This window comes from Thermus sp. (genome assembly GCF_039793865.1).
GTDB lineage: Bacteria > Deinococcota > Deinococci > Deinococcales > Thermaceae > Thermus.
In genome coordinates this window covers 30925-73524 of sequence record NZ_JBAMMI010000093.1, presented here as the reverse complement: position 1 = coordinate 73524, position 42600 = coordinate 30925, and the positions used below count along the sequence as shown (strand labels likewise).

The window sequence follows — 42600 nt, the reverse complement described above, 5'->3', positions numbered from 1 at the left end:
GAAAGCATAGCGGCCACTATTTTTTCAGGCCCAGGGATAGGTAGCAACTTGGGTGATTATACCGGCTTGGGCTTGAGCGAAGGGTCCCAGCCCTCACCTAAGGCGCCGCCAAAGCTCGGGGCTTAGCAGGAGGGCCACGGGCAGGATCTCTATCCGCCCCGCCCACATCAGGAGGATGAGCACCCCCTTGGCCAGGGGGTGGAGGCCGGCGTAAGAGCCCATGGGCCCCACGGGGCCCAGGCCCGGGCCGATGTTGCCGATGGCCTGGGCGCTGGCGGTGAAGGCCACCACGAAGTCCTTTTCCAGAAGGGCCAGAATCAGGGTCCCCGCGGCGAAAAGCAGGGTGTAGAGGAAGACGAACACGGAAACCTGGCGCAGGGCTTCCTCGGAAACCACCCTCGGCCCCAGGCGCAGGGGAAGCACCGCCTGGGGGTGAAGGGTGCGGGTGATCTCCCGCCTGAGGAAGCCGAAGAGCAAGAGCCAGCGCACCACCTTGATCCCGCCCGCGCCCGAGCCCGCGCTTCCCCCCACGAACATGAGGAGGACCAAAACCGCCTGGGCGGGGACCACCCACCCCGCGAAGTCCACGCTGGCGAAGCCCGTGGTGGTGAGAATGGAGACCACCTGGAAGAAGGCGTGGCGGAGGCTTTCCTCGAGGCCGTAGAGGTGATGGGTGTAAAGGTAGAAGGCGAGAAGGACCCCCGCAAGAAGCACCAGGGCCGCATAGGCCCGGAACTCGGCATCCCGGAAGAGGGGCCTCACCTCGCGGCGGAAGAAGAGGCGGTACTGCAGGAGGAAGTTCACCCCCGCCAAAAACATGAAGAGGGTCCCCGCCCACTGGGCCCACGGGGAGTAGGAGGCGAAACTCTGCGGATTGGGGCTAAACCCGCCGGCGGGGGTGGTGGCCAGGGCGTTGGCCAAGGCCTCAAAGGCGGGGACCCCCGCCCCGAAGTAGGCCAAAAAGGCCAAGGCGGTGAGGAGGAGGTAGACCCTAAGCACCGCCTGGGCGGTGTGGCGAAGCTTTGGGGTGAGCTTCTCCTTCTCCACCCCGGTGGCCTCGGCGAAGAAAGCCTGGCGGCCCGCCACCTGGAGCTGGGGGAAGACCACCAGGAAGAGGAGGACGATGCCAATGCCGCCCATCCACTGGGTGAAGCCGCGCCAGAGGAAGAGGCTTTGGCCGAAGCGGCCGAAATCGCTGAGCACCGTGGCCCCGGTGGTGGTGAACCCGGAGACCGCCTCAAAGAGGGCGTCCAGGTAGCCAAGCCCTCCGGAAACCCAGTAGGGCACCGCCCCCAAAAGGGGCACCGCCAGCCAAAGGAGGGCCACGCTGGCGAAGACCTCGGCCCGCCTGGGCTGGGCCTCGGGGTGCCCCAGGGCCTGGAGGAGGCGCCCAAGCCCAAACCCCAAAAGGGCCGCCAGGGCGAAACCCCGGGCGTCCTCGCGCCAGAGAAGGGCCAGGAGGGCGAACCCCAGGAGGAGCCCCCCAAGGCCCTGGTAGGCGAGGCCCAGGAGGTAGAGGGTGGAGCGGAACCCCTCCTTAGCCGAGGATCCGAGCCACCGCCGCATCCGCCACCTCCCGGGCCGCCACCAGGAAAAGCCGATCCCCGGGGAGGGCCTCGAGGCCCTCCCGGTAGAGCATCACCCGGTGGTCCCGCTCCAAGGCGATGGGGGCCACCTGGGGCCCCGCGAGGCCCGCCAACGGCTTGGGAGCGAAGCTTTCGGGAAGCTCCACCTCCAAAAGCTCGATGTTCTCGTCCATGGTGGAGACGTGTTCCACGTTCTCCGGACCCAGGAAGTCCAACACCGCCCGCACCGCCGCCTGGCGCGGGGTTAGGGGCAGATCCACCCCCACCCGCTCAAACAGCCGGCGGGTCCCGGAGCGGGACACGCGGGTGATGACCTTGCCCACCCCGAGTTGCTTGGCGAGGAGGGAGGCCAGGAGGTTCTTCTCGTCGTTGTCGGTCACGGCCACCACGGCGTCGGCCTCCGCCATCCCCTCGGCCTCGAGGAGCTCCAGGTCCGTCCCGTCCCCGCGAATGACCAGGGCCTCGGGGAGCTCCTGGGCGAGCCACTGGCACCGCTCCAGGCTGGGCTCCACCACCACCACCTCCACCCGGCGGCGCAGGAGCTCCTGGGCCACCAAAAAGCCCACGTTTCCTCCGCCCAGCACCATCACCCGCCGCACCCCCCGCCCTTCGGCGAAGTGGGCCTCCAGCTCGGGAAAGGCCTTGGCCGTGGTGGCGAAGAGGAGCTTGTCCCCCGGGTGCAGAACGAGCCCGGGGAAGTCGGGGTGGGCGAAGCTCAGGAAGCCCCCATCCCGCACCACCCCTACCACCAAGACCCCCTCGGGCCACGAGAGCTCGGAGAGGGGGCGGTGGGCGTAGGGGCTCCCCTCCTTCACCCGGTACTCCGCGTAGCGAAGCCGCCCCTCCGCCAGCTGCTCCACGTCCACCGCCTCGGGCACCAGGATCACCTCCACGATCTCCCGGGCCATGGCCCGCTGGGGCCAGAGGACCCGGTCAATGCGGGTGCCCAGGATCTCGGCGGTGCGGGGGTCGGTGAGGACCTCCACGTATCCCCCCTTGCCCACGAAGCAGAGGACCTGGGCGGCCCCAAGCCCCTTGGCGAGGAGGCTTGCCAGGAGGTTCACCTCGTCGGAGTCGGTGCTGGCGATGAAGAGGTCCGCCCGGTCCACCCCGGCTTCCCTCAGGGTGTCGGGGTCCGTGGCCCCCCCCACCACCACCTTGACGTCCAGCGGGGCGAAGCGCTCCTTGGCCTGGGGGTTGCGGTCAATGACCACCACCTCGTGGGTCTTCTCCAGGGTGCGGGCGAGCTCCCCGCCCACCTCCCCGCCCCCGGCGATGACGATGTACATACCGCCCCTATCCTACGCCTGGACCCCAAAGAGGTCGTAGGCTTCCGCCCGGGTGATGCGCACGGGGATCCTCTCCCCCACCCGCACGGTGCCATCGGTCTCCACGTAGACCACGCCGTCGATCCCGGGAGAGTCGCGGTAGGTGCGGCCCACGGCGAGGCCGGGCTCGGGGAGCTCGTCCACCAGGACCTCGAGGGTCTTCCCTACGAGGCGCTGGTTCTTCCTGAGGCTCACCCGGGCCTGGAGCTCCAAAAGCCTCGCCTTCCGCTCCTCCTTCACCTCCTCGGGCACGGGGTCCGGGAGGCGGTTGGCCTCCGCCCCCTCCACCGGGGAGTAGGCGAAGACCCCCACCCGGTCCAGCTCGGCCTCCTCCAGGAAGTCCAGAAGCATCTGGAAGTCCTCCTCCCTTTCCCCGGGGAAGCCCACGATGAAGGTGGAGCGCAGGGCGAGCTCCGGCACCGCCTCCCGCCAGGCCTTGAGGGTCTTGAGGTGGCTGTGGTACCCCCCGGGGCGGCGCATGAGGCGGAGGATCCGCTCCGAGGCGTGCTGCAGGGGAACGTCCAGGTAGGGGAGCACCTTGCCCTCGGCCATGAGGGGGAGGAGGTCCTTCACGTGGGGGTAGGGGTAGACGTAGTGGAGGCGGATCCAGGCCCCGAGCTCGGCCATGTGGGCGAGGAGGTCCTTAAGCTCCGCCCGCACCAGGCGCTCCCCCCAGAGGCTCGCCCGGTGCCCGAGGTCCACCCCGTAGGCCGAGAGGTCCTGGGCGATGAGGAGGAGCTCCTTGGTGCCCGTGGCCACGAGCCTCGCCGCCTCGGCCAAGACCTCCCCGGCGTCCCGGGAGCGGAGCCTTCCCCGGAGCTTGGGAATGATGCAGAAGCTGCAGCGGTGGTCGCACCCCTCGGAGAGCTTCAGGTAGGCGTAGTGGCGGGGGGTGAGCTTCACCTGGGGGGGGACGAGGTCCAAAAAGGGGTCCCGCGGGGCGGGGAGGACCTCCTGCACCGCTTCCAGAACCCGCTCCACCTCTCCCGGGCCCGTGACGGCGAGCACCTGGGGGTGGCGCTCCCGGATCTTCTCGGGGCGCGCCCCCAGGCACCCCGTGACCACCACCTTGCCGTTTTCCCGGAGGGCTTCCCCGATGGCCTCGAGGCTCTCCTCCACCGCGGGGGTGATGAAGCCACAGGTGTTCACGATGACGAGCTCCGCTTCCCCGTAGGTGGGGCTCGTCTCGTAGCCTAAGGCCTTGAGCCGGGAAAGGATCTGCTCCGAGTCCACCAAGGCCTTGGGGCACCCCAGGCTCACAAAGCCGATCTTCGCCATACGTCTCCCGGGGCCTAAGGGCCCAACAAAGGAAGAGTATAGCCAAGAAGGGAGGCCTTTTCCAGCGGGCCCCTCAGGGAAAGCTCCGGGTGAGGGGCTTGCCAGGCTCCCCCAAAGGCCCGAGGTCCTTCCCCTCCAGGATGACCCGCACCGCTCCCGGGTTGCCGGAGCGCACCTCCACGGGCAGGTCAAAGGCAAGCTCCGCCCCCACCTCGGGGATGCCCTCGTAAAGCCGCTCCCCTCCCCGGGTGACCCGAAGCCAGCTCCGGCCCTCCACCTTAAGGACGAGCTTCCCCGAGGAGGCCGGGGCCTCCTGGGGAGGCGGCCCAGGGTTCTCGGGCAGGGCCTGAAGGCGGTAGCGGAGGGCGAGGGGCCGGTCCAGGGAGATCTCCTCCTCCACGGGCCGGTATCCGGGAAGCTCCAGGCGGAGGACCCGCCTTCCCCCCTCCAGGGGCGGGGCCTCCAGGGGGGTCTGGCCCAGGTAAAAGCCGTCCAGGTAAACCCGGGCCCCAGGGGGCTCGGAAGCCACCCTCAAGGGGTAGCGCTCCGGCGCCTTGGGCGCGGGCTCGGGAGGAAGCTCCACCACCCGGGCGGGGCTTGGCCGAAGAAGGAGGTAGGCCCCGTAACCCAGGCCCAAGAGGAGGAGGGCCAGGAAAAGGCCCCAGGGAAGGCGCCGTCCCTTGGGGCGGGGAGGAGGGAGAGGAGAAACGGGGGCGGCGGGGTACAGGGAAAGGAGGGGCTCGGGGTCCAGGCCCAAAAGGAGAGCGTAGCGCCGGAGGTACCCCCGGGCCAGGGCGGGCTCGGGAAGCCGCTCAAAGCGGCACGCCTCCAGGGCCTCGAGGACCGCCACCTTCAAGGCCAAGCGGGAGGCCGCCTCCTTTAGGCTTAGGCCCCGCTCCTCCCGCGCCCGTCTAAGCCTCTCCCCCAGCTCGCACACAAGACTATTCTAACCCCGAAAGGGCCAGGGCCACGCGGGCCGCCAGGCGGGCATTTTCCAGGAGGAGCCTCCGGTTCACCCGGTCGGTCTCCCCCTGGGAAAGCTCGCCGAGGCGGCGGAGGAGGTAGGGGGTGAGGGCCTTGCCAAAGATGCCCTCGCGCGCGGCCTGGCGGTTGGCCTCCGCCACCATCCGGGCCACCTCCTCGTAGGGGAGGCCCTGGGAGACCGGGTTCACCAGGAGCACACCCCCAAGGCCGAGCTCCTTCGCCTTGCGGAAAAGGAGGGCGGCCTCCAGGGGCGTCTCCACCCGGGCAGGCAGGGGGTACGGGGAAGAGGGGGCATAGAAGGCGGGGAGGCGGTCGGTGCGGTAGCCCACCACGCTCACCCCCAGGGTCTCCAGCCGCTCCAGGGTGGCCGCGAGGTCCAGGATGGCCTTTGGCCCCGCCGAGACCACCAGGATGGGGGTGCGGGAGAGGGCCACGAGGTCGGCGCTCTCGTCGTAGGGCTCGGGGTGCACCCCGCCGATCCCCCCGGTGGCGAAGACCTCTATGCCGTGGAGGTGGGCCAGGTGGGCCGTGGCGGCCACGGTGGTGCCGGCGCTCTTCCCTTGAGCCAGGAGGGCGGCCAGGTTCCAGAGGCTGGCCTTGTCGGCTCCTCCTTGGGCCAGGCGGGCCTTTTCCTCGGGGGTTAGGCCTAGGCGCACCTCTCCCCCCACCAGGGCGATGGTCTTGGGGGTGGCCCCCTCCTCGCGCACCGCCTCTTCCAGGGCCTCGAGGGTTTCCAGGTTCAAGGGGTAGGGCAGGCCGTGGGTGAGGACCGCGGACTCCAAGGCCACCAGGGCTTCGGGCATGGCTTTCAGTATAGGCCTACACCTCGGGCCAGACCCAAACCTCCTCCCCTACCCTGAAGCCGTGAAAGAGGAGCAGCTCGGGGGCAAGCCGTAGCTCCACCCCAAGCCCCTCTGCCCCCTCCACCGCCAAGGAGGCCTCCCGGGCTCCCCGCACCCGCACCCGGGCAAACTCCCCGTAGTGGACCCGCCAGGCGGCGAGGAGAAGCCCGTCCACCTGGGCCCCCCGCTTCCCCAGGGCCACCCGGAGCCTGGCGGCGTGGGGCACCCTGGGGGCCACCTCCACCAGGCGGAGCCGGGCCAGCCGCCCCAGGCGCTTGAGCACCTCCCCCAGGGGAAAGCCCGTGGCGGGAAGGAGGTCCAGGGGGCTTTTACCCCCTTCCAGGGCCAGGAGGAGGGCGAGCTCGGCGGGCTCCAGGGTGGCCTCGGCCTCTTTGGCCTTCGGACTTGGCCGCACCAGGTCAAAAGGGCCCACCTCCACCCCCTCGTCCAACAGGCGAAGGGCCTCCAAGAGGTACCCCTCCAAGGGCCCGCTTAAGGAAGTGCGGGGCGCCCGCTCCCCGGGAAGAAAGCGAAAATCCCCCTCCTTAAGGGCGAGAAGGGCGAGAAGGGCCTCCTTCCCCTCCTTCCCTCGGTAGGCGGCGTGCACGGGCCTACCGCCCTCCAGGTAAACCTCCCCCCCCTCCACCCGGAAGACCCCGGTCTTTCCCCCCTGGGCCAAGAGTTGGAGGAGGTCGATGGGCCCTAAGAGGCGGAAATCGCCTTCCATAAAGCCCCCAGGTAGCCTTCCCCGAAGAAGTGGACGTGGGCCAAGAGGTAGTAGACCTGGTAGCGGGGAAGGGCCCTTTCCACCTCCTCGGGAACGGGGTAGGCCTCCCGGTACGCCCGCCAGAAGGTCTCGGAAAAACCGCCGAAGAGCCGCATCATGGCCAGGTCCACCCCCCGCTCCCCCACGAAGAAGGAAGGGTCCAGCAGGACCGGACCCCTTTGGGAAAAGTGCACGTTCCCGTGCCAGAGGTCACCGTGCAGGGGAGAAGGCCCCTCCGTGGGCAAAGGCCTGTGGAAAAGGGCCTCCACCTTGGGGCCCAGCCCGCCCAGCCGTTTCCAGGTGGCCCTTAGGAAGGGCTCCACGCACCGCAGGAAGAAAAACTCCGTCCAATCCCCCCCTTGCCTCCCGGGCAAGGGAAAGGTGCCCAAGAACCCGGCCCCCGCCCAGTAGGCCTCCCCCCGCCCCCGGTGCAGGGCCGCAAGCCCCCGCCCCAACCCCTCCCAGTCCTCAGGGCCTGGGGGGAGGTACTCCAGCACCAGGCCCTCCTCCCCCCACCAGTAGACCCTAGGGACCGGCGCGCCCCAGGCCCTCAAGGCGGAAAGCCCCTCGGCCTCCGCAGGAAACAGGCCTCGAGGAGGGTCTTCCGCCGTCTTCACCACGTAGGCCCCCACCCGGTAGACCCGGGCCATATCCCCCCCGTGGAGGGGGACAGGAGGGCCTTCCGCCTCAAGCCCCGCCTTCCTCAACAGGGACAGGGGGTCCATGCCTTTCCAAAAAGGCCCTGGCCGCGGCCTCCACCGTCCAGTAAACCTCCCGGCAGTCCTGGAGGTCCCCGTAGTAGGGGTCCGGCACCTCCCCCCCACCCAACTCCTCCAGGAGGAGGCGGGCCTTGCCCCGGGCCTCGGGAAAGCGCCTTTCCACCTCCCGCAGGTTCTCCCGGTCCATGACCAGGATGTGGTCGTAGTAGCGGGCGTCCTCCGGGGTCATGGCCCGGGCCACGTGGGGGAAGTAAGCCCCCTCCTCCTCCAAGACCCGCCGGGCCCTGGGGTCCATGGGCTCCCCGGCGTGCCAGGACCCGGTGCCCGCCGAGTCCACCTCAAAGTGGGCCTCGAGGCCCCGCTCCTTCAGGAGCTTGCGGAAGGCTCCCTCGGCCAGGGGGCTACGGCAGATGTTTCCCAGGCACACGAAGAGCACGCGGACGGGCCGGTCCATGCCCCCATCATAAAGGGCCCCAGCCCGGTTCCCCCACGCCGGCACGGGGTGGCCTCAGTAGGGCACCTCCGCCACCACCTCCGTCCCCTTTCCGGGCTCGGAGCGCACCAGGAAACGCCCTCCCCTCGCCTCCACCCTCTCGCGCATCTGGGTAAGGCCAAACCCCCCTAGGCCCGCCGCCTCGGGGCTTTGGAAGCCCTTGCCGTTGTCCCTCACGGTAAGCCTTGCCCCCCGCTCTCCCAAGGGCTCCAGGACCACCTCCACCCGGGTGGGCTTGCCGTGCTTGGCGGCGTTGGTGAGGGCCTCCTGGAGCACCCGGAAGAGGACCAGCTCGCTGGCCTGGGAAAGCCCCACCCGCTCGGGCAAGGAGAGGAGCACCCGGAAGCCCGCCTGCTCGGCGAAGGCCTGGGCGTAGCGCCGCACGGACTCCAGAAAGCCGTAACGCTCCAGGTCAATGGGCCTTAGGGCGAAGATGCTCCGCCGGACCTCGCGGATCTGGGCCCTCAGGGCGTCCTTGACCTCCCGGAGGGCTTTAAGGGCCGCTTCCTGGTCCTTGGCCAAGAGCCTTTCCGCCAGGTCCAGCTTCAGGGCCATGAAGGCCAGGCTCTGGGCCAGCCCATCGTGGATCTCCCGGGCGATACGGGTCCTCTCCTCGTTGATGGCGAGCTCTTCCGCCCTGAGGTAGGCCTGGGCGTTCCGCACCGCCAGGGCCACCTGGGAGGCCAAAAAGGAGAGGAAGGGGATGCGGCGGGAAAGCCCCTGGCCTCTCAAGACCAGCACCCCCACGGTCTCCCGGGCCCTGAGGGGCAGGGCCAAGGTGTCCCGGGCCACGAAGATGGGGCCTTCCAAGGCTCCTCGCCAGGGGCCTTCCGGGAGAAAGGGGTGGCCCGGGAGATCCAGGTCCCGCACCACCCGGGGCACCAGGAAGCCCTCCTCGTCCAGGAGGAGCACCCCTCCCCCCTGGGCCTCGGCCCAGGCGCGGATGCGCTCCAGAAGACCTTCTAAGAGCCGGTCCAGGTTGGCCTCGGCCTTCAGGGCCTGGTCCACCTCGTAGAGGGTAAGGAAGTCCCGGCTCCGGGCCACCACGGACTGCAAGGCCCCCGCCACCTCGTGGGCCAGCACCTCCAAAAAGACCCGGTCAGGGGCCTCAGAGCAGGCTTCCAGAAAGCCCCTTAGGCCGGGGAGCTCCACCCTGAGCCCCCCGCACTCCTCCCCCGCCCGCACCCCCTCCACCTCCAGGGCCACCCCGTAGCCCAGGGTTTCCTGAAGGGCTTGGGCCAGGCGGCCTGTGGCCTCCTCCAGGTTCTGGCTCTTTAGGGCCTCCCGGAAGATCCTCCCCGCCGCCTGCAAACGGCGGTTGGCCTCCTCCAGGGCCCGCTCGGCCCGGACCTTTTCCAGGACCTCCTGGGCGATCCACTCCAAAACGGCGTAGGTCACCAAAGGCCCCACCAGGCCGTAAAAGCCCAGGCGGAGCCATAGGGTCATGTCCTGATGCCGGTAGGGCAGAAGGGCCAGCTCAAAGGCCACCACCACGGCGGCGATCAAGGGCGGGAGGAGCCTTTGGGCCAGGCGGACCAGGCGCAGGAGGTTCTCGCTAACCATCTCGGTTCTTCATCCGGTAGCGGCTTTGGTGGAGAAGCCCCCTCAAGAGCTGGACCTCCCCGGGGGAAAGCCTCGCCTTGTGGAGGATGCGCCTCAGGCGGCGCATGGCGTAGGGGAAGCGGTTGGCATCGGTGAAGCCGATCTCCAAAATGTAGCGCCCCAGGTCCTGGAAGAGGGCCTCGAGGGCCGAGACCTCCGCCAGCTCCTCCTTAGGCCCCCCTTCCCCCTGGGAGGCCGCCTTGAAAAGCTCGTAGGCGAAGACCACCACCGCCTGGGCCAGGTTCAGGGAGGGCTGCTCGGGCGCCGTGGGGATGGTGCCGATGAGGTGGGCCAGGTCCAGCTCCTCGTTGGTGAGGCCGAAGGTCTCCCGGCCGAAGACCAAGGCCACCTCCCCCTCCGCGGAAAGCACGTGCCGGGGCACCTCCCAGGCGGGCACCACGGGAGCGGGGTAGAGCTCCCTCGGCCTCCCCGTGGTGGCCACCACCCGCTGCACCCCCCGAAGGGCCTCGAGGAGCCCAGGGGCCACCACCGCCTGGTCCAGGATCTCCTCCGCGTGCACCGCCAGCCAGTAGGCCTCCTGCGCCCAAGGCGGGCCCACCCGGGGCCCGGGGTTCACCACGTAAAGCCGAGAAAGGCCGAAGTTGCGCATGGCCCGGGCCACGGCCCCCACGTTCATGGGCTCCTGGGGCTCCACCAGGACCACGCGGACCTGGGCGAGGAGGCTCATGGGGTCCCCTCCGGGGGGGGTTCCTGGGGCGGGGGGGCCTCCGGTGGAGGGGGCGGCGGAGGCTCCTTGCCCCGGGGGAAGACCATCTGCACCCCGCCTTGGGAGGCGTACCCCGAAAGGAGGTCCACCCGCGCCCGCACTAGGCCCGAGGGCATGGGGAAGTCCCCGCTTGGGCGGCCCCTCAGCGCCTCGGCCACGAAGTCCCGGAAGATGGGGGGGTTCACCACCGAGCTGGAGGGCTCCCGCCCGCCCATGCGCAAGGGCTGGTTGTCGTCCCGCCCCACCCAGACCACCACGGAAAGCCCTTGGGTGAGGCCGGCGAACCAGAGGTCCCGGGCCTCGTTGGTGGTCCCGGTCTTCCCCCCCACCACCCGCCCCGGAACCCGCGCTCCCTTGGCCAGGCCCTTTTCCCCCAGGTCGTACACGTACCCCTTGAGGAGGTCCCAGCCCTGGTAGGCCGCCAGGGGGTCAAAGAGGCGGCGCCTTTCGGGGGCGGCCTGGTAGAGCACCCTCCCCTCGCCGTCCTCCACCCTTTGCACGTAGAGGGGGGCCACCCGGTAACCCCCGTTGGCGAAGGCGGCGTAGGCGGCGGCCAGGTCCACCGGGGTAATGGAAGCCCCCCCGATGGCGATGGCCAAGGTGGGGTACTTCACGGCGAACCCGGCCCGGGAGAGCTTCTCCGCTACCCGCTCCACGCCGATGGCCTGGGCGGTGTAGATGGCGGGCAGGTTCAAGGAGAGGTCCAGGGCGTAGCGCACGGTGATCTCCCGGTTGAGAAAGGTGCCGGAAAAGTTCTTGGGCCGCCAAAGCCCCCCAGGCTGGCTGGGGTCGGGGAACTCCAAGGGCCTGTCCGGCACCAAGGTGGCCTGGGTCCAGCCCGCCTCAAAGGCGGTGGCGTAAACGAAGGGCTTGACCGCGCTCCCCGGGTTCCTTAAGGCCCGGGTGGCCCGGTTGTACTCGTCCCCTTCCCGCCGCACCCCCCCCACCAGGGCCAAGACCTCTCCCGTCGCGGGGTCCAAGGCCACCAGGGCGAGCTCCGCCCCCTCAGGCAGGCGGGCCCTACGGGCCACCTCCTCCGCCGCCCGCTGCATGGCGGGGTCCAGGGTGGTGTAGACCTTAAGCCCCCCCTCCCCGTAGACCTTCTCCTTGCCAAAGCGGGCCTCGAGGAAGCGCCGCACCTCCAGGACGAAGTGGGGGGCCATGCGGTAGTCCAGCTGCCTGAGAAGGCGGGCTTCGGGGTCCACCAGGCGGGCCTCCAGGAGGTTGCCCTGGGCATCGTAGCGCGCCTCCCAGCCCTTTGGGACGAGGGGCTCCTTCCAGGCGGCCTCCGCCACCTCCTCGCTCACCCACCCCTCCTCCACCATCTTTTGGAGGAGAAGGCGCATCCTTTCCCGCACCCCCTTCAGGTCCTGGTAGCGGGCGTTGGGCGCGGGGATGAGGGAGGCCAGGTAAAGCCCCTCGGAGAGGGTGAGGGCGGCAGGGTCCTTACCGAAATAGGCCTCCGCCGCCCCCTTGATGCCCACGGCGTTCCCCCCCCAGGGCACAACGTTTAAGTACATCTCCAGGATCTCCTCCTTGGTGTAGCGCCTCTCCAGCTCTAAAGCCAGGGCCCACTCCTTGAACTTCCGCTCCAAGGAGCGGGCCTGGGCCAGCTCCTTAAGGAGGGTGTTCTTGATGACCTGGGTGGTGATGGTGCTTCCCCCCTGCAGGTCCCCCCGGGCGATGGCGTAAACCGCGCCCAAAACCCTAAGAACGTCCACCCCGTAGTGCCGGAAGAAGCGGCGGTCCTCGGAGAACACCACGGCGGCCACCGCCGCCGGGGAGACCTCCGCAAGGCGGACCAGGCTCCGGTGGATGGCCCTACCCTCCTCCACGCTGGCGATCTGGGCCAGGGGGGTACCGTCCCGGGCGTAGAGGGTGGAGGTGGCGGTGAGGCGCAAGCGCTCAAACTGGGAGAGGTCCGGGAGGCCCCGGGTGTAGGCGTAGGCCAGATAGCCCAAGGCCAGAAGGACCCCAAAGAGAAGCCCCACAAGGGCGAGGAAGAGAAAGCGCAACGCCCGCACGCCCCTAAGTTTACCCTCTAGGCCGAAAGGCCCATAAACCGAAAGAGCTTCTCCCGGGTGAGAGGCTTTTCTATGGGGGTCACCCGCACCACCTCGGCGGTGGTGCGGAGCTTTTCCTGAGGGGAGATGAGGACGGCGAGGGGGACCTCCTTGAGCCGTCGCACGTGGCGGATGCGGGCGGCCACGGCGAAGGCGTCCACGTCCAGGTCCTCGTCCAAGAGGATATGGCGAGGGGTGTTAAGCCAAAAAAGGCCCTCCCGGGCCAAGTCAAACGCCTGAACGGGGAACCCCTTTCGGAAAGGACCAGCTCCACATAGGCCCGTAAGGCCTGGTTGCGGCTTAATAGGAGCGGGCCCGGATAGTCCGCCGCCACGGAAGCGGTCTATCCGGGCTTTGCGAAAGCTGTGTGAAAAAGGTGGCTGGGGCGCGTGGACTCGAACCACGACCGGCGGATCCAAAGTCCGCTGTCCTGCCATTAGACGACGCCCCAGCGGCCAAGGCCGATTGTAGAGCAAAAGGGAAGGGACGTCAAACGTTGAAAAGAATGTAGAGGACGTCCCCGTCCCGGACCTCGTAGTCCTTGCCCTCGAGGCGCACCCACCCCCGCTCCTTGGCCCGCGCCCACCCCCCGGCCTCCACCAAGCGGTCCCAGGGGATGACCTCGGCCCGGACGAAGCCCCGCTCCATGTCGGAGTGGATCTCCCCGGCGGCCTGGGGAGCCTTGGTCCCGCGCCGCACGGTCCAGGCCCGCACCTCCTTTTCCCCGGCGGTGAAGAAAGTGAGGAGGCCCAAAGCCCGGTAGCCCGCCCGGGCGAGGCGCTGGAGGCCGCTTTCCTTAAGCCCGTAGGCGGAAAGGAGCTCCCTCGCCTCCTCCTGGGAAAGCTCGGCGAGCTCGGCCTCGAGCCTCGCCGAGACCACCACCACCTCGGCCCCCTCCTCTTGCGCCTTCCGCCGCACCGCTTGGACGTGGGGGTTTTGCTCTCCCTCGGGCAGGTCCTCCTCGGCCACGTTGGCCACGTAGATCACGGGCTTGGCGGTGAGGAGGGGGGTCTCCTTGAGGAAGCGGGCCACCTCCTCCGAGGAGGGAAAGGTGCGGGCGGGCCTGCCTTCCTGGAGGTGGGCGTAAAGGGCCTCGGCCGCCTCTAGGAGGGAAAGCTTTTCCCGGTCAGCCCGGGCCTCCTTCCTCAGGCGCTCAAGCCGCTTCTCCAGGGTAGCGAGGTCGGCGAGGAGGAGCTCGGTTTCCACCACCTCCGCGTCCTCCAGGGGGTCCACCCGGCCCATGACGTGGACCACCTCGGGGTCGGGGAAGCAGCGGAGGACGTGGGCGATGGCCGCCACCTCGCGGATGTGGGCCAGGAACTGGTTCCCAAGCCCCTCCCCCTTGTGGGCCCCTTTGACGAGCCCGGCGATGTCCACGAACTCCACGTGGGTGGGCACCACGGGCGGCACCCGCTCCCCCTTGGCGAAGGCCTTCTGCAGGGCATAGAGCCTTTCGTCCTCCAGGGGCACCACCCCCACGTTCTTGTCTATGGTGGCGAAGGGGTAGTTGGCGGCGAGGGCCCCCGCCCGGGTGAGGGCGTTGAACAGGGTGGACTTGCCCACGTTGGGTAGACCTACGATTCCTACGGCAAGCATCTTGACCTCAAAAAAAGCCCCGAACGGGGCTTCTTCCCATCCTAGCACGCGGGTTTCGTATGATGGCGAGGTATGGACCTGGCCGCCCACATCGACCACACCCTCCTCCGGCCCACCGCCACCCCGGAGGAGGTGCTTAAGGCGGCGGAGGAGGCGCTGGAATACGGCTTCTACGCCCTTTGCATCCCCCCCTCCTACGTGACCTGGGTGCGGGCCCGCTACCCCCACGCGCCCTTCCGCCTGGTGACGGTGGTGGGGTTTCCCCTGGGCTACCAGGAGAAGGAGGCGAAGGCCCTGGAGGCCGCCCTCGCTTTGGCCCGAGGAGCGGACGAGGTGGACATGGTCATCCACCTGGGCCGGGCCAAGGCGGGGGAGGTGGCCTACGTGGAAGAGGAGGTGCGGGCGGTGCGGGAGGCCGTCCCCAAGGCGGTGCTCAAGGTGATCCTGGAAACGGGGTACTTCTCCCCCGAAGAGGTGGCCCGCCTGGCGGAGGCGGCCATAGGGGGAGGCGCGGACTTCCTCAAGACCTCCACGGGCTTTGGCCCTCGAGGGGCGAGCCTTTCGGACGTGGAGCTCCTCGTCCGGGTAGCCCGGGGCCGGGCCCAGGTGAAGGCGGCGGGGGGCATAAGGGACCGGGAGACCGCCCTCAAGATGCTGGAGGCCGGGGCCAAGAGGCTTGGCACCTCCAGCGGGGTGGCCCTGGTCAGGGGAGAAGGGGGAAACCTTGGGTACTAAAAGGCCCCGTAAGAAGGAGATCGCCGGGCTTCCCGGCTACCTCGTCCTTCTCGTCCTCCTTCTCCTTTGGCTCTTCCAGGAGCTCCGCCCCGGGCTCACCCCGGAAAGGGCCCCCCTGGAGGGAGGCGGGCCTGAGGTCTACTTCATGCCCGAGGACGGGGAAAGGGCCAAGGCCCGACTTCTCGCCCTCATGGACGGGGCCCAGGAAAGCCTGGAGGGGGCCTTCTACGAGTTCCGCGACCTGGAGATCGCCCAGGGCCTCCTGCGGGCGAAGGGGCGGGGGGTGAAGGTGCGGCTCTACGGGGAAAGCGACTACCGGGAGGACCTCCGCCGCTACCTGGTGGGGGCAAGCCTGGGGCAGACCCAAGAACCTCCCCGGGTGCCCCAGGCGGCCCTAAGGGAGAAGGTGCGCCCCACCTCCCTAGAGTGCGAGGAGATCGCGGGCATTCCCGTGTGCTACGACGAGCGGGACGGCTTCATGCACCACAAGTTCCTGGTGGCGGACGGGAAGGCGGTGTGGACGGGGAGCACCAACATGACCTGGAACGCCTTCGCCCGCAACAACGAAAACAGCCTCCTCCTCCCCTCCCCCACCCTGGCCCAGGGCTACGCCCGGGAGTTCCAGGCCCTCTTCAGAGGGGAGAAGGAAGGCCTGGGCCTTCCCGTGGCCTTCCGCCTCGAGGACCCCCCCCTCTCGGGAAGAGCCTACTTCAGCCCCAAGGGAGGGGAGAGGGCGCGGGAGGCCCTCCTTCAGGCCGTGGCCCAGGCCAGGAAGGAGATCCTGGTAGCCGCCTTCGTCCTCACCGACCGAAAGCTGGTAGAGGCCCTGGAAAAGGCCCACCAAAGGGGCGTCCAGGTGCGGGTCCTCCTGGAAAGCCGCAACCTGAGGGATAGCCGCGAGGAGGACCTATTCAAGGCGGGCATCCCCGTGCGCCAGGACGGGAACCCCTACACCCTCCATCACAAGGTCATCGTCCTGGACGGGACCAGGGTGGTCACGGGAAGCTACAACTTCACCGCCAGGGCCTGGCAGGTGAACAACGAGAACCTCCTGGTCCTGGAAAGCCCCCCTTTGGCGGAGCGGTACCGCCGGGAGGTGCTGCGGTTATGGGAGGAAGGGAAACCCCTCTGATACCAGCCCAAGCCGGCTTACGCCAGCACGGGGGCCCTGGAAAGGGCCATTCCCAGGGCCGTTCTGCCTCGGCTTGGGAGAAGGATTCCCGCCAAAAGGGCACGATCCCGCCTTCGGAGGGCTCCCCCGTCCTGGTTCTGGCCTCCGGTAGCCCCCGGAGGAAGGCCCTTCTTGAGGCTTTGGGCTACCGCGTGCGGGTGGTGGTGCCGGGGGTAGAGGAAGAAGACCTCCCCCTTCCCCCTAAGGCCCTGGCCCAGGCCTTGGCCCGGCGCAAAGGGGAGGCCGTGAGGGGGGAATGGGTCCTGGCCGCGGACACGGTGGTGGACCTGGACGGGGAGGTTCTGGGCAAGCCCAAGGACCCGGAGGAAAACCGCCTCTTCCTCAGGCGCCTCTCGGGCAGGCCCCACCTGGTGCACACCGCCTTCTACCTCCGCACCCCAAAGGAGATGGTGGAGGAAGTGCACACGGCCAAGGTCTTCTTCCGGCCGCTTTCCGAGGAGGAGATCGCCTGGTACGTGGATAGCGGCGAGGGCCTGGACAAGGCGGGGGGCTACGGAGCCCAGGGCTTGGGCATGGCCCTCCTGGAGCGGGTGGAGGGGGACTTCTACACCGTGGTGGGCCTCCCCGTCTCCCGGGTCTTCGCCCTCCTTTGGGAACGGGGGTTCCGGCCATGAGGGAGACCGCCCTCCGCCGAGGCCTCCTCTTCCTTTTCCTCCTTTTGGGCCTCGCCCTTTCCGCCCTTACCCGGCCCCTGGCCCCCAGGCTCACCCTGGCCCTCTCCCCCCTCACCGCCCCCCTGCCCGCCTGGGGCTACCGCCTGGGGCAGAACCTGAAGGCGGCCTTGAGCGCCCTGGCCAACCGCCAGGACCTCTACGGGGAAAATCGGGCCCTAAGAGCCAAGGTGGCCCTCCTGGAGGCGGAGAACAAACGCCTCGCCCTCAAGGTGAACCAGCTGGAGCGCGCCCTCCGGGTCCGCCAAAGCCAGGCCCCCGGGCTTTGGGCCGTGGCCCCCGTGGTGGGGGAGGACCTTTCGGGCCTCTACCGCCGCCTGGTCCTGGGCCTGGGGGAGCGGGACGGCCTCCGGGTGGGCATGCCCGTCACCGCCCCCGAAGGGCTGGTGGGCCTGGTGGTGGAAGTGGAGGAGCGGCGGGCCCTGGTGCGCACCCTTCTGGACCCGGAAAGCCAGGTGGGGGTGCGCCCCGAGAAGGCCCCGGGGAGGGGCATCGCCCGGGGGGCCCCTCCCGGCCACCTCGTGGCCGAGTTTCCCCCCAGCGTGAGGCTCAACCCGGGGGACCTCCTCCTCACCGGGGCCCCTTTAGGGCTTTTCCCCGACGGCATCCCCGTGGGCAGGGTGGAGCGGGTGGAGCGGTCCCCGGGAGGCTTAAAACTTCGGGCCTGGGTCCGCCCCTTGGTGGACCTCTCCCTCCTGGAAGAGGTCATGGTCCTGAGGCCCCTATGATCCCCTTCCTAGCCCTTCTCACCCTCTTCCTCTCGGGGCTCCTTTCCGCCCTCTGGCCCCAAGGGGCCATGGCCCCCGATCTCTTCCTGGTCCTGGCCCTCTGGTACGCCGCCCGAAGGCCTTTTTACCTGGGCCTGCCCGCAGCCTTTTCCTTGGGCCTTCTTCAAGACCTTCTGGGCTACGGGCTCTTGGGGCTCCACGCGGTGGGCCTCACCCTGGCCACCTACGCCTTTTACGCCGCCGGCCGCCGCCTAAGCCCAGAGGGCTACCTCCCCCGCCTCTTCGCCTTCTTCTGGGCTTTTCTGGCCAAGTGGCTCGGCTACTTCCTGGTGGCCTACTGGCTCCGCCTGGACCTGCCGCCCCTGGTTCTTGGGGACCTGCTCTTGGAAGGTCTTTTCACCCTCCCCCTTTACCTCCTCGCCCTGCGCCTGGGTAGATCCCCATGATCGGCCGCCTCTACGCCCTAATGGTGTTTTTTCTCGTGGCCTTCGGCCTCCTTGGCCTTCGGGCTTGGCAGCTTCAGGTCCTGGAGCACGAGAGGTACGCCCTTAGGAGCCAGGGCAACTACCTGAAAACCGAGGGCCTTCCCGCCCCCAGGGGCCGGATCCTGGACCGCAAGGGCCGGGTCATCGCCCAGGACCGCCTGGTGGTGGACCTGGTCTACGAGGGCGGAGAAGTTCTCTTCAAGGAAAGGCTTTTGCCCCTTCTAGGCTTGAAGGATCTGCCCAGGGCCCAAGGCCCCGTGGTGCTGAAGGCGGGGGTCCCGGAGCACCTCTTGCCCACCCTGGCCGAGCTCACCGCCGGCCAGAAGAACCTGAAGCTGGTGGAGCGGGTGGAGCGCTACTACCCCAATCCCATCTCCGGGCCGGTTTTGGGCTACGTCCTCCTGGCCAACGCGGAGCAGGTGAAGCGGGGCTACAGCCCCGAGGAAGAGGTGGGCCAGGCGGGCCTCGAGGCCGCCCTGGAACCCTATCTGAGGGGAAGGCGGGGCGTGAAGGCCGTGGAGGTGAACGTCAAGGGCGAGCGCCTCCGGGAAACCGTCTTGGAGGAGCCTGTACCCGGCCAGGACGTGGTCCTCACCCTGGACCTGGACCTGCAGAAGGCGGCGGAACGGGCCCTGGAGGAGGCTTTGGACGACATCAACGCCGGTAGGCGCCTCCAGGGGCTTCCCTTAGCCCGAAGGGTCAAGGGGGCCATCGTGGCCCTGGACCCGAGGAGCGGGGAGGTGCTGGCCATGGCCTCCTCCCCCTCCTTTGACCCGAACCTCTTCGCCATGCGCCCGGTGCCCAAGGAGGTGGGGGCCCTTCTCCAAGACCCCGACCTCCCCCTCCTCAACCGGGCGGTCCAGCCCTACACCCCCGGCTCCACCTTCAAGCTGGCCACGAGCTACGCCCTCCTGGAGGAGGGGTACGTAACCCCCACCACCACCTTCCGCTGCAGCCCCTATATCGTCTTCGGCGGGCAGATCCGGCGCAACTGGGCCGGCCGGGACATGGGCCCCATGACGGTTCGGGAGGCCATCGCCTGGAGCTGCAACACCTGGTACTACCAGGCGGTGGCCCAGGACCCCCTGGGCTTCGTGGATCGCCTGGCGGAAAGAGCCCGGCTCCTAGGTCTCGGAGAGGGCACGGGCCTGGAGGTGGCCGAGAAGGTGGGCCTCCTCCCCACCCGTGCCTGGAAGCGGGAGGCTTACGGGGAGCCCTGGTACCCCGGGGAAACCCTCTCCGTGGCCATCGGGCAAGGTCCCGTTCTGGCGAGCCCCGCCCAGATCGCCCGGATGCTCGCCACCCTGGCCAACGGCGGGTTCAGACCCCAGCTCCACCTGGTGAAGCGCCTGGGCAAGGCCGAGATGCGCCCGGAGGGGCAAAGGGTACCTGGGCGCTACTGGCAGGTCCTGCAGGAGGGCCTTCGCAAAACCGTAACCGAGGGCACGGCCCGGCACGTCCTAGGCGATTTTCCCGTGCCCACCGGGGGCAAGACCGGCACCGCCGAAACCCCGAGCAAACGGGTGGGGCTGGAACACGCCTGGTACATGGGCTACGGCCCCACCGATCCGGGCGCCCCCTACCCACCCCTGGTGGTGGTGGCCTTCTTTGAAAACGGCGGGGAGGGCAGCCGGGTGGCCCTTCCTGCGGTGAAGAAGGTCATGGCCGCCTACTGGGGGATAGCCCGGTAGAATAGCCCCATGCGGCTTCGCGCCACCCCCAAGGCCCTGGCCCTTCGCCTGGACGGCGGCGAAACCCCCGAGGCCATCCGGTCCTTGGACCTGCCCGAGGGGTTACCCTTGGAGGTGGAGGTGGCGGGCCCCGTGGGCCAGGAGGTCCTGGAGGCCCTCCTCGCCCTGGGGCGGCCCCTCACCCTGTCTCCCCCTCGAGGGCGCCTCCCCGTGGGCACCCTGGTGGTGGCCAAGACCTTGCGCTCTGGAGAACGGGTGGAGCACCCGGGCACCGTGGTGGTCCTGGGGGACGTGAACCCTGGAGCGGAGGTGGTGGCGGGGGGGGACGTGATCGTGGTGGGCAAGCTGAGGGGCCTGGCCCACGCCGGGGCTTTGGGGGACGAGGAGCGCTTCATCTTCGCCCTAGAGCTCGCCGCGAAGCAGGTGCGCATCGGCCCCCATCTGGCCCAGGCCCCGGAAGGGGAAAAGGCCCGGGGCCCCGAACGGGCCCGGGTGGAGGGGGGCCGGATCGTGGTGGAGCCCTGGGCTAGAAGGTAAGGCCTCCGGTTTCCACGCCGTAGCGCTTGAGCACCAGGTAAATAATCCAGCCCGTGAGGGCCACGTAGAGCCAGACGGGGACCAGGACCCGCGCCCAGCGCCTGTGCAGGGCAAACTCCCCGCGAAAAGCCCGCCAGATGACGTAGAGGGCCAGGGGCCCGTTGATGGCGGCGAGGAGGGTGTGGCTGAGGAGCACGAAGTAGTACGCCCCCCGCCAGGCCTCGGGGCCCCCGTAGGCCGTGGTGCCGTAGAGCCCCCACTTGGCCAGGTAGAAGACCAAAAAGAGGACGGCCAGGCCCGTGGCGGTGAGCATCGCCCGGTGGTGCGCTACCCGGTTCCCTCTCCGGATGAGGGCCACGCCCCCCAGCAAGGCCAACCCCGAAAGCACGATGGACCAGACCGCCAAAAGCCCCAAGAGCTCCTTCATTTTCCCTCCCAGGTCCCGGCCAACCGCTCGGCCATGAGCCGCACCGCCTCCAGCCGGGCGGTGCGGGCGTAGCTATACCCCCTCAAGTAGTCCTCCTCCTTCCTTAAGGCCTGGTACAGACGAAGGTAAGCCACCGCCAAAAGCCCGTCCCGCTCCCGGGAAGGGGGCAGGCGGTGCAGGAGCTTGGCGATCTCCCGGATTCTGGAAGAGGCCTCAGGGTGGGGAGGTGTCTCCCTCAAGGCCCGGGCCAGATGGGCCAAGGTTTCGCCGGTATCCGGCATACCGAGGGGCAGTGTACCACGGCTAGGGAAGGCGGCGGGAGGAGCGGTTCCCGGCGGCGTCCACCGCCACCAGGAGGGCCCCTCGAGGCGCCTCCACAAAGAAGGGAACCCTCGCCTCCTTGGGCAGGGAGAGGGGGGTGAACCGTCCCCCCACCTGGAGGGTCACCCGGTCCACCCCCACGTTGTCCTCCACCCAGCCGTAAAGCCGGACCCGGGCCCCTTCCTCCTCCACCCGCTCCACCACGATGCGGGGGGGCGAGGCGTCCAGGACCAAGGGCACCCGCTTTTCCCCCCGGTTGCCCAGGAGATCCTCCGCCTCGAGGCGCACCTCCACCTGCCCCGAGGCGGGAGCCCGCAGGCGGAAACGGAAGCGGACGAGCTTCTTCCCCTTCTCCTCCGGGGGAAGCACCTCCTGGCCTCCTGCCCGCACGCTCGCCACCCCCGAGGGGTCAAAGGCGTAGCCCTCCACCAAGAGGTTCCGCCCAGGGGCGAGGCCCCCTCCGCCGGGCTCCACCAGGCCGAGTTCCGGCGGAGCCGTGTCGGGCCGGGCGCAGGAGGCCAGGGCGAGGGAAAGCAAAAGGAGGGGACGCCAGCGCATCCCCCCCATCATAGCCTCCCCTTACCTGAGGATCACCCCCAGGCGGCCGGCGAAATGGGGCGCAGGGATGGTGAAGTTAAACAGGCTCACCCCCAGCTGGACCTCAAAGTACGGGTTGATGGCGGGATCGGGGAGCCGGAGCTCCACCCCGGCAAGCCCGTGGGGGTAGACAAGGAACCCGCCGCCCCAGTAAATCCCCGCCCCGAGGCCTGCCCCGTAGTACCAGCTCGTGGGAAGCTCACCCGACTGAAAGGGGTTCTTCTGCAGGATCAGGGCCGCGTCCCCGGCGACCCCGAAATAGGAAAGGCCGACGCCAAAGCGCAGGTTATCGCTCTGGAACTGGGCCCCGAGGTAGGTGGGGTAGCCGCTGTAAACCCCCACGCCCGCGCTCTGCGCCAAACCGAGCCCCAACAACACCATCAAAGCCAAAAACTTCTTCATCACTTCACCTCCCGGTTCATCCTACCACGGCCCCGGCTCAGGTAGTATAGAGGGCATTGATGCGCACGTACCCCTCGGTGAGGTCGCAGCCATAGGCCTCCCCTTCCCCCTCCCCCTCCCCCAGGTCCACCAAGACCTCCACCTCCTCGGCCCGCATGGCCCGGCTCGCCGCCTCCCGGTCAAAGGGGAGGGCCCCCCCCTCGTAGAGGGGGATCCCCTGGAGAACGATGCGCACCCGTAAGGGATCAAACCGAGCCCCCGAGTTGCCGAGGGCGGCCAGGATCCTGCCCCAGTTGGGATCGTTGCCGTAGAGGGCGGCCTTCCAGAGGACGCTCCCCGCGATGGCCCTCGCCGCCCGCCGCGCCTCCTCCGCCGTGGCCGCCCCCCTTACCCGCACCACCATGAGCTTGGTGGCCCCCTCCCCGTCCCGGGCGATCATGCGGGCGAGCGTTTGGGCGACCTCCTCCACCGCCTTGAAGAAGTCCTCCAAGGGTACCTCCCCATAGGCCCCGTTGGCCATGAGGAGGGCCAGGTCGTTGGTGGAGGTGTCCCCGTCCACGGTCACCTGGTTGAAGGTGCGGTCCACGATGCCCCCCCAGGCCTCCCTTAGGGCCTTCTGGGGAACCAGCGCGTCCGTCACTAAAAAGGCCAGCATGGTGGCCATGTTGGGGTGGATCATGCCGCTTCCCTTGGCGATGCCCACCACCCGGGCCCCCCCCGCCTCGGCCTCGGCCACCTTGGCCACCAGGTCCGTGGTGAGGATGGCCTCGGCGAAGGGATCGGCGAAGGGAGCCAGATCTATCTGGGGTAAGCCCCTCTCTATCTTTTCCACGGGCAAGGGCACGCCGATGACCCCGGTGGAGGCGGTGAGGACCTCCCCCGGGGGAAGCCCAAGGCGCAAGGCGGCGAGCTCGGCCATGCGCCGGTCGTCCTGGAAACCCCGCTCCCCGGTGGCGCAGTTGGCGTTCCCGGCGTTCACCACCACGGCCCTCAAGGGCTTCCCCGAGGCGTAAAGCGCCCTCCCCCGGTGGATGGAAGGAGCCGCGGCCCGGTTCCTGGTGGCCACGTAGGCCCAGGCGGCGGGAAGGCCAGAAACCAAAAGGGCGAGGTCGGGCTTGCCCGAGGGCTTGATCCCCGCCCGGGTGGCCCCCGCCCTAAATCCCCTAGGAAGCCTCACGGCCATACGCCCTCCTTGGGAAGCGCGGTCTCCTCGGAAAAGCCCAGCATCAGGTTCAGGTTCTGCACCGCCTGGCCCGCCATGCCCTTCACCAGGTTGTCCAAGGCGGCGAAGACCAGGACCCGCCCGGTCCTCTCCTCGTAGAGGGGCCTGAGGTCCACCCGGTTGGAGGCGTAGGTGCCCTTGGTTTGGGGAAGGTCCTCCAAAACCCGCACGAAGGGCTCGCCCGCGTAAAAGTCCCGGTAGAGGCCCTCCAGGGCCTTTTGGCTCCAGACGCCCTCCACCTCCGCCTCGGCGGTGACCAGAATCCCCCGGGTCATGGGCACCAGGTGGGGGGTGAAGGAAAGCCGCAGCGCCCTCGCCTCCCCGTGGGTGCGCACCCGCCTCCCCTGGGCCAAGACCCTCCCCAGGTTTTGCTCCATCTCGGGGATGTGGCGGTGGGTGCCCCCCGCCTTATAGGGCTTGAGGTTCTCGTTCACCTCGGCGAAGAAGGTGCCTTCCCCCTCCCGCCCCGCCCCCGAGACCCCGCTTAGGCCCACCACGAAGCCCCCCTTTAGGACCCCTTCCGCCGCCAAGGGGGCGAGGGCCAGAGTAGTGGCGGTGACGTAGCAGCCAGGGTTGGCCACGAGCCTCGCCCCTTTAAGCTCCTCCCGGTGGAGCTCGGGGAGGCCGTAGACCGCTTCCCGGTAGAGGTCCGGGCTCTTATGGGGGATGCGGTACCAGGCCTCGTAGACCTCGGGGAGCAGGCGGAAGTCCCCGGAGAGGTCAATGACCCGTTTGCCGGCCTTTAGGGCCCTGGGAGCGATCTCCATGGAAAGCCCGTTGGGAAGAGCGAGGAAGACCACCTCCGCCCGCTCCAGGACCTCCTCTTGGGAGGCGAAGGGCCTCCCGTCCCAAAGCTGGGGCCAGGCGGCCTCGAGGGGCCTTCCCTCATGCTTCCGGCTGGAAAACCCCACGAGCTCCACCCCGGGGTGGGCCTTGAGGAGCCTGAGGAGCTCCGCCCCCCCGTACCCCGAGGCCCCGAGGATCCCCACCCTCACCACGGGACCTCCAGGCTGGCCTCGGGGAAGGCCAGGGGGGAAACCCTTTCCCCGGGCTTCACCCAGATCTGCTCCCGGTAGTGGTCCCCCTCGGGGGTGCGGAAGAGGAGGAGCCGCCCGCCCAGGAGGTCCTGGACCCAGACCTCCGGCACGCCCCCCTTGGCGTAGAGGGGGACCTTCTTGGAGAGGTCATAGTCCAAAGAAGCCTCCGCCACTTCCACCAGAAGGAGGACGTCCTCCGGCCGAGGCAGGCGCTCGCGGTAATCCCCCGGCCGAAGCAGGGCAAGGTCCGGCTCCAAGTAGGTGTCTGGGGAAAGAACCAGGGGACCCTGCACCTGGACCCAAACCTCGGGGAAGCCAGAGAGAATCCGGTTCCAGCGGTTCACGGTGTAGGCGTGGCGGGGACCTATGGGCGCCATCTGGTAAACCTCCCCCTCAAGAAGCTCCACCCCCCTCTCCGGCAGGGGAAGCTTTAGGAACTCCTCCAGGCGGAAGCGGTAGGGCCGGACCATACCCCTACTTTAGCAGGGTGAGGAGCACGGCCTTGGCGGTGTGGAGGCGGTTCTCCGCCTGGTCAAAGACCCGGCTCCTATCCCCGTGGACCGCCTCCTCCGTGGTCTCCTCCCCGTAGTGGGCGGGGAGGCAGTGGAGGAAGACGCCCTCGGGGCGGAGGAGCTGGATGAGCTCCCCATTGACCTGGAAGCCCTGGAAGTCCCGAAGGCGCTTCTCCCGCTCCGCCTCCTGGCCCATGCTGGTCCAGACGTCGGTGTAGAGGGCGTGGGCCCCCAGGGCGGCCTCCTTGGGGTCGTGGGTGAGGTGGGCCCGGGCCCGGAAAAGAAGCCCCGGGTCGGGCTCGTAGCCCTTGGGGGTGGCGACCCGCACCTTTAGGCCCACCAGGGGAGCCACCTCGAGAAGGGATTTCAGGACGTTGTTCCCGTCCCCCACCCAGGCCACCTCGAGGCCCGCAAGCCCCCCGAAGACCTCTTTCAGGGTGAGGAGGTCGGCCAGGGCCTGGAGGGGGTGGGCCCGGTCGGAGAGGGCGTTCACTACGGGGACCCTGGCGTGGCGGGCCAGGGCCTCCACCGTCTCGTGGCGATGGACCCGGGCGGCGATCCCCTCCACGAAGCGCTCCAGGTTCTTGGCGATGTCCCGCACGGGCTCCCGCTCCCCGATGCTCACCTGCTTCTGGTCCAGGTAGAGGGCGTGCCCCCCCAGGTGGAGCATGGCCACCTCGAGGGTGGTCCTCGTGCGCAGGGAGGGCTTCTCAAAGAGGAGGGCGAGGACCTTTCCCTTGAGGTCCTCCCCCCGGTAGCGCTCCCGCTTCAAGGCCTCCGCCAGGTCCAAAAGGGCCTGAAGCTCCTTGGGGCCGTATCCCGAAAAGTCCAGTAGGTCCTTGGGCCGGGCCAGGGCGTCTCCCGCCATGAGGCTTATAGGATAACGCAAGGATGCAAACTTATGCAAGAGGTGGAGCCGAGCGGGACGGGATGATAAAATGATTCCGCCTCCGAGCCCAGAAGACCCTAGGGGCCTTCTGGGCCGGGCCTTAGGGCCCCGGGGTGGTGGGGGCGACCCCGCCGCCTGCCGCGGTCGCAAAGGAGGTGGGCATGAAAAGGGCAAGCTTTTGGGTACTCCTTCTTTTGGGTTCGGCTCTGGCGCAGACGGTGCGGGTGGTGGCGGCCTCGGACCTGCAGTACGCCCTTACTGAGGTAGCCCAAGCCTTTGAGCGGAAAAACCCTGGGGTGAGGGTGGAGCTCCTCTTCGGCTCCTCGGGCAAGTTTTACACCCAGATCACCCAGGGCCTCGAGGCCGACCTCTTCTTCTCCGCCGAAAAGGCCTACCCCGAGCTTTTGGAGCGGAAGGGCCTCGCCGAGCCCGGCACCCGGAAACCCTACGCCATCGGGCGCGTGGTCCTTTGGGTGGAAAAAAGCCTCGGCTTAAAACCTGGACCCCAAACCCTCCTGGACCCCAGGGTGACCAAGGTGGCCCTGGCCAACCCGGTCCACGCCCCTTATGGCCGGGCCGCCGTCACCCTCCTGGAGCACCTGGGGCTCCTTAAACGCCGTCCCCTCACCCTCCCTGGCCTGGGCAAGCCTTTCGCCCAGCTCTCCTGGGAGGAAATCCCCTGGGAAGAGCTCACGGGGGGGGTGGAGGCCTACTGGGACGCCAGCCCCTTGCGCCAGGGCAAGAAGGACTTCACCTTCGTCTACGGGGAGAACATCGCGCAAGCGGCCCATCTCGCCCTCCACGCCACCCGGGTAGGGGTCCTAGCCCTCTCCCTAGCCCTTCACCCAGACCTGGCAGGGCCCGGGGAGTACTGGCTTGCCCCCCTGGGAAGCCACCTCACCCTGGAGCAGGACTACGTGGTCCTCAAAGGGCGGCAGCGCCCCGAGGTTCTGGCCTTCTACCGCTTCGTGGGAAGCCCGGAAGCCAGAGCCGTCTTCCGGCGCTACGGCTTCCTCCTGCCGGGGGAGTAGGGTGGACCCCCTCTTCTTTACCGCCCTCCAGCTCTCCCTAAAGGTAGCCTTTTGGACCTCCGGCCTCCTCCTCCTCCTGGGGGTTCCCCTGGCCTGGTTCCTGGCCTTCCGCTCCTTCCCGGGAAAGCCCCTCCTGGAGGCGGTCTTCCTCCTGCCCCTGGTCCTCCCCCCCACGGTCTTGGGCTTCTACCTCCTGCTCTTCCTGGGGCCGGAAGGCCCTTGGACCCGCCTCACCGGGCTTTCCTGGGCCTTCCGCCTCGAGGGACTGGTCCTCGCCAGCGTCCTCTTCAGCCTGCCCTTCGCCCTCACCGCCTACCGGGAGGCCTTCCTGGCCCTGGACCGGAACCTCCTGGAGGTGGCCCGCACCCTGGGAGTCCCCCGCCTCAAGGTCTGGACCCAGGTGGTCCTGCCCCTCGCCTGGCCCGGTCTCCTCTCGGGGACCCTCCTGGCCTTCGCCCACACCCTGGGGGAGTTCGGGGTGGTGCTCATGGTGGGGGGCTCCATCCCGGGGAAGACCCAGATGGTGAGCATCTACCTCTACGACCTGGTCCAGGCCCTGCGCTTCCGCGAGGCGGCGGAGGCCGCCCTGGTCCTCCTCCTCCTAAGCCTCCTCCTCCTGGCCCTGGCGCGCATCCTGGAAGCCAAAGGACGGGCATGGAAGTCCACTACCGCATAAGGAAGCCCATCCGCCTCGAGGCCCGCTTCCGCATCGCGGGGTTCACCGTTCTCCTGGGGGAAAGCGGGGTGGGCAAGACCACCTTGCTCAAGGCCTTAGCCGGCCTTCTCCCCGCCGAGGGGCACCCCTTCTCCGGGCTTCCCCCCGAGCGAAGGCCCGTAGGCTACCTGCCCCAGGACCTGGCCCTCTTCCCCCACATGACCGCCTGGGAAAACGTGGCCTTCCCCCTCAAGGGGCGAAACCGCAAGGAGCGGGCCTTGGCCCTCCTGGAGCGGGTGGGGCTCCTGGAGCACGCCCACAAGCGCCCGGGCCAGCTTTCCGGGGGGCAAAAGCAGCGGGTGGCCCTGGCCCGGGCCCTGGCCCGAAAGCCCGAGCTCCTCCTCCTAGACGAGCCCACCAGCGCCCTGGACCCCCTGACCCGGGGGCAGGTGCTCTCGGAGCTGGTGGACCTCCTCCGCCGGGAGGGCCTCCCCGCCCTGGCGGTGAGCCACGACCCAGTCCTGGCCGGCATGGCCGACTGGTTGGCGGTGCTGGGGCGGAAGGGGGTGCTCCAAGAGGGGCCGCCGGAGGAGGTCATGGCCGCCCCCGCCCGGGTGGAGGTGGCGAGGCTTCTCGGGTACGAGAACCTCTTTCCCGTGCGGGTGGTGGAGGGCGGGGTGGAGCGGGAAGGGGTCCGCCTCCGCCTTCCCCTCCCCCCCTGGGCTAAGCCGGGAGGAGAAGCCTGGCTCGGAATACGGGCGGCGGAGGTCCTGGTGGTGCGCCAGGACCGCCCTCCACCCCCGGAAAACGTCTTGGAAGGCCGGCTAGAACGCCTGCACCTGGAGGGGCTGGCCTACCGGGGCCTCCTCCGCGGGCCCCTTTCCCTGGAAATCCTCCTGCCTCGGCACGTCCAGGAAAGGCTCCGCCTCCAGCCGGACCAGCCCCTCCGGGTGGCCCTCAAGCCCCGCTACCTGCACCTGATGCCGGGCGAGGCGGAGGAGTAGCCCCAGGGGAAGCCCGAACTTGTTCCACACCCCCTTTAGGAAAAAGCGGGCCTGGGAGCGCTCCACGTCCAGATACCGGGCGAGGCTTCTGGGCTCCGGGGGCACCCCCCGGCCCAGGGCCAAAAGGACCGCCGCCTCCCCAGGGAGAAGCCGGGCGCCAAAACGCCCCTTCAGGCCCTCGGGAAGGCTTTTCGGGTCGTCCCTCCGGGTAAGGAAGGCGTAGGCCCTGAGATCGTAGCCCCGGAGCCCCCTTGGGGTGAGCCAAAGAACCCCCTGGCCCCGCTCCAGCTGGTCCAGCCCCGAAAGGGGCAGGCCCATGCCCTCGTTCCAGGAAAGGGAGAAGCCCCGAGGAACCAGCGCCTCGTAAACCTGAGCGTAAAGGTCCAGATTCTGCGTAAAAAGCGCTACCTGCAACGCCACACCTCCTTTCGCCAAAGGACCTATGGGCCGAAAGACCCCTTAGGCCAGGGCGAAAGGAGGGGCCCTGGGGACCAGGGCTTGGGGATGGGGGAGGCGGTGCCCGGGAAGGGGGGCGGTACGTTGGGGAAGCGCCTTAAGAGGGCGTGGCGGGGCGGGCGCCGCCACCGGGGGGAGGCCCGGAGCCACCTGGAGGCCGCAGAAGAGGGAGTGCTCCACGGAGCGCTCCTCCCCCGGGGCCTGGCAGAGGTCGGCCCTCAGCCCCGGGTTCTGCACCCGCATGAGGTACATCTGCAGGGCCACCCCGGTGGAGCCCGCCAGGGTGAGAAAGAGGTAAAGGGCTACCAGGAGCCCTCTCTGGCGCACGCCTCCAGCATAGAGGAGGCCCACGCCCAGGCGCAAGAGGTTGTGTAGAGTGGAGGGGTATGGCGGTTCGGGGCACCAAGGACCTCTTCGGCAAGGAGCTCAGGCTCCACCAGCGCATCGTGGCCACCGCCCGCAAGGTCTTGGAGGCGGCAGGAGCCCTGGAGCTCATCACCCCCGTCTTTGAGGAGACCCAAGTGTTTGAAAAGGGGGTGGGCGCTTCCACCGACATCGTGCGCAAGGAGATGTTCACCTTCCAGGACCGGGGCGGGCGCTCCCTCACCCTCCGCCCCGAGGGCACCGCCGCCATGGTCCGGGCCTACCTGGAGCACGGGATGAAGGTCTGGCCCCAGCCCGTGAGGCTCTGGATGGCGGGGCCCATGTTCCGGGCCGAGCGCCCGCAAAAAGGGCGGTACCGCCAGTTCCACCAGGTGAACTATGAGGCCTTGGGCTCAGAAAACCCCATTCTGGACGCGGAGGCCATCGTCCTCCTCTACGAGTGCCTGAAGGAGCTCGGGCTTAGGGGGCTTTCGGTGAAGCTCTCCTCCGTGGGGGACCCCGAGGACCGGGCCCGCTACAACGCCTACCTCAAGGAGGTCCTCAGCCCCCATCGGGAGGCGCTTTCCGAGGACTCCAAGGAGCGCCTCTCGCTCAACCCCATGCGCATCCTGGACTCCAAAGACCCCAAGGACCAGGCCCTCCTCGAGGAGCTTGGGGTGAGGCCCATGCTGGACTTCCTCGGGAAGGAGGCCAGGGCCCACCTTCGGGAGGTGGAGCGCCACCTGGAAAGGCTTTCCATCCCTTACGAGCTGGAGCCCGCCCTGGTGCGGGGGCTGGACTACTACGTGCGCACCGCCTTTGAGGTGCACCACGAGGAGATCGGGGCCCAGTCCGCCTTGGGGGGCGGGGGGCGGTACGACGGGCTTTCCGAGCTTCTGGGCGGGCCCAGGGTCCCAGGGGTGGGCTTCGCCTTCGGGGTGGAGCGGGTGGCCCTGGCTCTCGAGGCCGAGGGCTTCGCCCCCCCGGAGGAAAGGGGCCCCGACCTCTACCTGGTTCCCCTTCTGGAAGCGGCGGTGGAGGAGGCCTTCTACGTGGCCGAGATCTTGAGGCCGAGGCTTAGGGTGGAGTACGCCCTCGCCCCGAGGAAGCCCGGCAAGGGCGTGGAGGAGGCCCTAAAGCGGAAAGCGGCCTTCGCCGGGTTTTTGGGGGAGGAGGAGCTTAGGGCGGGCGAGCTCACCCTGAAGCGCCTGGCCACGGGGGAGCAGGTGCGCCTCCCCTACCCCGAGGTGGCGGCCTTTCTCCTCGCGAGCCTGGCATGAGAATCCGGTAAGCTTGGGAGGATTATGCGCCGCACCCACTACGCCGGAAGCCTGAGGGAAGCCCACGTGGGCGAGGAGGTGGTCCTCGAGGGCTGGATGAACCGCCGCCGCGACCTCGGGGGGCTCATCTTCCTGGACCTGAGGGACCGGGAGGGCCTGGTCCAGCTGGTGGCCCACCCGGAAAGCCCCGCCTACCCCGTAGCCGAGCGGGTGCGCCCGGAGTGGGTGGTGCGGGCGAAGGGCCTCGTGCGCCTCCGCCCCGAGCCCAACCCCCGCCTCGCCACGGGGCGGGTGGAGGTGGAGCTCAAGGCCCTCGAGGTCCTCGCCGAGGCCAAGACGCCCCCCTTCCCCGTGGACGCGGGCTGGCGGGGGGAGGAGGAGAAGGAGCCCCATGAGGAGCTCCGCCTCCGGTACCGCTACCTGGACCTAAGAAGGCGCCGGATGCAGGAGAACCTCCGCCTGCGCCACCGGGTCATCAAGGCCATCTGGGACTTCCTGGACCGGGAAGGCTTCGTCCAGGTGGAGACCCCCTTCCTCACCAAAAGCACCCCCGAGGGAGCCCGGGACTTCCTGGTGCCCTACCGCCACGAGCCCGGCCTCTTCTACGCCCTGCCCCAGTCCCCCCAGCTCTTCAAGCAGATGCTGATGGTGGCGGGGCTGGACCGCTACTTCCAGATCGCCCGTTGCTTCCGGGACGAGGACTTAAGGGCCGACCGCCAGCCCGACTTCACCCAGCTGGACCTGGAGATGAGCTTCGTGGAAGTGGAGGACGTCCTGGAGCTCAACGAGCGCCTCATGGCCCACGTCTTCCGCGAGGCCTTGGGGGTGGAGCTTCCCCTCCCCTTCCCCAGGCTCTCCTACGAGGAGGCCATGGAGCACTACGGCTCCGACAAGCCCGACCTCCGCTTCGGCCTGGAGCTTAAAGAGGTGGGCCCCCTCTTCCGGGAGAGCGAGTTTCGGGTCTTCCGGGAGGCGGAACGGGTGAAGGCCCTCGCCGTCCCCAGGGCCCTTTCCCGCAAGGAGATCGCGGAGCTTGAGGAGGAGGCCAAAAGGCACAAGGCCCAGGGCCTGGCCTGGGCCCGGGTGGAGGAGGAGGGCTTTCAGGGCGGGGTGGCCAAGTTTTTGGAACCCGTGCGGGAGACTCTCCTTAAGGCCACGGGGGCGGGCCCTGGGGACACCCTCCTCTTCGTGGCCGGGCCCCGCAAGGTGGCGGCGGAGGCCCTGGGCGCGGTGCGGCTTCGGCTTGCGGACCTTCTAGGCCTCAAGCGGGAGGGCTTCCGCTTCCTCTGGGTGGTGGACTTTCCCCTCCTGGAGTGGGACGAGGAGCGGGGGGGGTGGACCTACATGCACCACCCCTTCACCAGCCCCCACCCCGAGGACCTGCCCCTTTTGGAGGAAGACCCCGGGCGGGCGCGGGCTTTGGCCTACGACCTGGTCCTCAACGGCGTGGAGGTGGGCGGGGGGTCCATCCGCATCCACGACCCCGGGCTCCAGGCCCGGGTCTTCCGCCTCCTGGGCATTGGGGAGGAGGAACAGAGGGAGAAGTTCGGCTTTTTCCTGGAAGCCCTCCAGTACGGGGCCCCGCCCCACGGGGGCATCGCCTGGGGGCTGGACCGGCTCCTCGCCCTCATGACGGGAAGCCCCTCCATCCGCGAGGTCATCGCCTTCCCCAAGAACAAAGAAGGAAAGGACCCCCTGACCGGCGCCCCGAGCCCCGTGTCCGAGGAGCAGCTTAGGGAGCTCGGCCTCCAGGTGATCCGCCATGGCTAGGATCCCGTACATTCTGGTAGACGCCTTTGCCCCCGCCCCGGGAGCGGGCAACCGGGTGGCCATCGTGCTGGACGCCCGGGGGATGGGCCTAGAGGAGATGCAGACCATCGCAAGGCGCCTGGGGGAGGCGGAGACCGCCTTCCTCACCGAAAGGAGGGAGACGGTCTTCGGGGTGCGCTTTTTCACCCCAAAGGAGGAGGTGGAGTTCTCCGGCCACGCGGCGGTGGCCCTGGGCCTAAGCCTGGTGCGCCTGGGCCTGGCGCCCGAGGGGATAGGGCGGCTTTACCTCCACACCCCCACGGAGGCCCTTCCCGTGGAGATCGTGTACGAGGGCGGGGCCCCTGTAAAGGCCCTGGTGCGGGGGCCTTCCCCCCGCTTCCGCGACCTGCCCCCCTTTGAGGCCTTGAGGGCGGCCCTCGAGGCCTTAGGCACCAACGAGCGCTACCTGCACCGGGGCCTCCCCTACGGCATCGCCTACACCGGGCTTTGGAGCCTCTTCGTGCCCCTCATCGCCCCCGGCGTGGTGGACGCCCTGGAGCCGGAGATGCCCGCCCTCTTGGAGGTTTCCCGCAAGCTGGAGGTGGCCACGGTCCACGCCTACGCCCCCATGGGCCCGAGGAGCTTCTACGCCCGGGACTTCGCCCCCCTCCTCGGCATCCCCGAGGACCCGGTGACGGGCTCGGCCAACGCCGCCCTGGGGGCCCTCCTCGCCCGGGCGGGGGTGGTGCCCAAGCGGGAAGGACGGGTGCAGCTCACCGTCTACCAAGGCCACCGCCTGGGCAACCCGGGGGTGGTGGAGGTCCTGGTGGAGTACAGCCCCACGGGCCTGCCCTACGGGGTGAGGATCGGGGGAGAGGCGGCCCTGGTCTTCACCGGGGAGCTCTAGCCCACCCGGCCAAAACGCCCATGCCGAAGCGCCTGGTCTTCGTGGACGTGGACGGGACCCTGGTGGGGAAGGACGGGGTGCCCCCCTGCGTCTGGCCCAAGGTGGAGGCCCTCCGAGGAAAGGGGGTGCGCTTCGCCCTCATCACCGGCCGGCCCGGCCGCGGGGAGACCCTGGGGTACGCCCGGAGGCTGGACCCTTCGGGCCTCCACGTCTTTGAATCCGGGGCCGTGGTCCTGGCCCTTTCCCAGGACGTCCACGCCCCTCCCGCCACCCCCCTCAAGGTGGAGGCCCTGCCGGAAAGGGAGGCCAAGGAGGCCGTCCACCTGGCCCGGAAGCTGGGCCTCCCCCTGGAGGGGTACACCGCCGAGGGCGGCTTCTACGTGGAGGGGGATAGCCCCCTCCTCCAGGCGCACCAGGCCCTCCTCGGTCTCCGGGCGGAAGAGGCGGACCTCCTCCGCCTTCCCTCACCCCTGGTGCGCCTCCAGGTCCTGGCGGGGCCCGAAGCCCCCCTGGGGGCGCTTTTGGAGGGGCTTCCCTCGGGGCTTCAGGCCCACCTGGCGGAAAGCCCCAAGATGCCCGGGGTGCGCTTCGTCTCCCTCACCAAGGAGGGCGTGGGCAAGCTCAGCGCCGCTCGGTTCGTGGCCGAGGCCTACGGCCTTTCCCTGGAAGAGGCGGCCATGGTGGGGGACGGGGAGAACGACCTGGAGCTGATCCGGGCCGTGGGGCTTGGCGTCGCCATGGGGAACGCCCCCGAGAAGGTGAAGCGGGCGGCGAAGAGGGTGGTGGCCCCGGTGGAAGCCTGCGGCCTGGCGGAGGCCTTGGACCTCTTGGGGTAGACTACGCGGGGTATGCGGGTCTTCATTGAGGAGATCGCCCGGCACCTGGGCCAGGAGGTGGAGCTAAGGGGCTGGGTCTACCAGAAGCGCTCTAAGGGCAAGATCCACTTCCTCATCCTCCGGGACGGCACGGGCTTCCTCCAGGCCACGGTGGTCCAGGGGGAGGTGCCAGAGGCGGTCTTCCGGGAAGCGGACCACCTTCCCCAGGAGACCGCCCTCAAGGTGCGGGGCCTGGTGCGGGAGGACAGGAGGGCCCCAGGCGGGGTGGAGCTCGCCGTGCGGGACCTCGAGGTGGTGAGCCGCCCCCAGGGGGAGTACCCCATCGGCCCCAAGGAGCACGGCGTTGACTTCCTCATGGACCACCGCCACCTCTGGCTCCGCCACCGCCGCCCCTTCGCCGTGATGCGCATCCGGGACGAGCTGGAAAGAGCCATCCACGAGTTCTTCGGGCAGAGGGGCTTCCTCCGCTTTGACGCCCCCATCCTCACCCCAAGCGCCGTGGAGGGCACCACCGACCTCTTTGAGGTGGACCTCTTTGACGGGGAGAAGGCCTACCTCTCCCAGTCGGGCCAGCTTTACGCCGAGGCCGGGGCCCTGGCCTTCGCCAAGGTCTACACCTTCGGCCCCACCTTCCGGGCGGAGCGCTCCAAAACCCGGCGCCACCTCTTGGAGTTTTGGATGGTGGAGCCCGAGGTGGCCTTCATGACCCACGAGGAGAACATGGCCCTGCAGGAGGAGCTCGTGAGCTTCCTCGTGGCCCGGGTGCTGGAGAGGCGCTCCCAGGAGCTTGAGATGCTCGGGCGGAACCCGAAGGCCCTGGAGCCCGCCGCGGAAGGGAACTACCCCCGCCTCACCTACAAGGAGGCCGTGGCCCGGGTGAACCGGATCGCCCAAGAGGACCCCGAGGTCCCCCCTCTCCCCTACGGCGAAGACTTCGGGGCCCCCCACGAGGCCGCCCTAAGCCGCCAGTTTGACCGGCCCGTCTTCGTGGAGCGCTACCCGGCCCGCATCAAGGCCTTCTACATGGAGCCGGACCCCGAAGACCCCGAGCTCGTCCTGAACGACGACCTCCTGGCCCCCGAGGGCTACGGGGAGATCATCGGGGGGAGCCAGAGGATCCACGACCTGGAGCTTCTCAAGCGCAAGATCCGGGAGTTCGGCCTCCCCGAGGAGGTCTACGGGTGGTACCTGGACCTCCGCCGCTTCGGGAGCGTGCCCCACTCGGGGTTCGGCCTCGGCCTGGAGCGCACCGTGGCCTGGATCTGCGGCCTTGCCCACGTGCGGGAGGCCATCCCCTTCCCGAGGATGTACACGAGGATGCGGCCCTAAACGCCTGCCCCGCGGTTTTGCCCCAAGGGACGATGCCCGAACCCAGAAGGCCCTTTTGGGGGCACTTATACCCCTTTGGCGTGAACCCTTCGTCCAAGGCCAGGCGTGGAGGCTTTGCGGGATCGTTTTTACCGGGGCCCCCATGCTGGCGCAAGCCAGCATGGGGTGGTATTAAACGCCGGCGAGCTCCAGGAAATAGCGGTGGAGGCGGGGGTCCTGGGTGAGCTCGGGGTGGAAGCTGCTGGCGAGGACCTTCCCCTGGCGCACCAGGACGGGGAGGTCCCCAAGCCTCGCCAGGACCTCCACCCCCTCCCCCAGCCTGCGGAAGACGGGGGCCCGGATGAAGACCCCGTGGAAGGGGCCGAGGCCTTCCACCTCCAGGTCCTCCTCAAAGCTTTCCACCTGCCGCCCGAAGGCGTTCCGCTCCACGGCGGCGTCCAGGACCCCGAGGCGGGGCTGGTCCGGGTAGCCCAGGATCTCCCGGGCGAGCCAGATGGCCCCGGCGCAGGTGCCGAAGAGGGCCAAGCTGCCCTCCTCCACCCGCCTGCGCACCGCCTCCTCCAGGCCGTACTCCCGGGCGAGCTTGCCGATGGTGGTGGACTCGCCTCCCGGGACGATGAGGGCCTTAAGGCCCTCGAGGTCCCCCACCTTCCGCACCTCCTTGGCCTCCACCCCAAGCCGCCTAAGGGCCTCCTTGTGCTCGCGGAAATCCCCCTGTAGCGCCAGCACGCCGACCACGCCCCCCATCCTCGTCCCTGGGGCCCTTGCTGTCAAGGCCGGGCCTTCTCCTTGCCCTTGGCCTCCAGCATGACGTCGGCGGGGCTTGGGAGGGCAGAAAGGAGCCTCTCCCAGTCCTCCTTGGCCACGAGGAAGGCGTGGGCCCCGGGGCGCTTCGCGGGGTCCTGGCTGGAGAGGTGCACCTTGGGCCGGCCCCGCCAGGTGGGAAAGGCCAGGCGAAGGGCCTCCGCCAGGGAAAGCCTCCCGGGGTTTAGGGCGTGGTGGAGGGTGTCCACCACCACCGGCACCCCCAGGGCCTCCGCCGCTTCCAGGACCTCTTCCACGCTCCAGAGCCTCTCGTCGTTCTCCAGGGCCAAGAACCTCAAGACCTCCTTTTCCCCCCGGAGGTTCTCCACGAAGCGGTGGAGGGCCCTTTCCCTCTCCCCGTAGGCCCCGCCCAGGTGGAGCACCAAGACCCCCTCCTCGGCCCCGAGGAGGGCGAGCACCCGGGCCGAGTAGCGGAGCTCGGCGAGGGAGCGCTCCACCACCTTGGGGTCTTGGCTTCCCGGGTTCACGTAGGGCCCAGGGTGCATGGAAAGCCGCTGGCCGAGGGCGCGGGCCAGGGCCCCGAGGCGGGCGAGCTCCTCCTTGTGGGCCCCCTCCCAGTCGTAGGGGAAGAGGGGGTGGGAGGCGAAGGGGATGAGGTGCTGGCCGAGGCGGAAGAGGGCGAAGCCGTGGCCGGCGTTGAAGCCGAGGATCCTCTCCAGGTCCCGGAGGTTTTCCGCCACCTTCTCCCGCACCCTCTCCTCGGTGAGGTGGGCGAGGCGCAGGATGCGGTTGGTGGTGGCCCCCAGGGTGAGGTTCTCGCAGGGGTAGCCCAGGCGGATCATCTTCTCAGGGCGGCCTCGAGGAAGACCTCCACCTCGTCCCGGACCTCGAGGAAGAGAAACCTCGGCCGCTCCAGGCCCCACTGGGAGAAGCGGGTGGTGAAGCCTCCCACAAAGCGGAGGCCCCCGGAGGCCTCACGAAGCTCCCCCAGGACCCGCACGGGAAGTCGCTTCCCCGCCATCTCCAGCTCCCCCTCCACCACGAACCTGGGGCCTTCCCGGTAGGCCCGCTTGGGGTAGAGGCAGGCCTCGGGGTGCTCCCCGGCCTTCAGGATCTCCAGGGCCTTCCTGTCCCGCTCGGCGTTGCCCGAGTCCCAGGCGGCCTGCTTGAGGCAGACCTTCCCCGAGGCCCTCTCCAGCCCGTCCCAAAGCACCTCTCCCCGGGCCGTGGGGTTCACCCCCTCCCAGCTCCCAAGGGTGTAGTAGCCCCGGTAGCGGGCCACCCCCTCCACGGCGTAGGGGGCCTGGGCCTGGGCGAGAAGGAGAAGGCTCGCCAAAAGAAGGAGCGTTCTCATGGTTCCTCCCTTTTCCGAAGGGGGGCCTTGGCGCCCCCCGGACGAAACCTCCAGCGCTCCCCCAAGGTGGCGAAGTCGCGGAAGCCCAGGAAGAGGATGGGGCGCTCCTTGGCCTCCGAGGAGCCCTCCACGTGGACCACCTCCCCCACAAAAAGGGCGTGGTCCCCGTCCCAGGGCCACTCGGACACGCGCATCTCGTAGACGGCGAGGGCCCCCTCGGGCACCTGGGTGTGGGCGAGCCTCCGGGCAGGGCGCAGGGCCACCCCGAGCCTTTCCGCCTTCGGGACCCTTCTTCCCGTGAGGTAGCCCGCCCGCACCACCCAGGCCCGCTCCTCCCAGGGGAGAAAGCAAAGGGCCGCCTCGGAAAGCTCCCGGAGGAGGCTTAGGGTGTGGTTCTTGCGGTCCACGGCGAGGAGGAAGCGGAAGGGCTCCTTGGAGGCGGGCGTCCACCAGGCCATGGGCATGAAGTTCCGCCCCACGGCGAGGAGGGCGAGGCGCATGGGGTAGAAGTAGGCCCGGTACACCTAGACCTCCAGAAGCTCCGGGGGAGGCTCCTCGAGGAGCCCCTCCAGAACCTTTCGGGCCGCCTCCTCCGGGGAGAGGGCCTCCTTAGGGGGGCCCCCGAGGGGCGTCCAAAGGCCCGTGGCCACGGCGGGAAGCCGCACCAGGACGAGGCGCACCCCCTCCCGGGCGAGCTCCTTCCGGGCGGCCTCGAGGTAGGCCTCGAGGGCCCCCTTGGCCGCGGCGTAGGCGGCGAAGCCGGGAACGCGCACGTAGGCGGGGTAGGCCCCGAAGAAGACCCCCCTCGCCCCCCGCTGCCAGCGGGCGTGCTTGAGGAGGAGGGCGGCGGTGAGGAAGTGGGCGGCGAGCATCCCCTCCAACAGGTCCCGGCCCACCTCCCGCACCCTGGCCCTGGCCGCCCAGCCCACCGCGTGGAGGAGGAGGTCCAGAGGCCCCGCTTCCTCCAGGAGGGCCCGCACCTCCAGCTCGTCCGTGAGGTCGGCGGGGAGGGCCTTCCCTCCCACCTCCCGGGCCAGGTCCCCAAGGGCCTGGGCACGCCGCCCCACGAGGAGGAGGTCATGCCCTTTCAGGGCCCGGGCGAAGGCGCCGCCCAGGCCCCCCGTGGCTCCGGCGATGAGGACGCGCATGGCCTTCAGGCTAGGGCCTGGGGCGGCCGCGGTTTGTAGGGCAGGGAGAAAAGCCTCCACCCCCTCCAGGGCCCGCCTGAGGGCCCCCTCGTCCTCGAGGCTCCCCCGCACCACCTCCACCCGCCCCGCCCAGGGGCGCCCCAGGAGGCGGGTCTCGTCCCGCACCAGGACCCGCACCTGGTGGCCCCTCTCCAGAAGCCTGGGGACGAGCCTCCCCCCCACGTAGCCCGTGGCCCCCGTGACCAGGACGCGCACGCCCCAAGCATACCGGGGGCCCTTTGGGAAAAAGGTGGCGGGGGACCATGGCCCAGGCCAAGGTCTTTCCCGAACCTCGGGGCTACCCTAAGCCCCGTGCGGGCCTTGGTGGTGGGGGCGGGCATCGGCGGGCTGGTGGCGGCCAGGGCCCTAAGGCGGGCGGGCCTCGAGGTCTTGGTCCTCGAGGCCCACACCTACCCGGGGGGCCTCGCCGGGAGCTTCTACCACCGGGGCTTCCGCCTGGACGCCGGGGCCACCCTGCTTTCCGGCTTCGCCCCAGGAGGCCCCATGGCCCTCGTGGCGGAGGCCCTGGGGGTGCGCTTCCCCGTGGAGACGTTCCCTGAGGGCTTCCCCCTCATGGCGGTCCACCTACCCCGGGGGGAGGTGGTGCGCCCCGTAGGTCGGGAGGCGGAGCGGGAGGCCCAGCGGGACTTCTTCGGGCCCCGGGTCCTCCCCTTCTGGGCGTGGCAGGAGGCCAGGGCAAAGGCCCTCCTCGCCCTCGCCCCCCGCCTCCCCTGGCCCCCGGAAAGGGAGGAGCTTCCCCGCCTCCTCGCCCTCCTTCCCTCGCTCCTTCCCCTCCTTCCCGACCTCTTCTTGAAGGCGGTCCACCGAGCCCCCCAGAACCCCCACTTCCTCCGCTTCCTGGACGCCCAGCTCCTCATCGCAAGCCAAGCGGAGGCGAAGCGCACCTACGCCCTCTACGCCGCCCTGGCCCTGGACCTCCCCCACATGGGCCCCGCCTTGGTGCCGGGGGGCGTGGGGCGGGTGGCGGAGGCCCTGGCGGAGGGCCTCCCCGTGCGCTACAAGGCCCGGGCCGAGAGGCTCCTCCTAGGGGAGGGGCGGGCCTTGGCCGTGGAGGTGGCCTACGGGGGAAGAAGGCGGGGGGAAAGGGAGGTGGTGGAGGCCGACCTCTTCGTCCTGAACGTCCCCCTTGCCCCCCTCCTCGGCCTTCCCCTTAGGGCCCCCAAGGACGCCTGGGGAGCCTTCGTGGTCCACGGGGTCCTGCCCTTTAGGGCCCCTCCCCCCTACTTCCGGCAAAACGCCAGGGAAAAGCCCTTCGCCTTCCTCTCCTTGCGCCCCGAGGGGGAGAAGACGGCCTTCGCCCTAAGCCTCCACACCCCCCTCGCCCTCTGGGAGGGGCTTTCCCGGGAGGAGTACGGAAGGCTCAAGGCCCGGTGGGGGGAGATGGCCCTGAACCTGGGGGAAGCCCTCCTCCCCGGGCTAAGGGAGGCGGAGTTCCTCCTCTTCGGCACCCCCAGGACCTACGCCCGCTTCGCCGGGCGGGCCTGGGTGGGGGGGTTCCCCCAGACCCACCCCTTCCGCTTCCCCCGGGTGCGGCCCTTCCCCAACGTCTTCCGGGTGGGGGAAGGGGTCTTCCCGGGGCAGAGCGTCCCCGCCGCGGCCCTCTCCGGCCTCAGGGCGGCCCGCTTGGCCCTAGAAGCCCTAGGCCTTGCACGTAGCGAAGGAGAAGCCTGGCCGTCCTTCCCTCCCTTTCCGTGAGGAGGTCCAGGTGGGTGAGGCCGGGGAGGACCTGGACCTCCGCCCGGGTCCCGGGGAAGAGCTCCCCCAGAGGGAAGTCCTCCGCCTTCGGGTAGAGGCCCCGCCCGGCCCCCAGGGCGAGGAGGGGGTAAGGAAGGGCCCGGGGCTTGAGGCCCGGGAGGACGTGGGGGTACCCCCCCACCTCCAGGAGGAGGCGGTAGGGAAAGTACCACTCGGAAAAGCCCGTCTCGGGGAGGGCGAAGGCCCTCAGGAAGGCCCTCGGGTCCGTGGCCTCCCCCGTGTCCCGCCAGGCGATGGGGCCCGCCCTCGGCCCCCGCACGGTGAGGACGAGCCTCCCCTGGAGGAGGCCGAGGAGGCTCAGGCCCTCCCTGGCCCAGGCCCGCCCCGCGCTCACGCTGAAGACGGGGAAGAGGCTGTAGTCGTCGTCCACCCTGAGGAGGGCCAGGGCCTCCCGGGTGGCCCGGTAGGGGCCGAAGGGGAGGGTCTCCTCGGGCCTTTTCGCCGCGAGGAAGGCCTCGGCCTCGGCCAGGGCGAGCTCCTTGGGGCCAAGCCCAGGCCAGTCCAGGGTAGGGCTTCCCTCCCCCCGGAGGAAGGCCCGGTAGCCCACGAGCCGCCCGAAGGGAAGGTCCGCCCCTTCATAAAAGGCCTCCTCCGATAGGGGCACCACCCCCGGGGCCCCGTCCAGGAGGACGAGCCCGGAAAGCTTTTCCCCGTGGAGGAGGGCGTAGAGCCCCGCAAGGGCCGCCCCCAGGGAGTGGCCCGCGAGGACCACGGGGGCCCGGGCCCTTGCCGCCTCCGCCGCCAGGTCCAGGTCCTTGAGGTGCACCTCCAGGCCCCACCCCCTCAAGGGGGCGAGGTCGGGGAGGGCGAGGGCGCGGTAGTAGGCCACGGGGTCCTCCCGGAGGAAGCCCAAGCGGTCCTCCAGGCCGTTCGCCCGCCGCTCCCAGGCCCAGACCTCGAGGCCCGGGGCCCTGGCCCTAAGGTGCTCGGCCAACAGGGAGAAGTTGGTGCTCCCCCCAAGAAGCCCCGGCACCAGGAGGAGAACGGCCTTGGGCCTCTCTGCGGGGTAGACCAGGGCGTAGCTATGGTCCAGGTCCGGCCTGCCCATATTCGCCCCGGGGAGGGCCCGGTACTCCTGGCCGAGGGCCAGGAGAAAGGCCGCGGAGAAAGCCAAGAACCGCTTCACGCCCCTCACCTTACCTCGGCGAGGACGAGGCCGAGCCGGCCCAGCCTCCGGACCTCCCCCCGGAACCCCGCCCCCTCCAGGAGGCGGAGGAGGGCCTCCGGCGTGGGGCGGAAAAGCCCCCAAGGGCCTCCTGGCCCCAAAAGGAGGAGGCCGAAAAGCCGCCCTTCGGGCCCAAGAACCCGCCTCGCCTCCCGGGCCGCCGCCACGGGGTCCAAAAACTCGTTCCAGGTGGGCCCGATGGACACGCCCGAGAAGGCCCCCTCCCGGAAGGGAAGCCTTTCCCCGTGGGCGAGGAGGTAGGCCCCCGGGCGGCGCCTTTGGGCCACCTCGAGGAAGGCCGGGGAAGGGTCCACCCCCACCATCCCCTCCCCCAGGGCCTCCCGGTAGACGCCGGTCCCGGTGCCCACGTCTAAAAAGGGCCCTCCCGTGGGAAGAAGCCAATCCCGGAGGAGGGCGAGCTCCCCGGCGAGGTCCAGGCGCCCCCCGGAGAGGAGGCCCGTGGACCGGGCGCGCCAGAGGTCGTAGCCTCTGGCCACGGGGGGAAACCGGTTGAGGAGGCCGAGGAGGGGCCTTTCCCGGAAGGCCCGGAGGTCCAAAAAGCCCCCCTTCCTGGGGAAAACCCGGCCGCACCGGGAGCACCCCTCCCCGAGGAGGGGTCCTCGGCAGAAGGGGCAGGCGAGGAGGGGAAGGAGCCAAGAGGGAACCCCCTCCCCGGGAGGCCCCGGGAAGGGGGGCTTGGGGACCTTAGCGGCTCCCACCGAGGACGGTGGCGTCCACCACCGGGACCACGGTCAGGGTGCCTGCCTTGAGGCTCCCCACCGCGAAAACGGTGTACATCTTGCCGCTTTCCAGGGCCACGCCGGGAAGGGCCAGGGCCACGGTGGAGGTGCCCGCCGCCCGGACCTCGAGGTCGTAGGTCCCCGCGGGCACGGAGAGGTAGGGGCTGGCCTGGGGGAAGGGAAGCCCGGCGAAGAGCACCGGCCCGCCCTTCACCGCCACGTCCACCGCCGGGGCGTCGGGGGAGGCGTGGACCACCCGGATTCGGGCGTAGCCCGCCCGGGGGAAGAAGCCCGCAAGGGGGTCCGTGTAGACCTTGGGCTGGATCTGGGCCAGGAAGCCCGTGGCGGCCACGGTGTAGTAGACCCCCTCCTTGAGGTCCAGCTCGGCGTCTATCACCACGGGAGACATCTGCCCTGAGGGCACCACCTGCACCCTCACCTTGGCGGCGGGAAGGGGGATGTAGGGGGTAACCTGCTTGAAGGCCAGGCCGGTGATGGCCTTCTGCCCGTTCACCAGGACGTCCACCGCCGGGGCGTCGGGGGAGAGGTGGGCCACCCGCACCATGGCCCCCT

45 protein-coding genes, 1 tRNA gene, 2 pseudogenes and 1 riboswitch are annotated in these 42600 nt (G+C 69.6%); of the genes and pseudogenes, 16 read left to right on the top strand and 32 right to left on the bottom strand.

Going from position 1 to position 42600, the window contains the following annotated elements; translation table 11 throughout:
- Nucleotides 1-93: 93 nt before the first annotated feature.
- The 14 genes and pseudogenes from ABJK26_RS09600 to ychF all read right to left on the bottom strand — a co-directional run bounded on the left by ABJK26_RS09600 (nucleotide 94) and on the right by ychF (nucleotide 13984).
- The gene (locus tag ABJK26_RS09600) at nucleotides 94-1566 is read right to left on the bottom strand and encodes a TrkH family potassium uptake protein (protein ID WP_347242057.1); all 1473 of its coding nucleotides are present in this window, start codon (nucleotides 1564-1566) and stop codon (nucleotides 94-96) included.
- Nucleotides 1538-2875, bottom strand: coding sequence for a Trk system potassium transporter TrkA (gene trkA / locus ABJK26_RS09595; protein ID WP_347242056.1), 1338 nt, complete (start codon nucleotides 2873-2875; stop codon nucleotides 1538-1540). Before trkA ends, ABJK26_RS09600 begins: the two co-directional genes overlap by 29 nt.
- Before the next feature lie 12 nt (nucleotides 2876-2887).
- Nucleotides 2888-4192, bottom strand: coding sequence for a 30S ribosomal protein S12 methylthiotransferase RimO (gene rimO, locus ABJK26_RS09590; protein WP_347242055.1), 1305 nt, complete (start codon nucleotides 4190-4192; stop codon nucleotides 2888-2890).
- 73 nt (nucleotides 4193-4265) lie between these two features.
- Complete coding sequence (locus ABJK26_RS09585; protein ID WP_347242054.1) at nucleotides 4266-5129, bottom strand: RodZ domain-containing protein; 864 nt, start codon at nucleotides 5127-5129, stop codon at nucleotides 4266-4268.
- 4 nt (nucleotides 5130-5133) lie between these two features.
- The gene (locus ABJK26_RS09580; protein ID WP_347242053.1) at nucleotides 5134-5979 is read right to left on the bottom strand and encodes a pseudouridine-5'-phosphate glycosidase; all 846 of its coding nucleotides are present in this window, start codon (nucleotides 5977-5979) and stop codon (nucleotides 5134-5136) included.
- A gap of 16 nt (nucleotides 5980-5995) precedes the next feature.
- Nucleotides 5996-6745 carry a DUF4388 domain-containing protein gene (locus ABJK26_RS09575; protein WP_347242052.1) on the bottom strand — a complete coding sequence of 250 codons (750 nt, stop codon included), beginning with the start codon at nucleotides 6743-6745 and terminating at the stop codon, nucleotides 5996-5998.
- Nucleotides 6721-7509, bottom strand: a complete 789-nt coding sequence (locus ABJK26_RS09570; RefSeq protein ID WP_347242051.1) for a fructosamine kinase family protein — start codon at nucleotides 7507-7509, stop codon at nucleotides 6721-6723. The genes ABJK26_RS09575 and ABJK26_RS09570 overlap by 25 nt, the downstream gene beginning before the upstream one ends.
- A complete protein-coding gene (locus ABJK26_RS09565; protein WP_347242050.1) occupies nucleotides 7472-7957 on the bottom strand; it encodes a low molecular weight protein-tyrosine-phosphatase in 486 nt (161 codons plus the stop codon). Before ABJK26_RS09565 ends, ABJK26_RS09570 begins: the two co-directional genes overlap by 38 nt.
- A 54-nt stretch (nucleotides 7958-8011) precedes the next feature.
- A complete protein-coding gene (locus ABJK26_RS09560) occupies nucleotides 8012-9559 on the bottom strand; it encodes a histidine kinase (RefSeq protein WP_347242049.1) in 1548 nt (515 codons plus the stop codon).
- The gene (locus ABJK26_RS09555) at nucleotides 9552-10286 is read right to left on the bottom strand and encodes an RNA methyltransferase (protein ID WP_347242048.1); all 735 of its coding nucleotides are present in this window, start codon (nucleotides 10284-10286) and stop codon (nucleotides 9552-9554) included. Before ABJK26_RS09555 ends, ABJK26_RS09560 begins: the two co-directional genes overlap by 8 nt.
- A complete protein-coding gene (locus ABJK26_RS09550; protein WP_347242047.1) occupies nucleotides 10283-12349 on the bottom strand; it encodes a transglycosylase domain-containing protein in 2067 nt (688 codons plus the stop codon). Before ABJK26_RS09550 ends, ABJK26_RS09555 begins: the two co-directional genes overlap by 4 nt.
- Nucleotides 12350-12366: 17 nt before the next feature.
- Nucleotides 12367-12722, bottom strand: a pseudogene (locus ABJK26_RS09545) (response regulator).
- Nucleotides 12723-12765: 43 nt separating this feature from the next.
- Nucleotides 12766-12839, bottom strand: a tRNA-Gln gene (locus ABJK26_RS09540).
- A gap of 38 nt (nucleotides 12840-12877) precedes the next feature.
- Nucleotides 12878-13984 (bottom strand): redox-regulated ATPase YchF, encoded by a 1107-nt coding sequence (gene ychF / locus ABJK26_RS09535; RefSeq protein ID WP_347242046.1) that lies wholly within the window; start codon nucleotides 13982-13984, stop codon nucleotides 12878-12880.
- A gap of 72 nt (nucleotides 13985-14056) precedes the next feature.
- Between ychF and deoC the strand changes: the two genes are divergently transcribed.
- From deoC to minC, 7 genes are all read left to right on the top strand, one after another.
- Nucleotides 14057-14719, top strand: a complete 663-nt coding sequence (deoC, locus tag ABJK26_RS09530; protein ID WP_347242045.1) for a deoxyribose-phosphate aldolase — start codon at nucleotides 14057-14059, stop codon at nucleotides 14717-14719.
- On the top strand, nucleotides 14709-15851 hold the full coding sequence (locus tag ABJK26_RS09525; RefSeq protein WP_347242044.1) for a phospholipase D-like domain-containing protein: 1143 nt from the start codon (nucleotides 14709-14711) through the stop codon (nucleotides 15849-15851). The genes deoC and ABJK26_RS09525 overlap by 11 nt, the downstream gene beginning before the upstream one ends.
- Nucleotides 15852-15982: 131 nt before the next feature.
- On the top strand, nucleotides 15983-16525 hold the full coding sequence (locus ABJK26_RS09520) for a Maf family protein (protein WP_347242061.1): 543 nt from the start codon (nucleotides 15983-15985) through the stop codon (nucleotides 16523-16525).
- A complete protein-coding gene (mreC, locus tag ABJK26_RS09515) occupies nucleotides 16522-17310 on the top strand; it encodes a rod shape-determining protein MreC (protein WP_347242043.1) in 789 nt (262 codons plus the stop codon). The genes ABJK26_RS09520 and mreC overlap by 4 nt, the downstream gene beginning before the upstream one ends.
- The gene (gene mreD, locus ABJK26_RS09510; RefSeq protein ID WP_347242042.1) at nucleotides 17307-17756 is read left to right on the top strand and encodes a rod shape-determining protein MreD; all 450 of its coding nucleotides are present in this window, start codon (nucleotides 17307-17309) and stop codon (nucleotides 17754-17756) included. The genes mreC and mreD overlap by 4 nt, the downstream gene beginning before the upstream one ends.
- Nucleotides 17753-19486 carry a penicillin-binding transpeptidase domain-containing protein gene (locus tag ABJK26_RS09505; RefSeq protein WP_347242041.1) on the top strand — a complete coding sequence of 578 codons (1734 nt, stop codon included), beginning with the start codon at nucleotides 17753-17755 and terminating at the stop codon, nucleotides 19484-19486. Before mreD ends, ABJK26_RS09505 begins: the two co-directional genes overlap by 4 nt.
- Nucleotides 19487-19495: 9 nt before the next feature.
- Nucleotides 19496-20023: a septum site-determining protein MinC gene (gene minC, locus ABJK26_RS09500; RefSeq protein WP_347242040.1), complete on the top strand. Its 528-nt coding sequence runs from the start codon at nucleotides 19496-19498 to the stop codon at nucleotides 20021-20023.
- Here minC and ABJK26_RS09495 read toward each other — a convergent pair.
- The 8 genes from ABJK26_RS09495 to argF all read right to left on the bottom strand — a co-directional run bounded on the left by ABJK26_RS09495 (nucleotide 20013) and on the right by argF (nucleotide 25409).
- A complete protein-coding gene (locus ABJK26_RS09495; protein ID WP_347242039.1) occupies nucleotides 20013-20450 on the bottom strand; it encodes a DUF420 domain-containing protein in 438 nt (145 codons plus the stop codon). The two genes, minC and ABJK26_RS09495, sit on opposite strands and share 11 nt — an antisense overlap.
- Nucleotides 20447-20731: a hypothetical protein gene (locus ABJK26_RS09490; RefSeq protein ID WP_347242038.1), complete on the bottom strand. Its 285-nt coding sequence runs from the start codon at nucleotides 20729-20731 to the stop codon at nucleotides 20447-20449. Before ABJK26_RS09490 ends, ABJK26_RS09495 begins: the two co-directional genes overlap by 4 nt.
- Nucleotides 20732-20753: 22 nt before the next feature.
- Nucleotides 20754-21329: a hypothetical protein gene (locus ABJK26_RS09485; RefSeq protein ID WP_347242037.1), complete on the bottom strand. Its 576-nt coding sequence runs from the start codon at nucleotides 21327-21329 to the stop codon at nucleotides 20754-20756.
- Between the two features lie 21 nt (nucleotides 21330-21350).
- A complete protein-coding gene (locus tag ABJK26_RS09480) occupies nucleotides 21351-21728 on the bottom strand; it encodes a hypothetical protein (RefSeq protein ID WP_347242036.1) in 378 nt (125 codons plus the stop codon).
- Nucleotides 21729-21807: 79 nt separating this feature from the next.
- Nucleotides 21808-22953 (bottom strand): bifunctional glutamate N-acetyltransferase/amino-acid acetyltransferase ArgJ, encoded by a 1146-nt coding sequence (gene argJ / locus ABJK26_RS09475; protein WP_347242035.1) that lies wholly within the window; start codon nucleotides 22951-22953, stop codon nucleotides 21808-21810.
- Complete coding sequence (gene argC, locus ABJK26_RS09470) at nucleotides 22944-23981, bottom strand: N-acetyl-gamma-glutamyl-phosphate reductase (RefSeq protein ID WP_347242060.1); 1038 nt, start codon at nucleotides 23979-23981, stop codon at nucleotides 22944-22946. The genes argJ and argC overlap by 10 nt, the downstream gene beginning before the upstream one ends.
- Nucleotides 23982-23983: 2 nt before the next feature.
- Nucleotides 23984-24499 carry a Uma2 family endonuclease gene (locus ABJK26_RS09465; RefSeq protein WP_347242034.1) on the bottom strand — a complete coding sequence of 172 codons (516 nt, stop codon included), beginning with the start codon at nucleotides 24497-24499 and terminating at the stop codon, nucleotides 23984-23986.
- Nucleotides 24500-24503: 4 nt separating this feature from the next.
- Nucleotides 24504-25409 (bottom strand): ornithine carbamoyltransferase, encoded by a 906-nt coding sequence (argF, locus tag ABJK26_RS09460; protein WP_347242033.1) that lies wholly within the window; start codon nucleotides 25407-25409, stop codon nucleotides 24504-24506.
- A gap of 68 nt (nucleotides 25410-25477) precedes the next feature.
- A riboswitch (molybdenum cofactor riboswitch) is annotated at nucleotides 25478-25599 on the top strand.
- Between argF and modA the strand changes: the two genes are divergently transcribed.
- The 3 genes from modA to ABJK26_RS09445 all read left to right on the top strand — a co-directional run bounded on the left by modA (nucleotide 25592) and on the right by ABJK26_RS09445 (nucleotide 28120).
- A complete protein-coding gene (gene modA, locus ABJK26_RS09455; RefSeq protein WP_347242032.1) occupies nucleotides 25592-26461 on the top strand; it encodes a molybdate ABC transporter substrate-binding protein in 870 nt (289 codons plus the stop codon). (Overlaps the previous riboswitch by 8 nt.)
- A gap of 1 nt (nucleotide 26462) precedes the next feature.
- A complete protein-coding gene (gene modB, locus ABJK26_RS09450; RefSeq protein ID WP_347242031.1) occupies nucleotides 26463-27137 on the top strand; it encodes a molybdate ABC transporter permease subunit in 675 nt (224 codons plus the stop codon).
- Nucleotides 27116-28120, top strand: coding sequence for an ABC transporter ATP-binding protein (locus ABJK26_RS09445; protein WP_347242030.1), 1005 nt, complete (start codon nucleotides 27116-27118; stop codon nucleotides 28118-28120). Before modB ends, ABJK26_RS09445 begins: the two co-directional genes overlap by 22 nt.
- Nucleotides 28121-28579: 459 nt before the next feature.
- On the opposite strand, the gene ABJK26_RS09440 is transcribed toward ABJK26_RS09445, so the two are convergent.
- Nucleotides 28580-28903, bottom strand: coding sequence for a hypothetical protein (locus ABJK26_RS09440; protein WP_347242029.1), 324 nt, complete (start codon nucleotides 28901-28903; stop codon nucleotides 28580-28582).
- Nucleotides 28904-28962: 59 nt separating this feature from the next.
- Between ABJK26_RS09440 and hisS the strand changes: the two genes are divergently transcribed.
- Genes hisS through asnS form a run of 5 tightly spaced genes read left to right on the top strand, consistent with a single transcriptional unit; the run spans nucleotide 28963 to nucleotide 35040 of the window.
- Entirely contained in the window at nucleotides 28963-30219 is a 1257-nt protein-coding gene (gene hisS, locus ABJK26_RS09435; RefSeq protein ID WP_347242028.1) for a histidine--tRNA ligase, read from the top strand.
- 24 nt (nucleotides 30220-30243) lie between these two features.
- Nucleotides 30244-31989, top strand: coding sequence for an aspartate--tRNA ligase (gene aspS / locus ABJK26_RS09430; RefSeq protein WP_347242027.1), 1746 nt, complete (start codon nucleotides 30244-30246; stop codon nucleotides 31987-31989).
- Nucleotides 31982-32875, top strand: a complete 894-nt coding sequence (locus ABJK26_RS09425; RefSeq protein WP_347242026.1) for a PhzF family phenazine biosynthesis protein — start codon at nucleotides 31982-31984, stop codon at nucleotides 32873-32875. The genes aspS and ABJK26_RS09425 overlap by 8 nt, the downstream gene beginning before the upstream one ends.
- A 20-nt stretch (nucleotides 32876-32895) precedes the next feature.
- Nucleotides 32896-33711, top strand: a complete 816-nt coding sequence (locus ABJK26_RS09420) for an HAD family hydrolase (protein ID WP_347242025.1) — start codon at nucleotides 32896-32898, stop codon at nucleotides 33709-33711.
- 12 nt (nucleotides 33712-33723) lie between these two features.
- Nucleotides 33724-35040 carry an asparagine--tRNA ligase gene (gene asnS, locus ABJK26_RS09415; RefSeq protein ID WP_347242024.1) on the top strand — a complete coding sequence of 439 codons (1317 nt, stop codon included), beginning with the start codon at nucleotides 33724-33726 and terminating at the stop codon, nucleotides 35038-35040.
- 171 nt (nucleotides 35041-35211) lie between these two features.
- Here asnS and pdxT read toward each other — a convergent pair whose 3' ends face one another.
- From pdxT to ABJK26_RS09385, 6 genes and pseudogenes are all read right to left on the bottom strand, one after another.
- A complete protein-coding gene (gene pdxT / locus ABJK26_RS09410; RefSeq protein WP_347242023.1) occupies nucleotides 35212-35787 on the bottom strand; it encodes a pyridoxal 5'-phosphate synthase glutaminase subunit PdxT in 576 nt (191 codons plus the stop codon).
- Between the two features lie 23 nt (nucleotides 35788-35810).
- Nucleotides 35811-36647: a UV DNA damage repair endonuclease UvsE gene (gene uvsE / locus ABJK26_RS09405; RefSeq protein WP_347242022.1), complete on the bottom strand. Its 837-nt coding sequence runs from the start codon at nucleotides 36645-36647 to the stop codon at nucleotides 35811-35813.
- The gene (locus tag ABJK26_RS09400) at nucleotides 36644-37159 is read right to left on the bottom strand and encodes a YceI family protein (protein ID WP_347242021.1); all 516 of its coding nucleotides are present in this window, start codon (nucleotides 37157-37159) and stop codon (nucleotides 36644-36646) included. Before ABJK26_RS09400 ends, uvsE begins: the two co-directional genes overlap by 4 nt.
- Nucleotides 37156-37683, bottom strand: coding sequence for a flavin reductase family protein (locus ABJK26_RS09395; protein ID WP_347242020.1), 528 nt, complete (start codon nucleotides 37681-37683; stop codon nucleotides 37156-37158). Before ABJK26_RS09395 ends, ABJK26_RS09400 begins: the two co-directional genes overlap by 4 nt.
- Nucleotides 37684-38307 carry an SDR family NAD(P)-dependent oxidoreductase gene (locus ABJK26_RS09390; RefSeq protein WP_347242059.1) on the bottom strand — a complete coding sequence of 208 codons (624 nt, stop codon included), beginning with the start codon at nucleotides 38305-38307 and terminating at the stop codon, nucleotides 37684-37686.
- A gap of 51 nt (nucleotides 38308-38358) precedes the next feature.
- A pseudogene (locus ABJK26_RS09385) lies at nucleotides 38359-38562 on the bottom strand (NAD(P)H-binding protein); the annotation flags it as partial.
- 96 nt (nucleotides 38563-38658) lie between these two features.
- On the opposite strand from ABJK26_RS09385, the gene ABJK26_RS09380 reads away from it, so the two are divergent.
- On the top strand, nucleotides 38659-40062 hold the full coding sequence (locus ABJK26_RS09380; RefSeq protein ID WP_347242019.1) for an FAD-dependent oxidoreductase: 1404 nt from the start codon (nucleotides 38659-38661) through the stop codon (nucleotides 40060-40062).
- Here the strand turns inward: ABJK26_RS09380 and ABJK26_RS09375 are convergent.
- The 3 genes from ABJK26_RS09375 to ABJK26_RS09365 all read right to left on the bottom strand — a co-directional run.
- A complete protein-coding gene (locus ABJK26_RS09375) occupies nucleotides 39977-41248 on the bottom strand; it encodes an alpha/beta fold hydrolase (RefSeq protein ID WP_347242018.1) in 1272 nt (423 codons plus the stop codon). The genes ABJK26_RS09380 and ABJK26_RS09375 overlap by 86 nt on opposite strands.
- A 5-nt stretch (nucleotides 41249-41253) precedes the next feature.
- Complete coding sequence (locus ABJK26_RS09370; RefSeq protein ID WP_347242017.1) at nucleotides 41254-41844, bottom strand: methyltransferase domain-containing protein; 591 nt, start codon at nucleotides 41842-41844, stop codon at nucleotides 41254-41256.
- Between the two features lie 148 nt (nucleotides 41845-41992).
- Nucleotides 41993-42600: DUF4397 domain-containing protein (locus ABJK26_RS09365; protein ID WP_347242016.1), on the bottom strand; the 608-nt coding region annotated here is incomplete at its 5' end.

Coding starts and splice junctions, on each gene's coding strand:
- ABJK26_RS09420 (WP_347242025.1), top strand. CDS start 32,896: ATGCCGAAGCGCCTGGTCTTCGTGGACGTGGACGGGACCCTGGTGGGG.
- ABJK26_RS09560 (WP_347242049.1), bottom strand. CDS start 9,559: ATGGTTAGCGAGAACCTCCTGCGCCTGGTCCGCCTGGCCCAAAGGCTC.
- ABJK26_RS09400 (WP_347242021.1), bottom strand. CDS start 37,159: ATGAGAACGCTCCTTCTTTTGGCGAGCCTTCTCCTTCTCGCCCAGGCC.
- uvsE (WP_347242022.1), bottom strand. CDS start 36,647: ATGATCCGCCTGGGCTACCCCTGCGAGAACCTCACCCTGGGGGCCACC.
- ABJK26_RS09485 (WP_347242037.1), bottom strand. CDS start 21,329: ATGCGCTGGCGTCCCCTCCTTTTGCTTTCCCTCGCCCTGGCCTCCTGC.
- ABJK26_RS09575 (WP_347242052.1), bottom strand. CDS start 6,745: ATGGAAGGCGATTTCCGCCTCTTAGGGCCCATCGACCTCCTCCAACTC.
- ABJK26_RS09570 (WP_347242051.1), bottom strand. CDS start 7,509: ATGGACCCCCTGTCCCTGTTGAGGAAGGCGGGGCTTGAGGCGGAAGGC.
- ychF (WP_347242046.1), bottom strand. CDS start 13,984: ATGCTTGCCGTAGGAATCGTAGGTCTACCCAACGTGGGCAAGTCCACC.
- ABJK26_RS09495 (WP_347242039.1), bottom strand. CDS start 20,450: ATGAAGGAGCTCTTGGGGCTTTTGGCGGTCTGGTCCATCGTGCTTTCG.
- mreC (WP_347242043.1), top strand. CDS start 16,522: ATGAGGGAGACCGCCCTCCGCCGAGGCCTCCTCTTCCTTTTCCTCCTT.
- ABJK26_RS09490 (WP_347242038.1), bottom strand. CDS start 20,731: ATGCCGGATACCGGCGAAACCTTGGCCCATCTGGCCCGGGCCTTGAGG.
- ABJK26_RS09565 (WP_347242050.1), bottom strand. CDS start 7,957: ATGGACCGGCCCGTCCGCGTGCTCTTCGTGTGCCTGGGAAACATCTGC.
- ABJK26_RS09505 (WP_347242041.1), top strand. CDS start 17,753: ATGATCGGCCGCCTCTACGCCCTAATGGTGTTTTTTCTCGTGGCCTTC.
- rimO (WP_347242055.1), bottom strand. CDS start 4,192: ATGGCGAAGATCGGCTTTGTGAGCCTGGGGTGCCCCAAGGCCTTGGTG.
- pdxT (WP_347242023.1), bottom strand. CDS start 35,787: ATGGGGGGCGTGGTCGGCGTGCTGGCGCTACAGGGGGATTTCCGCGAG.
- ABJK26_RS09580 (WP_347242053.1), bottom strand. CDS start 5,979: ATGCCCGAAGCCCTGGTGGCCTTGGAGTCCGCGGTCCTCACCCACGGC.
- modA (WP_347242032.1), top strand. CDS start 25,592: ATGAAAAGGGCAAGCTTTTGGGTACTCCTTCTTTTGGGTTCGGCTCTG.
- argF (WP_347242033.1), bottom strand. CDS start 25,409: ATGGCGGGAGACGCCCTGGCCCGGCCCAAGGACCTACTGGACTTTTCG.
- trkA (WP_347242056.1), bottom strand. CDS start 2,875: ATGTACATCGTCATCGCCGGGGGCGGGGAGGTGGGCGGGGAGCTCGCC.
- ABJK26_RS09465 (WP_347242034.1), bottom strand. CDS start 24,499: ATGGTCCGGCCCTACCGCTTCCGCCTGGAGGAGTTCCTAAAGCTTCCC.
- asnS (WP_347242024.1), top strand. CDS start 33,724: ATGCGGGTCTTCATTGAGGAGATCGCCCGGCACCTGGGCCAGGAGGTG.
- aspS (WP_347242027.1), top strand. CDS start 30,244: ATGCGCCGCACCCACTACGCCGGAAGCCTGAGGGAAGCCCACGTGGGC.
- mreD (WP_347242042.1), top strand. CDS start 17,307: ATGATCCCCTTCCTAGCCCTTCTCACCCTCTTCCTCTCGGGGCTCCTT.
- argJ (WP_347242035.1), bottom strand. CDS start 22,953: ATGGCCGTGAGGCTTCCTAGGGGATTTAGGGCGGGGGCCACCCGGGCG.
- ABJK26_RS09445 (WP_347242030.1), top strand. CDS start 27,116: ATGGAAGTCCACTACCGCATAAGGAAGCCCATCCGCCTCGAGGCCCGC.
- ABJK26_RS09425 (WP_347242026.1), top strand. CDS start 31,982: ATGGCTAGGATCCCGTACATTCTGGTAGACGCCTTTGCCCCCGCCCCG.
- minC (WP_347242040.1), top strand. CDS start 19,496: ATGCGGCTTCGCGCCACCCCCAAGGCCCTGGCCCTTCGCCTGGACGGC.
- ABJK26_RS09555 (WP_347242048.1), bottom strand. CDS start 10,286: ATGAGCCTCCTCGCCCAGGTCCGCGTGGTCCTGGTGGAGCCCCAGGAG.
- ABJK26_RS09600 (WP_347242057.1), bottom strand. CDS start 1,566: ATGCGGCGGTGGCTCGGATCCTCGGCTAAGGAGGGGTTCCGCTCCACC.
- deoC (WP_347242045.1), top strand. CDS start 14,057: ATGGACCTGGCCGCCCACATCGACCACACCCTCCTCCGGCCCACCGCC.
- hisS (WP_347242028.1), top strand. CDS start 28,963: ATGGCGGTTCGGGGCACCAAGGACCTCTTCGGCAAGGAGCTCAGGCTC.
- ABJK26_RS09390 (WP_347242059.1), bottom strand. CDS start 38,307: ATGCGCGTCCTCATCGCCGGAGCCACGGGGGGCCTGGGCGGCGCCTTC.